At 26.9% G+C, this 57671-nt stretch carries 45 protein-coding genes and 1 riboswitch (1 of these 46 running past the window's edge); of the genes, 9 read left to right on the top strand and 36 right to left on the bottom strand.

Annotated elements, in window-relative coordinates; translation table 11 throughout:
• The 11 genes from ACYUEW_RS12500 to ACYUEW_RS12450 form a co-directional block, all read right to left on the bottom strand.
• On the bottom strand, positions 1 to 545 hold the beginning of the coding sequence (locus ACYUEW_RS12500; protein WP_460276879.1) for a betaine/proline/choline family ABC transporter ATP-binding protein. 601 nt of this gene lie to the left of the window's left edge; the window shows 545 of its 1146 coding nt (coding positions 1-545); the start codon lies at positions 543 to 545; its stop codon lies off the left edge, out of view.
• 387 nt (positions 546 to 932) lie between these two features.
• Entirely contained in the window at positions 933 to 1928 is a 996-nt protein-coding gene (locus tag ACYUEW_RS12495; RefSeq protein ID WP_460276878.1) for a lipoate--protein ligase, read from the bottom strand.
• 24 nt (positions 1929 to 1952) lie between these two features.
• Positions 1953 to 3344, bottom strand: coding sequence for a dihydrolipoyl dehydrogenase (gene lpdA / locus ACYUEW_RS12490; RefSeq protein ID WP_460276877.1), 1392 nt, complete (start codon positions 3342 to 3344; stop codon positions 1953 to 1955).
• 14 nt (positions 3345 to 3358) lie between these two features.
• Complete coding sequence (locus ACYUEW_RS12485) at positions 3359 to 4669, bottom strand: dihydrolipoamide acetyltransferase family protein (protein WP_460276876.1); 1311 nt, start codon at positions 4667 to 4669, stop codon at positions 3359 to 3361.
• A gap of 35 nt (positions 4670 to 4704) precedes the next feature.
• Complete coding sequence (locus ACYUEW_RS12480; RefSeq protein ID WP_003486222.1) at positions 4705 to 5700, bottom strand: ATP-NAD kinase family protein; 996 nt, start codon at positions 5698 to 5700, stop codon at positions 4705 to 4707.
• Between the two features lie 51 nt (positions 5701 to 5751).
• Positions 5752 to 6723 (bottom strand): alpha-ketoacid dehydrogenase subunit beta, encoded by a 972-nt coding sequence (locus tag ACYUEW_RS12475; RefSeq protein WP_257413284.1) that lies wholly within the window; start codon positions 6721 to 6723, stop codon positions 5752 to 5754.
• 2 nt (positions 6724 to 6725) lie between these two features.
• Positions 6726 to 7709 carry a pyruvate dehydrogenase (acetyl-transferring) E1 component subunit alpha gene (gene pdhA / locus ACYUEW_RS12470; protein WP_011949161.1) on the bottom strand — a complete coding sequence of 328 codons (984 nt, stop codon included), beginning with the start codon at positions 7707 to 7709 and terminating at the stop codon, positions 6726 to 6728.
• Between the two features lie 19 nt (positions 7710 to 7728).
• Complete coding sequence (locus tag ACYUEW_RS12465; protein WP_076171648.1) at positions 7729 to 8100, bottom strand: Lin0512 family protein; 372 nt, start codon at positions 8098 to 8100, stop codon at positions 7729 to 7731.
• A gap of 168 nt (positions 8101 to 8268) precedes the next feature.
• Positions 8269 to 10221 carry a sigma-54-dependent Fis family transcriptional regulator gene (locus tag ACYUEW_RS12460; protein ID WP_003486229.1) on the bottom strand — a complete coding sequence of 651 codons (1953 nt, stop codon included), beginning with the start codon at positions 10219 to 10221 and terminating at the stop codon, positions 8269 to 8271.
• 349 nt (positions 10222 to 10570) lie between these two features.
• Positions 10571 to 12058 (bottom strand): DUF4179 domain-containing protein, encoded by a 1488-nt coding sequence (locus ACYUEW_RS12455; protein WP_460276875.1) that lies wholly within the window; start codon positions 12056 to 12058, stop codon positions 10571 to 10573.
• Entirely contained in the window at positions 12051 to 12623 is a 573-nt protein-coding gene (locus ACYUEW_RS12450; protein ID WP_460276874.1) for a sigma-70 family RNA polymerase sigma factor, read from the bottom strand. The genes ACYUEW_RS12455 and ACYUEW_RS12450 overlap by 8 nt, the downstream gene beginning before the upstream one ends.
• A gap of 417 nt (positions 12624 to 13040) precedes the next feature.
• Between ACYUEW_RS12450 and ACYUEW_RS12445 the strand changes: the two genes are divergently transcribed.
• Positions 13041 to 13886, top strand: a complete 846-nt coding sequence (locus ACYUEW_RS12445; protein ID WP_045515971.1) for a hypothetical protein — start codon at positions 13041 to 13043, stop codon at positions 13884 to 13886.
• Positions 13887 to 14239: 353 nt separating this feature from the next.
• The gene (locus tag ACYUEW_RS12440) at positions 14240 to 14659 is read left to right on the top strand and encodes a hypothetical protein (protein ID WP_080945163.1); all 420 of its coding nucleotides are present in this window, start codon (positions 14240 to 14242) and stop codon (positions 14657 to 14659) included.
• Between the two features lie 178 nt (positions 14660 to 14837).
• On the opposite strand, the gene ACYUEW_RS12435 is transcribed toward ACYUEW_RS12440, so the two are convergent.
• The 3 genes from ACYUEW_RS12435 to metF form a co-directional block, all read right to left on the bottom strand.
• On the bottom strand, positions 14838 to 17216 hold the full coding sequence (locus tag ACYUEW_RS12435; RefSeq protein ID WP_003486237.1) for a homocysteine S-methyltransferase family protein: 2379 nt from the start codon (positions 17214 to 17216) through the stop codon (positions 14838 to 14840).
• Positions 17206 to 17886 (bottom strand): hypothetical protein, encoded by a 681-nt coding sequence (locus ACYUEW_RS12430; RefSeq protein ID WP_003486239.1) that lies wholly within the window; start codon positions 17884 to 17886, stop codon positions 17206 to 17208. The genes ACYUEW_RS12435 and ACYUEW_RS12430 overlap by 11 nt, the downstream gene beginning before the upstream one ends.
• 170 nt (positions 17887 to 18056) lie before the next feature.
• Positions 18057 to 18944, bottom strand: a complete 888-nt coding sequence (gene metF, locus ACYUEW_RS12425) for a methylenetetrahydrofolate reductase [NAD(P)H] (RefSeq protein ID WP_257413480.1) — start codon at positions 18942 to 18944, stop codon at positions 18057 to 18059.
• 116 nt (positions 18945 to 19060) lie between these two features.
• Positions 19061 to 19164, bottom strand: a riboswitch (SAM riboswitch).
• A gap of 245 nt (positions 19165 to 19409) precedes the next feature.
• On the opposite strand from metF, the gene ACYUEW_RS12420 reads away from it, so the two are divergent.
• Entirely contained in the window at positions 19410 to 23057 is a 3648-nt protein-coding gene (locus ACYUEW_RS12420) for a collagenase (RefSeq protein ID WP_460276873.1), read from the top strand.
• A gap of 124 nt (positions 23058 to 23181) precedes the next feature.
• On the opposite strand, the gene ACYUEW_RS12415 is transcribed toward ACYUEW_RS12420, so the two are convergent.
• Both ACYUEW_RS12415 and ACYUEW_RS12410 read right to left on the bottom strand, forming a co-directional pair.
• A complete protein-coding gene (locus ACYUEW_RS12415; protein ID WP_003486245.1) occupies positions 23182 to 23361 on the bottom strand; it encodes a YvrJ family protein in 180 nt (59 codons plus the stop codon).
• Between the two features lie 39 nt (positions 23362 to 23400).
• Positions 23401 to 23940, bottom strand: a complete 540-nt coding sequence (locus tag ACYUEW_RS12410; protein WP_030034920.1) for a sigma-70 family RNA polymerase sigma factor — start codon at positions 23938 to 23940, stop codon at positions 23401 to 23403.
• A gap of 282 nt (positions 23941 to 24222) precedes the next feature.
• On the opposite strand from ACYUEW_RS12410, the gene ACYUEW_RS12405 reads away from it, so the two are divergent.
• From ACYUEW_RS12405 to ACYUEW_RS12395, 3 genes are all read left to right on the top strand, one after another.
• Positions 24223 to 24954 carry a hypothetical protein gene (locus tag ACYUEW_RS12405; protein WP_460276872.1) on the top strand — a complete coding sequence of 244 codons (732 nt, stop codon included), beginning with the start codon at positions 24223 to 24225 and terminating at the stop codon, positions 24952 to 24954.
• Positions 24955 to 25231: 277 nt separating this feature from the next.
• Complete coding sequence (locus ACYUEW_RS12400; protein WP_045515967.1) at positions 25232 to 25999, top strand: DeoR/GlpR family DNA-binding transcription regulator; 768 nt, start codon at positions 25232 to 25234, stop codon at positions 25997 to 25999.
• 11 nt (positions 26000 to 26010) lie between these two features.
• A complete protein-coding gene (locus tag ACYUEW_RS12395; protein WP_257413256.1) occupies positions 26011 to 26868 on the top strand; it encodes a Cof-type HAD-IIB family hydrolase in 858 nt (285 codons plus the stop codon).
• A gap of 164 nt (positions 26869 to 27032) precedes the next feature.
• Here ACYUEW_RS12395 and ACYUEW_RS12390 read toward each other — a convergent pair whose 3' ends face one another.
• The gene (locus tag ACYUEW_RS12390; protein WP_139814318.1) at positions 27033 to 27959 is read right to left on the bottom strand and encodes a DUF6414 family protein; all 927 of its coding nucleotides are present in this window, start codon (positions 27957 to 27959) and stop codon (positions 27033 to 27035) included.
• Between the two features lie 304 nt (positions 27960 to 28263).
• On the bottom strand, positions 28264 to 29490 hold the full coding sequence (locus ACYUEW_RS12385) for an L-lactate MFS transporter (protein ID WP_003486258.1): 1227 nt from the start codon (positions 29488 to 29490) through the stop codon (positions 28264 to 28266).
• Positions 29491 to 29936: 446 nt separating this feature from the next.
• On the opposite strand from ACYUEW_RS12385, the gene ACYUEW_RS12380 reads away from it, so the two are divergent.
• Together ACYUEW_RS12380 and ACYUEW_RS12375 are read left to right on the top strand one after the other, a co-directional pair.
• Entirely contained in the window at positions 29937 to 30629 is a 693-nt protein-coding gene (locus tag ACYUEW_RS12380; protein WP_460276871.1) for a response regulator transcription factor, read from the top strand.
• Positions 30630 to 30666: 37 nt separating this feature from the next.
• Complete coding sequence (locus ACYUEW_RS12375; RefSeq protein ID WP_460276891.1) at positions 30667 to 32772, top strand: sensor histidine kinase; 2106 nt, start codon at positions 30667 to 30669, stop codon at positions 32770 to 32772.
• 312 nt (positions 32773 to 33084) lie between these two features.
• Here ACYUEW_RS12375 and csxB read toward each other — a convergent pair whose 3' ends face one another.
• Both csxB and ACYUEW_RS12365 read right to left on the bottom strand, forming a co-directional pair.
• Complete coding sequence (gene csxB, locus ACYUEW_RS12370; protein WP_191598559.1) at positions 33085 to 33540, bottom strand: exosporium protein CsxB; 456 nt, start codon at positions 33538 to 33540, stop codon at positions 33085 to 33087.
• A 100-nt stretch (positions 33541 to 33640) separates the two neighbouring features.
• The gene (locus ACYUEW_RS12365) at positions 33641 to 34993 is read right to left on the bottom strand and encodes an RNA polymerase subunit sigma (protein WP_460276870.1); all 1353 of its coding nucleotides are present in this window, start codon (positions 34991 to 34993) and stop codon (positions 33641 to 33643) included.
• Positions 34994 to 35400: 407 nt separating this feature from the next.
• On the opposite strand from ACYUEW_RS12365, the gene cutA reads away from it, so the two are divergent.
• Positions 35401 to 35733, top strand: a complete 333-nt coding sequence (gene cutA / locus ACYUEW_RS12360) for a divalent cation tolerance protein CutA (protein WP_003486266.1) — start codon at positions 35401 to 35403, stop codon at positions 35731 to 35733.
• A 92-nt stretch (positions 35734 to 35825) separates the two neighbouring features.
• Here cutA and ytaF read toward each other — a convergent pair whose 3' ends face one another.
• The 16 genes from ytaF to ACYUEW_RS12280 form a co-directional block, all read right to left on the bottom strand.
• Positions 35826 to 36449, bottom strand: coding sequence for a sporulation membrane protein YtaF (gene ytaF / locus ACYUEW_RS12355; RefSeq protein WP_003486268.1), 624 nt, complete (start codon positions 36447 to 36449; stop codon positions 35826 to 35828).
• A gap of 350 nt (positions 36450 to 36799) precedes the next feature.
• A complete protein-coding gene (locus ACYUEW_RS12350) occupies positions 36800 to 37591 on the bottom strand; it encodes an endonuclease/exonuclease/phosphatase family protein (RefSeq protein WP_257413259.1) in 792 nt (263 codons plus the stop codon).
• Between the two features lie 3 nt (positions 37592 to 37594).
• On the bottom strand, positions 37595 to 39253 hold the full coding sequence (locus tag ACYUEW_RS12345) for a PTS transporter subunit IIBC (RefSeq protein ID WP_003486272.1): 1659 nt from the start codon (positions 39251 to 39253) through the stop codon (positions 37595 to 37597).
• 42 nt (positions 39254 to 39295) lie between these two features.
• Entirely contained in the window at positions 39296 to 40960 is a 1665-nt protein-coding gene (locus ACYUEW_RS12340; protein ID WP_257413260.1) for a glycoside hydrolase family 13 protein, read from the bottom strand.
• A 210-nt stretch (positions 40961 to 41170) separates the two neighbouring features.
• A complete protein-coding gene (locus ACYUEW_RS12335; RefSeq protein ID WP_257413261.1) occupies positions 41171 to 42118 on the bottom strand; it encodes an ROK family protein in 948 nt (315 codons plus the stop codon).
• 296 nt (positions 42119 to 42414) lie between these two features.
• Positions 42415 to 43437 (bottom strand): LacI family DNA-binding transcriptional regulator, encoded by a 1023-nt coding sequence (locus ACYUEW_RS12330; protein WP_374760614.1) that lies wholly within the window; start codon positions 43435 to 43437, stop codon positions 42415 to 42417.
• Positions 43438 to 43954: 517 nt separating this feature from the next.
• A complete protein-coding gene (locus tag ACYUEW_RS12325; protein ID WP_460276869.1) occupies positions 43955 to 45679 on the bottom strand; it encodes an ABC transporter ATP-binding protein in 1725 nt (574 codons plus the stop codon).
• 1 nt (position 45680) lies between these two features.
• A complete protein-coding gene (locus tag ACYUEW_RS12320) occupies positions 45681 to 47435 on the bottom strand; it encodes an ABC transporter ATP-binding protein (RefSeq protein ID WP_003486282.1) in 1755 nt (584 codons plus the stop codon).
• A 179-nt stretch (positions 47436 to 47614) separates the two neighbouring features.
• Positions 47615 to 48622: a helix-turn-helix domain-containing protein gene (locus tag ACYUEW_RS12315; RefSeq protein WP_003486284.1), complete on the bottom strand. Its 1008-nt coding sequence runs from the start codon at positions 48620 to 48622 to the stop codon at positions 47615 to 47617.
• Positions 48623 to 48880: 258 nt separating this feature from the next.
• Positions 48881 to 49336 (bottom strand): DUF2383 domain-containing protein, encoded by a 456-nt coding sequence (locus ACYUEW_RS12310; RefSeq protein ID WP_003486286.1) that lies wholly within the window; start codon positions 49334 to 49336, stop codon positions 48881 to 48883.
• A gap of 167 nt (positions 49337 to 49503) precedes the next feature.
• A complete protein-coding gene (locus tag ACYUEW_RS12305) occupies positions 49504 to 50319 on the bottom strand; it encodes a RelA/SpoT domain-containing protein (RefSeq protein ID WP_003486288.1) in 816 nt (271 codons plus the stop codon).
• A 189-nt stretch (positions 50320 to 50508) separates the two neighbouring features.
• Entirely contained in the window at positions 50509 to 53802 is a 3294-nt protein-coding gene (locus ACYUEW_RS12300; protein ID WP_460276868.1) for a DEAD/DEAH box helicase, read from the bottom strand.
• A 21-nt stretch (positions 53803 to 53823) separates the two neighbouring features.
• Entirely contained in the window at positions 53824 to 55173 is a 1350-nt protein-coding gene (locus ACYUEW_RS12295) for an MATE family efflux transporter (protein WP_460276867.1), read from the bottom strand.
• A gap of 176 nt (positions 55174 to 55349) precedes the next feature.
• Entirely contained in the window at positions 55350 to 55928 is a 579-nt protein-coding gene (locus ACYUEW_RS12290) for a TetR/AcrR family transcriptional regulator (protein ID WP_460276866.1), read from the bottom strand.
• A gap of 87 nt (positions 55929 to 56015) precedes the next feature.
• On the bottom strand, positions 56016 to 56531 hold the full coding sequence (locus ACYUEW_RS12285) for a hypothetical protein (RefSeq protein WP_460276865.1): 516 nt from the start codon (positions 56529 to 56531) through the stop codon (positions 56016 to 56018).
• A 465-nt stretch (positions 56532 to 56996) separates the two neighbouring features.
• Positions 56997 to 57605 carry a DUF1836 domain-containing protein gene (locus ACYUEW_RS12280; RefSeq protein WP_460276864.1) on the bottom strand — a complete coding sequence of 203 codons (609 nt, stop codon included), beginning with the start codon at positions 57603 to 57605 and terminating at the stop codon, positions 56997 to 56999.
• Positions 57606 to 57671 lie beyond the last annotated feature (66 nt).

The raw sequence follows: 57671 nt of genomic DNA, 5'->3' as shown, positions 1-57671 counted from the left end.
AATTCCTCTTGAAGTTCTGTTCTTGTTATAGGATCTAGCGCACTAAAAGGCTCGTCCATTAAAATTATTTCAGCATTCGCTGCAAAAGCTCTTGCAACTCCAACTCTCTGTTGCTGCCCCCCACTTAATTCAACCGGATATCTATCCATATATTTTTCTGGATCTAATCCAACCATATTTAATAATTCATTTGTTTTTTTATCAATTTCTTCCTTAGATTTTCCCATAAGCTTTGGTATTATTTCTATATTTTCTTTAACTGTAAGATGTGGAAAAAGCCCTGTTTGCTGAATTACATATCCTATACTTCGTCTTAATTTTATTGGATCCATTTCCCTTATGTTTTTTCCATTAACCAATATTTCTCCTGCTGTAGATTCTATTAGCCTATTTATCATTTTTAACAATGTAGTCTTTCCAGAACCACTTGATCCTATTAATACAACTAAGTTACCTTTTTCTATTTCTAAATTAAATTTTTCTATTACAACAATATCTTTATAATTTTTTTTGATATTTTTAAATTCAATTATAGTATTTTTCATAAATATTTCACTCTCCTTCCTCTCTTTAGTTTAAAATTACACTTTTTGTATACTAACAACTTATTTTAGCAAGATGTTGTACCTTTAATGCTAACACAAAAAATCATAGCTATCAAGTTTTAATAACATATTTCTTTATATGAATATATAATTACTGTTATTTTAATTACTTATTTTTATATATAAAAAATACAAATATTTTGTCTAAATAAGAAAGAAAAGAGCATCTCACTTTTAGCGAAATACTCTTTTTTATTTACTTTAAAATAAAATTTCTAATTTTTATATTAATGTTTTGTAACAATGTATTATATTATATTTGTCGTATAAATATATATTCTGTGCTTTTCGAAATAACATTTAAAAATTAACTAAATAAATAGGCTTTTAAAGTTCTACGAAACAGGATTTTATTTCATCAAAATATATGGTACCAAAATACTTCTTTATATCAATGGATTTTAAAAATTCATCTATATATTCTTCTCCATATTTTATCCCAATAATTTTTTTCTCTATTTCTGATACATCCATTACCCCTAAAAAATCGCCATATATTTTGCATTCATTAATATGTCCCTCTACAATATTCAATAATACTTCGAGCTTACCACCTTGAAATCTTTTATAATTTCTGTAATTAAATTCTGGTGACTCGCCATAGTTCCACTGCCAGGTCATGTACTTTTCTTTCATTAATTTTTCTATTGCGCTAATATGTTCACTAGTCAAATTGTACTCTTTAAGGGAACTTTTATTCCACATAAAAATATTTTCTATAAGGATTTCTTTAAATTCCTCCATAAAAATATCTTCTTTTACATGTTCTTTAATGTTTGTTACTCTACTTTTTATTGATTCAATACCCTTAGATAGTATTTTATCATTGTCTACATTTAAGGCTTTTACTAAGTTTTCTAATTCAGAGTTAAACAATAAAGTACCATGATGAAGAAATCTATCTTTATATATGTGTTGAGAATTTCCTGATATTTTTCTTCCATCTATCAAAATATCATTTCTTCCTGATAACTCTGCTTTTACATTGAGTTTACCTAAAGAATAAATTACAGGATTGGTAAAGGTTTTAAAATCAAGCAAATGTTTTTCATCATATTTAGTTATGAAGGTAAAATTTATATTACCTAAATCGTGATATACAGCTCCTCCTCCAGAATTCCTTCTAACTACATTTATATTATTATCTTTTACAAAATTCATATTAATTTCCTTTAATGTATTTTGATGCTTTCCTATTACAATTGTAGGCTCATTTTGCCAGAGAATAAAATAGTCTTTCTTAATATCTACATTTTTTAAAAGATATTCTTCTAAAGCCAAATTGAAAAAAGGATTTGTTGATTTATTTACTAAAAACTGCATTATTTTTACCTCCATAACTTGATTTTATTTATTCACCATATGAATTGCTTCTTTGTTTACTGCAAGAGCTGCCTCCTTCATCGCTTCTCCTATTGTGGGATGAGCATGTACTGTTGTAATTATTTCCTCTAGGGTAGCTTCCAGTCTTAGAGCTAAGGCTGCCTCTGTTATTAAATCCGTTGCCCTAGGTCCAAGTATATGGACTCCTAATACCTCTTCATATTTTTTATCCGCTATTATTTTTATAAATCCCTCTGTATCATTCATTATAAGAGATTTTCCATTATAAATTAGAGGGAACTTTCCTACTTTATAATCAATGCCCTTTTCCTTTGCTTGTTCTTCTGTTAATCCCACAGAGGCTAATTCTGGCTTAGTATATACGCAAGCTGGTACAGTTTTATAATCCATTTTTTTATTTTTACCCATAATATTTTCTACAGCTATTATTCCTTGATCTGAAGCTACATGGGCAAGCATATTTTTTCCTGTACAGTCACCTATAGCATAAATTCCTTTTATATTTGTTTCCATATTATCATTTACCCAAATGTATCCTTTTTCTATATATACTCCAGTACTTTCTAAATTTAGATTACTTATATTTGCTCTTCTTCCTACTGCTATTAAAACTTTTTGTGCCTCTATATTTAACTTACTATTATCTTCTTCAAAACTTACCTTTAAATTTTCATTGTTATTTTCAATTTTAGTTACCTTACAGTTATTATATATATCAATTCCGTCCTTTTTAAGCTTTTCCTTAAGAATCTCAGAAATTTCTCTATCCACTGGTGGCAATATAAGTGGTAGCATTTCAATAACAGTTACCTTACATCCAAGGGAATTAAAAATATTTGCAAATTCTATTCCTATAACGCCTCCACCAATTATCACCATACTTTTAGGAATAGAATCTAAGCTTAAGGCTCCAGTACTATCAATTACTCCCTCTAATTCTTTTCCTTTTATAGGAGGTATAAAGGGAACGGAACCAGATGAAATTATCACATTATCAAATTGGATATTTTCACTTTCTCCCTGATCCTTTGTTACTTTTATACTACTTTTTCCTTCAAAGGCTGCAGTTCCATTAATTACTTTAACTTTATTATGTTCAAGTAATGTTGAAACCCCTGAAACTAAGGTATTTACTACAGTATTTTTTCTATTTTGAAGCTGAGGCCAATTAACTTTTACTTCATTATTCACCTCTATTCCTAAAATTTTGGCTTCTTTTATTTCATTTAATAATTCTGAAGAATGTAATAAAACCTTAGTAGGTATGCAACCCATATTTAAACAAGTACCTCCTAGCTTTTCTTTTTCAATAAGAGTAACCTCTGCTCCTAGCTGAGCTCCACGAATAGCCGCTACATATCCTCCTGGTCCTCCTCCAATAACTACTAGCTTCATTTTTATTTCCCCCCCTATAATATAAGTAACTCTGGCTTTTCCATATATTTTTTAATTGAATTTAAAAACTGAGCCGCTACAGCACCATCTACCGCTCTATGGTCTGCAGTAAGAGATAAATTCATAAGAGGTTTTATCACTATTTCTCCATTCTCTACCACTGGAGTATTAGTTATCATATTCACACCTAATATAGCTACTTCAGGCTGATTTATAATTGGAGAAAAAGACTTTATACCAAACATACCAAGATTAGTTATAGTAAAGGTTCCCCCAGTACTATTTTCTTCAGTAAGTCCATTATTTTTTGCTTTTTGGGCTAATTCTTTCACTTCTATAGAAATATCCTTTAATCCCTTTTGGTTTGCATATTTAACCACTGGTACCACAAGGCCTTCCTCTAAAGCCACTGCTACTCCAATATTTGCATAATTTCTAAAAATCATTTCATCTCCTTCTATTGAGCAATTAACTAAAGGATATTGAATGAGTACTTTAGAAACTATTTTTACTAATAAATCTGTATAAGTAACTTTCCATTCATCTTTAATTTGTTCCTTTAACCTTTTTAAATTAGTCATGTCCACTTCAATGTCATAAGTTACAGTAGGAGAAATTTTTGAACTTTGGCTCATTCTTGAGGCAATTACTTTTCTCATAGTGCTCATTTTTACTCTTCTATCCATTAAATCTTCTCCTACAGAAGGAATAGATTTTTCGATAAATTCTAATATATCATCTTTCATTATTCTTCCGTCTTTCTTTATATCTTCTAAATTAACGCCTAAATCTTTAGCCATCTTCTCTGCTACTGGAGAAGTTTTAATATTATTCTTATTATTTTCTATATATGATTCTACATCTTTTAAAACTATTCTTCCTTCAGGACCTGTTCCATCTAATAGTTGAATATCCACATCATTTTCCTTTGCAAGTCTTTTTGCTATTGGGGATATATTTGTTCTTTCTCCTTTTTTAATTTTCCTATTATCTTTTATCTCTTCCTTAGATTCTTTAACTTCTTTTTCTACCTCATTTCCCTTACTATCTTGCAAAGATTCCTTTAATAGATTTGATATATCCTCATCTTTATCTCCAATTATGGCTACTGGTTTCAAACATTCAACTACTGTACCTTCCTCTACTAAAATCTTTCTTACAATTCCATCAGCCTTTGCTTCCACATTATTAGTCAATTTATCCGTTGTTACATCAAATAAGGTCTCTCCTACCTTTATAGTATCTCCTTCTTTTTTATGCCATTTAACTAATTCACCCTCTGTCATAGTTAATCCCAGCTTTGGCATAACCTCTAACTTACCCATAAACAATCCTCCTTTAACTATTGTGAATAATATTGTTATATATTAAAAAATCCCTGAGCTTGTGCTAATTCTAATGCGGATTTTATATTAACCCTAATAGGTCCTTTTCTTGTTATTTTAAAAATAAAAGTTTCTCCTTTTTTAAAGGATATTTCTCTTTCTCCGTCCAACGCAATTACCCCTTTTTCCTTTGATGTAAACTTATATTCCTCATTAAGCTTAATTATTTTTATATCTCCCATATGAACTTTTTCAATAGTTCCTGCAGCTATTGGAGCTATTATTTTATATTTATTTTCTGTTAAATCAATAACTGCTCCAAAGTCATCTTCTATTTCTATTATTTTTCTACATCCCACAAGGGAAGAAAAGCCTATAGTACCTGGATGAGCCCTTGTAACTATTACCTTTTCCATATCCTCTACGTCCCAGATTGCTTTTGCTCCTACAAATAAGTTTTTTGAGATAACTGCATCTACAAGAGCTATGTCCACTAAAGTCCCATCTTTAAAAATTTCTATTCTTTTGTCTCTATGATATATATTATTTAAACCAAATTTTTCAGATGCAACAAAGGCTGCAGCCATTCCAACTACAGTACCCTCAAGCATTTCTGGGTATACATTATTTGTTCCTGTAGATATTGAAATTATTGGTGTTTTATTAATAGACTTTGCTGCCGCTCTGCTTGTTCCATCTCCACCTAATACTACTAAACAATCAACTTCATACTCTTCCATTAATTTTGCAGCATTTATAGTATCTTTTATACTTCCTGTAATTTTCATATTAATTGTTTTTAGATTTGTAGATAACTCTCCTAAAGTATTTAAATTATCCAATACTTTATAGCCTATTTGAAATGTATCTGGCATAATAAATATGTTCTTCACTCCAAAAGCTTCTGCAGCTAAAACTATTCTCTCCACTATATTTACTTTTTCGTTGTTGTCTATAGTGGTTGCATGGGATACTAATCGTCTTATATCTTTACCTGAGGCTGGGTTTGCAATTATACCTATTTTATTCATAATTATCACCCTATTAATTAAAGGGAAAAATCCCCTTTATGTTTCTTTGCATTAGAATAGCTCTTTTACTTTTTTAACTATATCCTTAGAATCAGGAATAACATAGCTTTCTAGTGTAGGTGAAAATGGTATAGGAGTATTAAGGGCTCCTATTCTGCCTACAGGTGCATCCAAATAATCAAAAATCTCCTCATTTATTAGGGAAGAAATTTCTCCACTATAGGCTCCTCTTTTATTTTCCTCTGTTACAATTACAGCTCTATTTGTTTTCTTTATAGAATTAAATATAGTTTCCTTATCTAGTGGATATAAAGTTCTTGGATCTACTACTTCTGCTTCAATTCCTTCCTTTGAAAGTGCCTCTGCTGCTTTTAAAGATTCGTGTAGCATTTTACCTGTGGCTATAATAGTAACATCCTTTCCTTCTCTTTTAATATCTGCCACACCTAAAGGTATTCTTTTTATTTCATCTGAAACTTCACCCTTCATGCCATATAAAAATTTGTGTTCCATAAACATAACTGGGTTATCATCCTCTATAGCTGCTACCATAAGTCCATATGCATCCTGTGGTGTGGATGGATATACCACTTTAAGACCTGGCACATGTGTAAGCCAAGCTTCAAGGGATTGAGAATGCTGTGCAGCTGCTTGTACACCTGCTCCCTCTGGTAATCTAACCACCATAGGTAAACTTATCTTTCCCCCAAACATAAATCTCATTTTTGCAGCTTGATTTACGATCATATCCATTGACACCGTTAAAAAGTCCCCAAACATTATCTCTGCAATTGGTCTTAGACCTGTAGCTGCTGCTCCAACAGCACATCCTGCAATTGCACCTTCAGATATAGGAGTATCTCTTACTCTTTTATCTCCAAATTCTGCATATAAATCTCCAGTTACTCCAAAGCATCCTCCAAAAGCTCCTACATCTTCCCCAAAAATTAATACCTTATCATCTTCACTCATTTTAGTTCTCATTGCTTCTCTTATTGCTTCTGCGTATGTTAACTTTTTCATAGTTATCTAACCTCCTCTTTAATGTCAGTATAAACATCTTCTAATACTGACTCTAATTCTGGATATGGACTATTATTTGCAAAATCTACTGCTTCATCAATTTGACTCTCTACCTTATTTTGAACTTCCTTAAGCTTTTCTTCTGTCAAAATTTCATTTTCTACTAAATATTTTTCAAATCTTGGTATAGGATCTTTAGCTAGCCATTCTTCCTGTTCCTCTGTTGGTTTGTAAACACAAGGATCTCCTTCAAAATGTCCTCTATGTCGATAAGTTTTGCATTCTATGAGTGTTGGTCCCTTGCCTTCTCGTGCTCTTTTAATAGCTTCTTTAGCTGCTTCATACACAGCAAATACATCATTACCATCTACTACAATACCTGGTACATTATAAGCAACACCTCTATCTGCAACATCCTTTATTGCTTGATGTCTATTTTGACTCATAGATATTCCATAAAGGTTATTTTCGCATACAAAAACCACTGGTAGTTTCCATACACTTGCCATATTTAAAGATTCATGAAATGTACCTTGATTAGTTGACGCATCTCCAAAGAAGCATACACACACTTGATCAGTTCCTCTGTATTGTGCACTTAATCCAGCTCCAACTGCAATATTATGACCGGCACCTACTATACCATTTGCCCCTAAAATGCCTTTAGTTGCATCTGCAATATGCATAGAACCTCCTTTTCCTTTGCAATATCCTGTAGCCTTTCCAAAAAGCTCTGCCATCATAAATTTCAAATCTCCACCCTTTGCAAGTATATGTCCATGACCCCTGTGAGTACTTGTTATATAATCACTATCCTTTAAATTAGCACACACTCCTGTAGCCACTGCTTCTTCTCCTATATAAAGATGAACAAAGCCAGGAATTTTTCCTTCTGCAAAGGTATTCATTGCCACCTGCTCAAACTTTCTTATTTTTAGCATAGTTTTATACATTTCAACAATAGAATTTTCATTTAATTTTTTCACAATTTTTCCCTCCTGTTTTTTATTTAATGTATACTTCAATACAAGCAATCGCCACTTCAATACTATTATCCGAGTCTCCAAATTCAGGAATAAAAATTCCTGGCACATTAAGCCCACCACTTACGGACTGAACCTTTACTTCTCCTACGGGCAAATAAGTTTTTATCTTTTCTTTATCTATTTTTTCTGGCTGGGTTGTGGAAAGGATTACATTCACCACAATATCCTTGTTCATATCCTTAATGCCAAGGACTTCTTTTAAACCACATAAACAACTTTTTGATATAGCATCAAGTACTGCCTTATGGGCAGCTTTATTTACATCTTGACCATGAAAATCCATACCTAGCCCAAATTCAATAATATATCTTTTAATAAGCTTCACCCCCAATACGAGAATTTTTCAATATAGTGTGAATATTTATTTTTTTCTTTCAATTATTATAAAAGCAACTATTATGCCAAAAGAAAAAGCCTTGCATTTGCAAGGCTTCTAAAGATTATTTATTTTTAAAGTTTCATTTTGGGAAAATACTTATTTCAAAATGGGAATTATTAATTATTTTTCCCATTTTGAAACTTCCTCTAATCTATACTTTTCTATTTTTCTATATAAAGTTGATTTACCAACTCCTATAATCTTGCTGGCATTAATAACGTTTCCATTACAATACTTTAAAGCTTGTATAATAAGCTTTCTTTCCATTTCTTCAAGGGTTGGTGGTTTAGATTTTTCTTCCTTATCTTTAATTTCTTCCCCTTTTATATTGCCATTTATATATTCTGGAATAAAGGAATAATTAATAACTTCATCCTTGGATAAATAATAAGCTCTTTGAATTACATTTTCAAGCTCTCTCACATTTCCTGGCCAATTGTAGTCTTTAATTAAATTTATAAACTCTTTGTCAAAGGATTTATTCATTCTCTGGTTTTTATCATTTAATCTTTGAAGAAAATAGTCTGCACATAATTCAATGTCTTCCGGTCTTTCCCTTAAGGGAATTAATCTTACATTAAATACATTTAATCTATAATATAAATCACTTCTAAAATTATTTTTATTAATTTCTTCATTTAAATTTCTATTTGTTGCAGCTATAACCCTTACATCTAATTTTCTTTCAAAATTTCCACCTATTCTTGTTATTGTATGGTTATCTAAAACTCTTAAAAGCTTAGATTGAATTTCTAAGGGCAATTCACCAATTTCATCTAGAAAAATTGTACCTCTATTTGCCAATTCAAACTTTCCAGGATTCCCCTCCTTTGATGCTCCTGTAAAAGCAGATTTTTCATATCCAAAAAGTTCGCTTTCAACTAAGTCCTTTGGAAGAGCCGCACAGTTTATTGCTATAAAGGGACCTTTACATCGATTACTAGAGTTATGAATTGAATGAGCAAACAATTCTTTACCAGTTCCACTCTCTCCAGTAATTAACACTGAGCATTCATTCTCAGCAATTTTTTTAGCCTCCTCAATTACGGATAACATTCTTTTATTATTAGTTATTATACTTTCAAAGGTATATTTAGATGAAAAGCCCGCTATTTTTCTAACCACATTTCTAATGCTATCAATTTTTTTAACCAGTATAACATATCCAATATACTTACTTTCTAGTTTTACAGGAGAAACATTTATATTGCACTCTAATTTACGATTTTCTAAATATAAATTAGCCTCTTTATAGTTAATTCTATTATTACTAAAGTTATTTTCATCCTTTATGATATCTTTTAAAAGTAATTTTATATCTAATCTATTAACTTTTTCCTCTGACACCTGTAGAATTTCACAGAGTTTTTTATTGAAATCTTTAACATAAAAGTCTTTGTCTATAACCAAAATACCATCCTCAATAGAGCTAAATGCAACCTCTACCCACTTTCTGTGCTGAACTATGGCAAATTGCTTTTCTATAGTTTTTGCTGCCTCAACTACTATCCCAAGGGTATGAATTTGATAATCATAAAAATCTCCAGATAAGTCTATAACACCTATAATTTTTCCTTTTTCATCATGTATAGGTGCCGCAGAACAAGTCCATCCATGTTGCCTTTTACAATAATGTTCCGCTCCTATTGTCTGTATTGGCTTGTCTAAATAAATACTAGTTCCTATGGCATTAGTACCTACATCCTTTTCCATCCATTTGCATCCTTTAAGAAAATGCAATTCCATATTTTTATTCATTATTTCTTCGTTTCCTATAACTTCAAGAATTACTGCATTTTCATCCGCTAAAATAATGGAATAGTTTGTATCCTTTACTACATTGTATAAATCAATCATAGCAGGTATAGCTATTTGAATAAGATCTCTTTTTTCATATAGTATTTTTTCAAATTCCTCTTTAGGTAATTCTTTACCTTGTCCATTATTAGTATCTACATTATAATTTTTACATCTTATCCATGAATTTAATATCTCAGGTCTTACACTTTTCGGTATATCATTATTTTTAATGAAATTTTCCCTTTGTTTTTCTACCTCTAATATATTAATCATAGTTATCACCTACATAATAAATAATACTTGCAAAAATTTATTAAAACAATTTAAATTTATCAACATAAATATTCTTTTCTTTTTTAAATTAATACTTAAAGCTTCCTTTAAATTCATATAAAATATTTCTAATTTATAAATAATAATATATTTATTAATTTACTGCTATTATAACACATCTAATAAGATAATCTCTTATATAAATAAAAATGCTCTCTATTACATACAAACAAGCAATAAATTCATTCTTTAAATTTTATTTTTCCTAGAATTAAAAAAAGAGCATCTCACCTTTTAGTGAAATACTCTTTTTGCTTATTTATAAAAGATTTTAAATAAATTTTACTATTTATTTAGTAAGATTTACTCTAAATTTTAAATCATTTCTTATTTCATAATGTCCTAAATCATTAGTTCCTATTTTATATTTTTTATTCTTATCTAAAGGATCAAACTCCATAATATAATCATTAGGATTATTATTATCTTTTTTTATATCAATATTATTATCCTTTCTTTGTACTCCATTATCTTTATCACCCATTATGAATAACTGTTTAGATTGTAAAAATGGCGCCTTTCCTTCTACCTTATATTTAACAACAGTTTTATCTTTTTCAGTTTTTATCTCTTTAATTATAAGTTTACCTATACTTCCTTGAGAAAGTTCTATAGGATATACACCATCTATATTTTTATATACTGGTGGTATAAATATTGATCCATCATCAGATTTATATTTTTTATATTCTTCCTTATCAAAATTAATTTTATATGGTATAACAGTTAAATACTTCGGAATAGATTTTAAAGCAACCAAATTGAGATTATAAGTAAAGTCCTTTGAAGATGCATTTTGGCCTCCATCGCTGGTAGAACCTTTTAGTGTAATCTCATTACCTTTATCATCAAAAACAAAACATTCATCATATTCATATAAATTCTGCCCTCCTGCCATTTCTTTCTTAAAAGCTTCTTGTCTTTTTTTAGAAGCTTCCTGACTTTTATCTTTGTAATTACCAGTAACAGTTATAGTAGTATTTATAGGTGTAAAACTTATTTTTTCTACATTAACAAGTACATCATTAAAACTAACTTTTGTATTGGGTTTAAATACATTAATATGTTTGGATATTTCATCTTTTGAAAGGCTAAATTTAAAATTCCAATTTCCTTTTACACCATATATGTTATTTACATTTAAATTCACATTAAATTTATTTTTAAGTTTCATGTCTCCTATGTCTATACTGTCCGAATTTATATAAGTATGTCCATCTAAATATTTACCATCTGAACTAGAACCACCACTAGGCTCCTTACCATCTATTTTAATGTATGGACCAAAAGAAAAGTATATACCAGTAGCCTCTTTTACTTCTTTAACTATTTTTTTTATATTATCTTGAGTTTTTATAGTGTACGCTATCATTAATTCTGTATCATCACACACTACTTCATTTATAGTTAAAGTTATCCCTTTATCTGTAACACTTTTGTTTACACTATTAGAATATTTTTCATATTCCCCTTCTTTTGGTACTCCATATCCTATTAAAGCTTGAATTACTGACTTAAATTCCGAAATATTTTTTGCAAAGGTAGGTATATTTACACTAATAAGTGTTACAGCTATTATTAAAGAGGCCACCATGGCCTTATGTTTAAAGCCTTTTTTAGTTTTTTTACCCTTAACTTGTTTTAATAAATTCTTTTTTAATCTTTTCTTTCTTAAACCATCCATATTTAAATCTAAGTTTTCTTCTTCATCCTTATCTATATTAATACAATTAAGTAGCTCTAATATATCCTTCTCTTCAAATATATCTTTATTCATTTACACACTCCCCCTTTTTTAGTTTTTCAAGTTTTTCTTTTAAAATTTTTCTACTTCTTGAGAGTCTGTTATCTACTACACTTCTATTTACTCCTAAATAGCTTGCTATCTCAACTATATCTTCCTGTATTAAATATCTTCTTATAAAAATTTCCCTATCCATTCCCTTTAGATCTTTTATCATATTTATGATCTCATTTTTATTTTCCTTGGATACAATCAAATTTTCTACTTGTTCTTTTGATTCAAAAATATAATTTTCAATACAATCTATATTTGTATTTTTAATAATTTTTTTCTTGTAGTTTATAGCCTTATACTTTGCTACAGCTTTAAACCAATACTTAAAGTTTCCTTTTTCCTCATGAAATTTATCTATGTTGTCCCATAAACACATAAATATATCATTAATACACTCATCTATATAAGTAGAATACTCTTTAGATCCAAATACAGAAAATACTACTTTATATACATAGTTGCAATAAGTATCAAAAGCATATTCTAAAGCCTTTGAATCTTTATCTTTCAGTCTGTTAATAAAATTGTCTTCATTTATCTGCATCTTTACCTCCTGATCATTTCTTATAAATTTTACAACGATATTCTATTATATTGAATAATTACTAAAAGGCCTTTCATATACTAATACAAATCTTTTTATATCTTTCTATCATAAAAAATAAACTTTTTTTACTTTTATATTCTCTATTTCCTTTTTATTCTTTAAATTCTTTATTATTATAATATAATTGATTTATAAGCTAAAATTTAATTTGTATAATCTTTTATCTTAGATGACTTTAAGCATAGTATTTTTTATTACTACTTTTAATAATTATAGGAGAAAATTTATGATAAAAAATACAAATATAAACTCAAGATTTTCTTATAATGTAACAATATCTATTTTCAATTTTAATACAAATAAGCTGTATATCTATACATTGTATACTTAGTATATAAAGGCATGGTGATATAAATGGAAACTATCTATATTTTTAAAAAACAGCTTGAATTAGGTACTGATCCAAAAGAGCTTTATAAAACTCACATATTTTTTAATGAATACTTCAATGTTTTTAATAAAGATCCTAATTTTAAAGAAAATACTGAAAAAATATTATATGAATATAGCAAAGAAAGTATATATAAAGCCTTTAATATTTTAAAAAATACTTTTGAAAAGAAAGTAAATTTTATATCTGACTCATTAGACTTAAAAATCATACCTGGTTTAATAGTTTTTATAGGAGATGGTTATATAGATGGTCATGGAGCATTAATAAATAATAAACCCTATGTATTCTTTGATTTATCCGCAATTATTCCAAACTTTAATAAGTATAATATTGATTTATTTGTAACTCATGAACTTCTCCACGGAATTCATTATTCCTATAATCCTTATTTTTATCCTAAATATTATAACAGTATTGAAGAAAAATATTTTAAAAGGATGATTGCAGAAGGAATTGCCACTAATTTAAGTCCTACTTTTTCGTCAAGTACCATTGAAGATTCATATTGGATGGGACTTCTTGATAAAAAAGAAGTTCAAATTTGGGTAGATAGCTGTGAGAAAATGAAAAATAATATTGCATATAAAATAGATTCAGCCTTAAAATCCTCTTCATTTGATGAAGATTTATACCATACTCTTTATACTGTTTCTGATTTAAAGCACTTAACTAATTCTAGGTTAGCATATTATTATGGCTCACAAATAATCAATGAACTTCGTGATTATAAATCAATAAATGAAATATTATCAATGGATTATGAATATTTCAAAGACTGTATTTTACTTTACTTTCAATTGAATTAAATTCTTTATTTTTAACAATTTCACTCTTACTTCTGATCTAATAAAAATATAAATATATTCTATAACTTATCTTTAAGCCTATTTTGTATTGTTTTATCAATAATTATCTGAAAAAGTTGATTCCATTTAACTGCATAATAATATAATATGGGGATCCACTAGACTTAGGTAAACTCCAAATTCACTTCATGAATAATCAATAACTGTCTATTAAAAATAAAATAAGTTAAAAACTAACAAAATGATCTTCTATTATAAGGTTGCTTTAAATGGATACAATAAAATATGTAATTAAGTTTAGTTGTATGTTATACTTAATAAGTTGAAATAAAATAAATAAGAAAAGAGAATAAATTATGAGATATGCTAAAGTAGAAAAATTAATAAAAAAAATGGATAGAGAAATAGAATCACTTAAAATTGCCTCAAAATACCTATCAAACATAGATGAAATTAATGAGGTTAGAAATACTTTAAATAAGAAAAGACAAGAATTAGCTGATGAACTTTATAGTGAAGATACAAAATCATATTATGATTGTCGTGCAATTATAAGAGAACTTTTGGATAAAGAACTAAATGAAGAAGATCAAAAGCAATTACTTGAAAACATTAAAGAAAAGTTTGGAAGACAATCACCAAATCCTACAAAACAAAGCGTTGGATTAAATGCATGGCTTAAAGAACTCGATATTGAATTTAATTGGGTGCAAACTAAAGGGAACAGCTGGGCTACTCTTATAATAACTGGCTTTGGAGCACATGAAAAATAATTTAGGAAAAGAACTTATTAAACAATTAATTAAAGAAACAAAACAAGTGGGTTGTTTAGATAACATTCTTGACAGGCTACTATTATTTATAAAAATTAATTAATACAAAACTGCAAAACACTTACCTTTATACCGGTAAGTGTTTTGTATAGATTTAAATACTTTATTAGATTGATTTTTAAAATCCTCCAAAAAATCTTTTGGCTATATCTACTGCTTCCTTTGCATCCTTAGCATAATAATCTGCGTTTATCATTTCTGCATATTCCTTATTAAGCACTGCTCCACCAACAAAGACTTTACAATCCATTCCACTTTCTTTTAAAGCCTTTATGGTATCTTTCATACTATTTACTGTAGTAGTCATTAAAGCACTTAATCCTACTAACTTTATATTGTTTTTCTTTACTTCCTCTACTATTTTCTCCGCTTCAACATCCTTACCTAAATCTATAATATCAAATCCATAGTTTTCTAGTATAACCTTCACTATATTCTTTCCTATATCATGAATATCACCTTTAACAGTGGCCATTAATATTTTCCCTTTATTTATTTTTGGTGAATTGTCCTCTATAAGTTTTTCTTTTATAGCTGCAAAAGCTTTTTTAACAGTCTCCGCTGATTGAATTAACTGTGGTAAAAATATTATACCTTTCTCGTATTTTTCTCCAACTTCATCTAATGCTGGAATTAGCTCTTCATTTATTATTGAAAGTTCATCTCTCTCTTTAAGAAGTTCATTTGTTTTACTATATGACTCTTCTTTTATTCCTTTTATAACTATTTCCTTTAAGGTTAAGTTGTCTCTCTTGATTTTTACTTTCTTACTATTTGAAGTTTCATTTGTATAAATATCTATATAATTTGTAGCTCCTCTATCCTGATTATTTAAAACTTTAAAAGCATTTATAATGTTTATCATTTCTTTATTGTTAGGATTTAATATGGGTAAATCCAATCCTGATTGAAGACTCATAGCTAAAAAAGTTTTGTTTATGAGTTCTCTATTAGGTAATCCAAAGGATATATTAGATACTCCTAGTATTGTTTTCACCTTCAATTTTTCTTTAACTAAAGCTACTGCTTTAAGGGTTTTTCCAATATCTTCCTGTTGTGCTGATGCGGTTAAAACCAAACAATCAATAAATATATCTTCTCTTTTTATGCCATACTCTAAAGCCTTATTAACTATTTTCTCAGCTACTTTTAACCTTTCTTCAGCTTTTTTAGGTATACCCTTATCATCTAAAGTTAATCCAACAACAGCAGCTCCATATTTTTTTATTAATGGTAATACATTATCTAACACTTTGTCTTCTCCATTTACAGAATTAACTATAGGCTTTCCATTGTATACTCTCAATCCCTTTTCTATAACTTTAGGATTATTAGAATCTATTTGAAGAGGTGTATCAATTATGGATTGAATCTCTTTTATAACTTTTTTCATTGTCTCTTCTTCATCTATTTCTGGAAGTCCCACATTTACATCTAATATATCTGCACCAGATTCAACCTGACTTATTGCTTCTTTTAATATATAATCTATATCATTATTTCTAAGGGCTTCTTTAAATAATTTTTTACCCGTTGGATTAATTCTTTCTCCTATTATCTTAACTCCATCTATTAAAACTGCCTTTGTAGAAGAACATACTCCACAAATATTGTTTTCTTTTAACTTTTTTATCTCTACATCCTTTAAACTATATACAATTTCTCTTATAAATTCATCTGTAGTTCCACAACAACCTCCTACTATTCTTACTCCCTTCTCTGCGATACTCTTTTGAAAAGCTGCGAATTCTTTAGGCTTAATATTATAAATAGTTTTACCCTCTTTAACTGTTGGAAGACCTGCATTAGGTTGAACCATTATTGGTATGCTTGAATATTTTATTATTTCATCTACAATGTCTCCTAATTCATTTGGTCCTAGGGAACAATTGACACCTAAAGCATCTACACCTAATCCCTCTAAAGTAAGAACCATAGATAATGGAGTGCATCCAGTAAAAGTTCTCTTATTTTTTTCAAAGGTCATAGTACAAAATACAGGAAGATTTGTATTTTCTTTTGCTGCTAAAATTGCTGCTTTAGCTTCGTAAAGATCCGTCATTGTTTCTATTAAAATTATATCTGCTCCACTTTTTTGTCCTTGTATAGCCTGTCTTTTGAAAATTTCATAGGCTTCTTCAAATTTTAGTGTTCCCATAGGTTCTAAAAGCTGTCCTATTGGACCTATATCTAGTGCTATAAATATTTCTTTATTCCTCCTTGCTTTTTTTACATTATTTATAGCTTTATCTATAATGCTTTCCACAGAAAATTCACTTTGTTTAAGCTTTATTTCATTTGCTCCAAAGGTATTGGTTGTTATAACCTTTGCTCCTGCTTCTATATATTTTCTATGTATGTTTATTATTTTTTCAGGTTCTAATATATTTAATTCTTCTGGCAAATCTGAAATCTTTAACCCTAATTTTTGAAGCATTGTTCCCATGGCACCATCAAATATTAATACATTTTCTTTTATATAATCTTTAATATTCACATATCTCACCTATCTTTCTAAATTTACAACTATTAAATTTATTGCACTGATTACAAGATTTTTTATTTACTATAACTTCTTTTGGAATTATACCTATGATAGCCGTTACAGATTTTCTAGGTATTAATATATTGTGGGATGAAACCGTTAATCCAATAGTTCTTTCAGCATCTAAAGATTTTAATAAATCTCTTTGTATAGATATATCCAAATCACCATAACCTGGACTGTATCTCCAATTTATATTTAATTCATCCTCCACTACCTCTTTTTTTATTTCATTTTCTATAAAATCACAATATTCTTCTATAGCAGTTGTGGCACAGGAATCTAAAATTACTGCTTTAGTCATATTAACCTTTTCATAATATAATATTTTTCTATCAACTTCACTTCCTAAAGTTGCAGCCATTACACAACATTTATTGGATTTTTCTAAATGACCAATAATATCTTTTCCCTCTAATTTTAAATCAATATCTATTAAATTAACCTGATTATTTATCTCAACCTTAGAGTATTTATAAGTATTTCTTAGACTAACTAAAGTTTTTATTTCTTTTATACATTCCTCTATAAGAGAGTGTATTTCATTAGAAATTTCCTGTCCCCTATATCCTAAGTACCTTAAAATCTGATTTTTATCTATATTTAAATTATTATTGTCCATTTTCTATTCACCCTATCTATTAAAATCTTACTTCAAAAGTTTTTATTCCATTGCTAAGATTATTTTATTCTTTAGGACATATACTTTAAATTTTCTTATGTTTTAGCCTAAATATTTCTACTTTTTAATAATCACTGTGAGCCAATATATTATTTAATTAGTATTAATTTTTAAACCGCTACATCTTTATTTATGGAATTAAATATTGACTTTGTACTTTCTGTTATTCTCCTAGCTATATAAGGATTGTTCATCGTATATAGATGTATTCCCTTTACTCCACTAGACACTAAATCAACTATCTGTTCTACTGCATAGGCTATTCCTGCATCCTTCATAGCCTCTTTATCATATTCATATCTGTCTAATATTTTCATAAATTTTTTAGGTAATGTTGCACCAGATATTTTAATTATCCTCTCTATTTGTTTTTTATTAACTACAGGCATTATTCCTGCCTGTATAGGAACATTTATATTTTTTTGTTGTGCTTTATTTAAAAACTCATAGAATATATTGTTATCAAAAAATAATTGAGATATCAAATGTTCTGCCCCTGCGTCTACCTTTCTTTTTAATTCTTTTATATCCTTTTCTAAGCTTTCACATTCAATATGTCCTTCTGGATAACAAGCCCCTGCAACTCCAAAATTATCGTTTTCTTTTATTTTTCTTATGAGTTCAAAGGCATAGTTATATTCTCCAATAATATTTTTATCCTTTGGGATATCTCCTCTTAAAGCTAGTATATTTTCAATATTATTTTCTTTTAATTCTTTTATTATTAAATCTATATCATCCTTTGTTGAATTTATACAAGTTAGATGTGCCAATGCTTCTATACCATATTTGTTTTTTACAAGAGATGATAACTCACAGGTTTTATTATCCTTTAAGCTTCCTCCAGCTCCATAAGTTACACTTATAAAATCTGGTGTTAAATCTTTTAATTCTTCTAAAGTTTCATATATTGTTTTTACAGATGATGTAGCTTTTGGTGGGAAAATTTCAAAAGAAAAAACTAAATTTTTTTGATTAAACAATTCTTTTATATGCATTCTAAAGCCTCCTAATAATTTTTTATATAGTGTATTGCAAATATTTAATTTCTGAGAGACTTTAAAAATAAAAAACCTAAAGGATATTTCCCTTAGGTTTAAAATTCCTAGATATATCCTCATCTCTCAGCTTATGCTGCAGGATTTAGCACCTTATATGCGCTTTCATATAGGTTGCTGGGTTTCACAGGGCCAGTCCCTCCACCGCTCTTGATAAGTATTTAATTTTAATTTACTAAATTTTAACTGTAATTATATAATAAAAAATTATTATTGTAAAGAGTTTTTTTATATTCTTAGAAATTTTTTTACTTATCCACTATTTTGTATTTAAATAAATTTATTTGAAATTATTACAAAAATATGTATAATATATAATATATTCATTTAATATTTATGTGAATTTAATTAAAATTCTAATTAAACATTAAATTAAATATAATATTTATAGTGTGAGGTGTAAAAATGAAAAAAAAATTTATTAAAATGCTATGCTCAGTAGCTATATGTTGTATGATAAGTACAAGCTGTATAGCTAAAGTATCTGCATCCCCTTCTAATAATACCAAAGCTAATTCTAATGAAATTAGTATTCTAGAAGATAGTAGTAAATCTGAAAGAATCCCTTCTACTAAATCTAAACCTTTAGGTTTAAATGCTACAAAAACTAATACATCAAAGTATTCCTTTAGTGATTTAAACAAACTAAATAATAAAGAAATTCTAGATTTAACTTCAAAAATAAAATGGAATGATATTTCAGATCTTTTTCAGTACAACAAAGATAGTTATGCTTTTTATTCAAATAAAGAACGTGTACAAGCTTTAGTAGATGGTTTATATGAAAAAGGTTGTAGCTATACTGACACTGATGACAAAGGAATTGATACACTAGTTGAAATTTTAAGATCCGGATTTTATTTAGGATATTATAATGATTCTTTAAAATATTTAAACGATAGATCTTTTCAAGATAAATGTATTCCCGCAATGATTGCTATAGAGAATAATAAAAATTTCAAACTAGGTGAAAAAGGTCAAGATACAGTAATAAACGCTTTGGGTAAACTTATAGGGAATGCCTCTTGTAATGCTGAAGTAGTTAACAAAACAATGCCTATTTTAGAACAATATTATAGAGAAATGAACAAATATCCAAAGGATAAATTAAAAGCAGATGCCGTATATAATCTTATGAAAGAGATAAATTATGATATCTCACAATATGCATATGATCATAATATTAGAGATGGTAAAAACACTCCTTGGTCCAGTAAAATAGATCCTTTCATAAATACAATTTCAAAATTTGCAGGTATATCTAAAGTTACAGAAGATAATGGCTGGATTATAAATAATGGTATTTATTATACTAGTAAATTTGCTATATATCATAGCAATCCATCTATTCCTCATTCAGTAATGGACAAATGTCTTCAAATACTTCCTGCTTATAGCGAACAATACTATATTGCGGTAGAAAGAATAAAGGAAGATTTTAATTGTAAAGATTCAAAGGGAAATGTTATAGACATTAATAAATTACTTGAAGATGGTAAAAAACATTATTTACCTAAAACTTATACTTTTGACAACGGAAAAATGATTATAAAGGCTGGAGATAAAGTAGAGGAATCAAAAATTCAAAGACTTTATTGGGCGTCTAAGGAAGTACAATCTCAATTTCATAGGATAATAGGTAATGATAAACCTTTAGAGTCAGGCAATGCTGATGATGTGTTAACTATGGTAATATACAATAGTCCAAAAGAATATAAACTAAATAGAACTTTATATGGATATAGTGTAGATAATGGTGGAATATATATCGAAGGAATTGGTACTTTCTTTACTTATGAAAGAACTCCAGAAGAAAGCATATATAGCCTTGAAGAACTTTTCCGTCATGAGTTTACTCATTACTTACAAGGGCGTTATTTAGTACCAGGATTATTTAATGAAGGTGATTTTTATAAAGGAAATAGCGGAAGAATCACATGGTTTGAAGAAGGTTCTGCTGAATTTTTTGCAGGCTCAACTAGAACTTCTGTATTACCAAGAAAATCAATGGTTGGTGGACTTTCTGAAAACCCTAAAGAAAGATTTAACGCAGATAAGATATTACATTCAAAATATGATGATGGATGGGAATTCTATAAATATGGATATGCTTTCTCAGATTATATGTATAATAACAATAAAAAACTATTCAGCGATTTAGTATCTACTATGAAAAATAATGATGTTAAAGGTTATGAAAACTTAATAGAAAATGCAAGTAAAGATCCTAACGTTAACAACAACTATCAAGATCACATGCAAAAACTGGTGGATAATTACAATAATTACACAATACCATTAGTATCTGATGATTACATGAAAAAATATAATAACAAAAACTTAAATGAAATAAAATCAGATATTGAAAGTACTATGGATTTAACAAATTCTCAAATAACTAAGGAAAGTTCTCAATACTTTGATACTTATACTCTAAAAGCAAATTATACATTAGATTCCAACAAAGGTGAAATTGATAATTGGAATTGTATGAATAATAAAATTAATGAATCTCTAGAGAAACTAAACAAATTAGGATGGGGCGGATATAAAACAGTTACTGCTTATTTCTCAAATCCTAGAGTAAATTCAAATAATCAAGTAGAATATGATATAGTTTTCCATGGATTATTATCTCACAATAAAGATTTTAATGAACAACCAACAATTAAATTAAATTTCCCTAAAGTATCCAATACAGATGAGGAAATCAAATTTTCTAGTGAAGGTTCAAAGGATGATGGTAAAATAGTTTCATATAATTGGGATTTTGGGGATAACACTACTAGCACAGAAAAAAATCCTGTTCATATTTATAAAAATCCTGGTACTTATACAGTAAAACTTACAGTTACAGATGATAAAGGTTTAAAAGCAGAAAAAACTTCATCTATAACTATAAATAAAGTTCTTAAAGGAAATATAGTATTAGAAAAAGAAGATAATAATGATTTTACAACTGCTAACCCAGTTTATCTTAAGGATTTAGTAAATGGATCTGTTAGTTCATCAGATAATAAAGATACTTTTTATTTTACCGTTACTAAGCCTTCAGATATAACTATAACTGTAGAAAAAACTAATAAAGATAAAAGTGAATTTAACTGGCTTTTATTTAACGATGAAGATAAATCAAACTATATTGCTTTTCCAAATAAGGAACTAGGAGATCAACTTTCTAATACTGTAAAAATAGATAAACCTGGTAAATACTATTTAGTAATTTATAAAACCCTTGGAGAAAAAGCAGACTATAAATTTAGCATAGAAGGAGCTATATTGTCATCTTCAGAAGGTGACAAAGATACTGATACTAACCCTGACAAAGATAAACTAGTTATATCAGAAAAAGAAGATAATGATTCTTTTGATAAAGCTAATAGAGTTTGTAAGAGTCAATCAGTACTAGCTACTTTAGATACTAACGATAATCGTGACACTTACTATTTTGATGCTTTAACTGCTGGAACTATAGATGTAATCATGGAAAACACTGATAATAATTCTAATATATTCAATTGGCTTGCTTACAGTAGTGACAATACCAATAATTATATTGGATATTCTACAAAAAAAGAAGGTAATAAACTTTTAGGAAGTTTTAAAGTACCTAAACCTGGAAGATATTATATATTAGCTTATAAAAATTCTTCAAATAAGATCAACTATAAATTAACTATAAATGGTGATATTGATAAGGCTCCCCTTAAAAATGAAATTCATGAAAAAGAAAACAACGATTCTTTTGAATCTGCAAATAAAATTGTACCTGATGCTCCTGTATTAGGTAGCCTAAATGGTGAAGATCTTAGAGATATCTATTCATTTGACATAAAAGAAACTAAAGATTTAAATATAAAACTAACTAATTTAAATAATTTAGGATTGACTTGGACTCTTTATAAAGAATCAGATTTAACTAATTATATTGCCTATGGATCAAAATTAGGTAATACAATAGTAGGTAACTGTCATGTAACCCCTAGTAAATATTATCTATATGTATATAAATATTCCGGTAATAGCGGTAATTATTCATTAATAATAAAATAATTTCTCAATAATAAAAATTCTAATTAATATTTTAAAACAAGAGGATGTTCAAAACTAGATTTAATTTTGAAACATCCTCTCATTTATTTATTTCTAATAATCAACAAACTAAAAATTGAAATACTTACTTTTTAGTAGATTCCTCATCTTTTTGTTGTTTCATAACAGAAGTTATAGTTTTGTCAAGGGTAGTTAACGCTTTAGTTATTTCATCAAGCTTTTTTTCTATTCTTAATAAAAGATATAAACTAACTGCTATAGGGAATCCCACATCACTTATAAGCTTTATTAATTGCTCATACATGGAATCCACCACCTTTTTAGAGTTTTTTATCCTCTACTATTAACTATGCTCTTCAAGTATCTTTTGCAGTTTTTTTATAGCTTTATTTTTAATATACCTTACCGAGTTATAGCTTTTATCTATAGAATTTGCCACTTTCTGAAGGCTATTATTTTTAATATAAAAGCTATTTATCACTTCTTTTTCCTCTGAGGTAAGCTTGTCTAATGCTTTATAAAGTTCATTTATATTTTCATAGGCTATTATTTCATCCTCTATAGTGAAGAAATATTCATTCCCTTTATCTGATATATTTTCATCTGGTATTTCTCTATGATGCTTTATCTCTCCTTTTAATAGAGCTTTATAATTTGTTTTAATAGTTTTTATACAATAGGGAATAAATTTACTTTCCTCCCCTTTAAACATATTAGCAGCCTTTATAACGGAAAGATATCCATGCTGTACTAAATCTTCATATTCATAACATGAAATTCTCCACTTTGAAGCCTCTTTTAATATAATTGGAGTAAAATATGCTATAATTTTGTTCAAAACTTCTGTATCTCCTTCTTTATATTTTTCTAGTAGCTTGTACAATACAAACACCATCCTCTTATTAATAAAAAATTATAGCTCTATCTACTATTCATATTATTTATACATCTCCTTAAGGTTGTCTACTAATTTAAAATTATGAAATATTTAATTATAAAAAAGAAATAGTTTCTACACTATTTTTTTAATTTAAATTTATTTTATATATATAACTTATCCTGGATATTGCATTAATACACTTATTAACATAGTCCTCATTGTTTAAATTCATCTTTTTAATTATTTTTAATATACTTATATGGAATAAATAATTAAGGTGAGTATATGTTTTTTAGAATTCCAGAAGAAATTAATGGTACTAAAGATAAAATATATATTTTAGATACCAAATGTGCAGATGTAAACGGTGATGGATTCGATGAAATTATAACAGTTACAGGTAAAAAACCCTATGGTGAAAATGGTTTTATTGAAGATATAGCCCTTAATGTAAAAAATAAAAAAACTAATGTTGATATAAGTATAAAACCAAAGGAAAATGCAGGTTATGATCCAAATCTATTTATAGGTAAATTTGGAGAAGATAATATTCCTAAAGTATTTCTCTCTATAAATTCTGGAGGCAGCGGTGGATATTATTTTAACTATATTTATTCCTTTAAAGATAATATTGCAAGACTTATTTTTGATTATGAAAAATTTAGTAAAGATAATGAATATGCCGCAGTATATGAAGACTATTATAAAGTAAGAGTAAAATCCTTAAAAGGTAATTTAGAAGGAATAATTGATCTTACAGCTATAAGAGATAAAGAATACTTATCACAAATTTATAATGAAAATGGTAAGCTTAAAGAACCTATAAAAGCTGAAGTTTTATTCCTTAGTAATTTATCTCCTTTAAGTTTAAATGGTTCTGATATCTTTAATCTGCTTACCCATCAAAGAATTATAGGTCTTTATAATGCTGATACTCTAGGCTCAGTAGAATCTATTCTTAAGTGGGATGGTTATCAATTTTACTCTATTGTGACTCAACTTGTAGTATTGATGTAAAAATATTTTTAATTAAAACCTATAAAAACAAAGAATTAAGCCTTATCTAAATATTGTATGAATCTATTTAGGTAAGGCTATTTATATTCTATGAAAATTTTTTAGAACATAGATCTAAGACAATATTTACTATATAAAATTTCTTTTTAACTTAAAAACACTTATTAAAAATTAAAATTACTTAAAATAACTTAAAAACACTTGATAAATTACTTATATTAACTTATAATTAACTTATAATTAACTTATAATATTTCTGATCTGGAGGTATAAAGTTTTGTATCAAGAAGAAAGAATGAATAAAATATTAGAATATTTAAAAATAAATAAACGAATAAAAGTAGATGAAATATGTAAAATGTGCAATGTTTCAAGAGATACTGCAAGACGGGACCTTGTAAATCTTGAAAAAGAAGGAGCAATTCTTCGAACCCATGGTGGTGCCATATTACCTAATACAAGAGGTAAAGTAAAAAACTATGAAGACCGTCTTCTTGCTTATCCTGCTGAAAAAAAACTTATAGCAAAACTTGCAACATCTTTAATCAAAAACACAGATAAATTAATAATGGATTCATCAACCACAGTACAAATTTTTGCAGAAATGCTTGAAGTAGATAATTTATCTGTTATAACCAATTCAATAAATTTGGCACATACATTATCAAAAAAAACTAATATAGACATTCATTTATTAGGAGGAATTTTAGATTGTGAATATAAATTTTTATATGGTTCTAGTACCATAGCTATGCTTTCCAATTATTTTGCTGATAAAGCATGTATAGGTGCCCTTGGAATATCAGAAAAGGGTATAACTGTAGCTCATGCAGAGGATGCTTCTGTTATGAAAAAAATGATTGAACAATCTAATGAAACTATAGTTTTAGTAGACCACAGTAAATTCGGTAACAATAGTTTTTTTAAAGTATGTGATTTATGTGATATTGATTTAATAGTTACAGATAAATTACCAAATAAAGATTTAACTAAAATATTTGAAAAAAATAACATAGATATTATGGCTGTAAATGAGAAAGGTTAAGGTGCATAATGATGAAGTTAATAGCATTAGATTTAGATGGTACTCTATTAAATAATAAAAGCATCATAAGTAATGAAAATAGAGATGCCATTAGATATGCTCAAAATAAAGGAGTAGAAATCACGATTTCCACAGGACGCCCTCATTTTGATGTGTGTTCTATATGTGAAAAAGCAAATATATCTACACATATAATTGGAAATAATGGTGCTTCTATTCATTTTAAAGATAAGAAAAAATTATACTCTATAGGTATAGATAAAAACGATGTAAAAGAAATATTACATTGGTTAACTGATAAAAACTTTTATTATGAGGTATCTACAAATAAAGCTATTTATACTCCTTTTAATGGAAAAGATATGTTGAAAATAGATGCAGATAAAGTAATTAGCAGCAATCCTAAATCTGTAAACATAGAAGAAATCTATGAATCCTGTGAAAAGCAACTTATTCAATCAGGCTTTGTTTTTGTAGATAATTATAAAGAAATATTAAGTAAAGATGATGATTTTTATAATATACTTGCATTTTCTTTTGATGAAAAAAAGAGAAAAGCTGGTATGGATTACTTTAAAAACTTAGATAAATTTTCAGTGTTCTCTTCTGGGGATCATAACTTTGAAATAGTTAACAAACATACTTCAAAGGGAGCTTCATTAGAAAGATTAGCCTCAAATTTAAACATATCCCTAGAGGAAACTATGGCCTTTGGTGATAATTATAATGATATATCTATGTTTGAAAAGGTAAAATATAGTGTTGCTATGGGCAATGCAGATGAAAATATTAAATCAATATGTAAACTGGTCGCAGATACTAATTATAACAATGGAGTAGCAAAAATGATTTATAAATTCATTGGCTAACTTTATAGAATATATTAAAACAATAAAAATTAATTAATCTCTTGTGGGCGTGACCTTTTGGGCGTAACCATAAGTTATTAATAGGGACAGGAATATTATATCCTGTCCTTTTAATTACATATTTTAAAGTTAACTTTATTTTATTCAATTAAACTACACCTAATTTATACATACATTCCTATAGGCATTATATGTATGGCTGGTGCTTTTATTTCTGTTATGATACTCTTAGGTGTAACTATATTATTACTTCTAAGTATATCTAAGTATGGCTCTAAAGAATTTATGAAATCTATATAATAATCTTCCATACCTGTTTTATCTAATAAACATATACTTCCTTTATTATTTTCACATCTTAAAACCTTACCTAATACTCTACAGGGAAAATATGAATTATCATATATACTTTTGCTACAAAAGCACTTTTTATCCACACTTAATACTGCTTTGCATTGATTGAATCTTGTTACCACATTTGCGTAATCATTTGTTTCCAAAAGTTTCTTTAGAATTTCTAGTTGTTTTTCTATTATAGTGTAATTAGTAATAGCTTTTTCCATATCTGTATTTTGCAATAATTTATTTAACTCCTTAGAATCATAACACTTTATAATATCTAATAAATTTGTTATTTCATTACAAGTAGACTCTGATATAATATTTGAATCAAACTCAACGTATTCTCCTGGAATTAAATTATTATTAAAAATATCCTGGTCTGTAATATACCTTAGCATATTCTTATTTATGAGAGTATTTCTTAAATCATAAAACAAATAAAACTTAGTATATATTCTTTTTATTGTCAATTCATTTCTATTAACGGACCTGTCATCTAAAGACCCGGAAAAATCATTTACCATACTTTGTGAAATATCCTCTATTTTATTATGCTCTTTATCATTATTAGATATCTTATTATCTTCTGACCTTTGATTTTTACGGCCAGTTTGAAGCCTTATAAAATCACTTTTATCTCTCATAAATCTTATAGATTTACTTTCTATAAATCCATCTATTACTATAGGATAAATATCTGATAACAGCTTCTCATTTAAATAAATAGGCATAGGCATTAATTCATTCAAAGATGATCTGATTTAATTAATCAGACTTTTCACCTACCTTATATATTGATACTTATCATATCTATATATATTTTATAAAAAAATTATAAATTACTTTTTTTGTTATGCTTATCTTAAGGGAATCTTTCCTATAATATTTATAAAATTTTTCATATCCGTAATACAATTTCACGTTATCATTTTCTTTTTCTTTGAACATAAAATTCTCCAACATATTACATGATATATTTAGAGGATTTTCATCATTAATTATTTTTATTTCTTAATATATAAAATCTTTACACTAATAATTAAACAAATCTATTTAATTATTGTTATTATTTAAAGCAACATCTTCTATTTTAGACCTTTCATGTCTAAAGGTTAATCCTATAATAGTTGCTATAATCATTAATACTGCTGCTACTATATATGCAGAATTATAATTTCCTGTAGAATCAAAAATAGCTGCTGCTGTCATAGGTCCTATAATTCCTCCAATTCCCCAGCCTGTATAAATTAATCCATAGTTAATTCCAAAATTCTTTACTCCATATCTATCTGTAGCTGCAGCAGGAAATATTGCAAATCCTGCACCATAACATAATCCTGCTATAGCTACTCCTATTGATAAAAGTACTACATTAGAATATCTAGGAAACATAAACATATTTATTCCTTGGAAAATAAATATCAATTTCATAAGATTTATTCTATCCATTTTATCTGATAAAGTACCACCTAATACTCTACCAAGTGTATTAAATATGGCAAGTAAAATAACTAATATAAATCCCCCCTGCCAATTTACCTGAATTTTCGCAATATTGGATATATGACCTATGATCATTAGTCCTGCTGAAGATGAAAATGCTAGCATTAGCCAAAGTTTATAAAAGTCTGCAGTCCTGATCATTTCTTGCCATGTACAATCCTTTGATGATTTTATCTCTTTTTTATCCTTAGAATTAATATTTTTATGTATAAAGTCTTCCGGTGGATTTTCTAAAAATTGTGCTAAAAGTACTGACAAAATTAAAGCACCTACTCCTATATATATAAAAGTTTTAGATAAACCAACTGTTTTTATTAAATAATTTGCTAATGGTGAATAGAATGCTGATGATAAACCTATTCCAGCTACTACTATTCCTGTGACCATTCCTTTTTTTTCATGTGGAAACCATTTTACCACCGGCGGTGCAGTAGAAGCATTTATAGTACCTATCCCTGCTCCCGCTATTATCCCCATAGTTAAAATCATTATATTAGGTTCTGTAAATATTCCTGAAAAAATAAGTCCTACTCCCATCAATATTCCACCTAAAGTTACTGTAAGTTTTGGCCCCTTTAAATCCTGAACTTTTCCAAATACCACCATAGCAATTACAAAGGATACTGTAATCACTGTATAAGGAAGGGAGGCCTGCTTGCTTGTCCAATTAAGATCATTAATTAATGATTTACTTATAACACTCCATATGTAAATTAAACCTGCAATAAAGTTGGTCGATGTTGCTACCCACAACACCCTATAGGATTTTTTATTCATTTTTAGTCCCCTTTCTGAAAACCTTTTAATTTCATATTGTTTTTAATTATATCATCTAAAAATATACTCTACAATATATATTTACTGCTTTTAAGAGGTTCTATATCTTTTTATGTAAACTTTTACATAAATCATGTTTAATTCTATAGTTATGTTATTTTATATCTTTTATATTTTTACTACAAATTAGATCTTATTTATAAGATAAGATTTGTTTAAATAGTATGTATATATTTTTGTTAAGAAATTTGTAAGAAATATCATACCTGTTTTGTTAAAAAGTTACTATATAATTGAACTATTCAAAGGTCATTATTCATTAAAAATCAGTTTAAAATTCTATAACAAAAAACAGTTCATTAAAAATTAAGGCTGACTTTTGTAGCCTATTTAGGAGGTAATAAAAATGGTATAATTTATTTGGTAAAGAAAGGATGGGACAAAATATGATTGAATATAAGGTTTTAATAGTTGATGATGAAGATGAAATAAGGGAAGCTATAGAAATTTATTTGAAAAATGAAGGTATAACTGTTTTTAAAGCTAAGGATGGAATAGATGCATTAATGCTTTTAGAAGACCAGGACATCCATCTTATTATAATGGATATTATGATGCCTAAAATGGATGGTATTAAGGCAACCTTCAAAATTAGAGAAAATAAAAACATTCCTATAATAATGCTTTCAGCTAAATCTGAGGATACGGATAAAATATTAGGGCTTAATATAGGGGCAGATGATTATGTTACAAAACCCTTTAATATGTTAGAACTAGTAGCTAGAGTAAAATCTCAACTTAGAAGATATGTAAACTTAGGAAACTACAAAGAAACTGAGGATAAAGTTGTGGCAGGATCTCTTATATTAGATAAGAAAAGGAAAATAGTATCTGTAGATGAAAAAGAAATAAGACTTACTCCTATTGAATATAAAATACTGGAGCTTTTAATAGAAAACAAAGGAAGAGTTTTTTCTATTGAAGAAATATACGAAAAAGCTTGGAAGGAACCCTATTATAATGGTGAAAACACTGTAGCTGTACATATAAGAAGAATAAGAGAAAAAATTGAAATTAATCCTAGAGAACCTAGGTACTTGCAGGTGGTGTGGGGAATTGGTTACAAAATCCAAGAATAAATTTATCTATATAATATGTTTCATTGTAGGCATATATATGATATCTCTTTCAGTTTTAACTGGTTATGATTTAATAAAAAACAGAACGTGTCTTGTGAAAGATCCTTATTTTAGCAGCAAAGAGTTTGATGAAGAACTACAATCTTATTGCAACAATTTATATAACTTTCATATAACCTATAAAAATTTTAATGATAAAATTGCAGAAAGTAGAGTTACTAAAGAACAAATAACAACCTTAAAATCATTTTATGAAGATAATATACTAAGTTCTCAAATGACTATCAAAGATGAATATAATAGTTTTTTATCAGAAGCTGAACAATCTGGTGATAAAAACAAGCTCGCTAAATTAACTCAACAAAGAGATGAAAAACTTAAAGAAGTAGAAAAAGAAAATACTAAAACTGAGACTGAGTTAAAAAAAGAAATTGCATTATGGTCTTACAATGACTATAAAAACATAAAAAAAGCTATAGAATCTAAAAGAGAGATAAAATACTATATTAAAAACACCTTAACTAAAGAAGCTTATACTAATTTAGAACCTAAAACTAATATAGATAGATATATAAAAAATAATTCTATTTATTCTATAAGTTTTCCATTAAAATCTCGAAAAGCCGAAAAATTTTCAGAAACCAATAATTTACTTAATTCTTTTAACTGGGAAGGATATATTATAATTACAAAGGATTTTAATTCTAATGGTTATATATTAAAAAATTATAATTATTATAATTCCATTAGAGATAGGCTTGTAAAAGAAATAATTATAGGTATATCTTCCTTAATCATAGGAATTTTTATATTAACTCTGTTTAAAAAAAGAAATTGCTTAAATCCCCCTATCTTAAATAAAATAAAAAAAATATATAATAATATCCCTTTAGATTTAAAATTATTTATATTTATTTTATATACTGCTGTAATGGGAAATTATTTAATAAATCTTAGTTTTTTTTATAAACCCTTAGGAATTAATCACTTTATTGTTACTACTCTATTAAGCATTTATGTTTTATATTTCATATTCAATTTTAAATATGCTATAAAGTTAAAAAAAGATAAAAATGAGTTTTTAATTCAATATAAGGGCAGCCTAATTAACAAATTATTAAATGTTATTAAAAACAGTAATTTTAATAACAATATTAAATTAAAATTAGTTTCTATTATAACATTTTTTGCTCTATTAGGTGCATTTATACTATTATTATTGCTACTAGGATTTCATAATATATTAAGTGCCTTTATTATAATCATACTACTTTATATAATTTTACTTATAAGATACTTATTTAAAAAGGCTGATTATTTAAATGAAATATTAAAAGCCACAGAAGAAATAACCTGTGGAAATTTAGATTATATTATAAAAGAAAATAAAGGAGGTGTCCTAGGTAAAATAGCCCATAATATTAATAACATGAAAGAAGGCTATAAAAGATCTCTAGAAGAACAGATTAAAAGTGAAAGATTAAAAACTGAACTTATAACCAATGTATCTCACGATTTAAAAACTCCTCTTACCTCTATAATAAATTATATAGATTTACTTAAAAAAGAGAATTTAAGCAAAGACGAAGTTAATGCATACATTTCTGTTTTAGATAGAAAATCTGAAAGACTTAAATCCCTTATAGAGGATTTATTTGAAGCATCAAAGATGTCCAGTGGTGCGGTAGAGTTAAATATTGAAAAAATAGATGTAACAGCTTTATTAAAACAATCCATAGCAGAATTTGAAGAAAAAATCACAAAATCCTCTCTAGAACTTAAATTTAAATATGATAATAATAAAACTTATGCAAATCTAGATGGAAAGAAAACCTGGAGAGTATTTGAAAATTTAATAAACAATATTATAAAGTATTCTCAACCTAATACTAGAGTATATGTAGATTTAATAGAAACAAATACTAAAATAATAATTACTATGAAAAATATCTCACGCTATGAAATGAACTTTACTTCTGATGAAATATTTGAAAGATTTAAAAGAGGAGATAAGGCTAGAAACACAGAAGGATCTGGCCTCGGTCTTGCTATTGCCAAAAGTATTGTAGAACTCCAAGGTGGAAACTTAAACATTAATATTGATGGGGACCTTTTTAAGGTTACTGTAGAGTTTAACAAGTAATATATTTAACTTTAATTCCGCTAATATAAAAAATAAGATTCTTTATATATTATTCTAATATCTTATAACTACTCTCAAAAATGTATAATTTATAATTTTTGTAAATAGTCAATTATTGTAAAACTTAAAATATTTATACCAGTTCTTATAAAGCTCCAAAGCAAAAACATACCTATTAAAAATAGGTATGTTTTTTAAAAGATGTGCTTTTTTATAACTAAATACATGATAATGGTCTATTATTATGTATTTAGTTATTATTTACTTTAAATAATTATTTTAAAATATTAACTATACTTAAAACAATTTACTTTAACATGGATGAGTATAGTTAGCAATTATTTTTACCTTTACATCTGAATCTGAACATAGATCTCTTGTTGGAAGAATAAAGCTAAATCTCCTACTAACGTCTGTACATGGTGAGCTCATTCTATTCTCTGAACAGCCACATCCTCCGCCGCCCTTACCTCTTACAATAAAGGTTTGAGATTTAAAAGCTAATACTTCACCGGATCTATCTATAATTATACAACCTACAGTTAATTCCTTTCCAATACAAGCATTTCTTAAATCCACATTTACTTGTAATAATCTTGATGTATCTGCTACATTTATAGGATCTAACGTTACTCTTTTACAAATTTCACAAGGTTCAAAATGAATGAAATTTTTTCCTTCATCTGCATTACAAAACTCTGATATAGTAAAGGAATTTATATCTAAAAGTTCTCTGTTTCCCATCTTTTCTTCTGAAGATTTACTCATAACATTTTCCTCCTTTAGCTGATTTAAATTGTTTTAATTAAACAGTCTATACTATACTATATTAATAGGTATAAAAAAATGTTACATCTCTTTTTCCTTATTAAGAATCCTCGTCTTGCCAATTCATATCATATTCCACATTTATATCTACGGAGTTTTCCTTTAACTTTTTCATATCCAATTCACTAAAATCAGTTTCTTTTAAATTTGATTCTTTTGAGCTTATATTATATAAACCTTTTAATAAACTTTTTAATGAATCTGTTTCCTCTAAGTTTTTATCCTCTGCTTGCTCTATATTTTCATATTGTACTTCTTCTTTTAAATCTATATCTTCTATATTTTCATATTGTACTTCTTCTTTTAAATCCTCATCTTCTATATTTTTATATTGTACTTCTTCTTTTAAATCTTCATCTTCTATATTCTCATATTGTACATCTTCTTTTGAGTCTTTATCTTCTATATTCTCATATTGTACCTCTTCTTTTAAATCTGCATCTTCTATATTTTCATATTGTACTTCCTCTTTTGAATCTGCATCTTCTATATTTTCATATTGTACTTCTTCTTTTAAACTTGCATCTTCTATATCTCTATATTGTACCTCTTCTTTTAAATCTATATCTTCTATATTTTCATATTGTACTTCTTCTTTTAAATCTGCATCTTCTATATTTTCATATTGTACATCTTCATTGAAATCTATATCTTCTATATTTTCATATTGTACTTCTTCTTTTAAATCTTCATCTTCTATATTTTCATATTGTACATCTTCATTGAAATCTACATCTTCTATATTTTCATACTGTACTTCCTCATCGAAATCTACATCTTCTATATTTTCATATTGTACTTCTTCTTTAAAATCTGCATCTTCTATATTTTCATATTCTACTTCTTCTTTAAAATCTGCATCTTCTATATTTTCATATTGTACTTCTTCTTTTAAATCTATTTCTTGTTCAAAATTTTCTTCTTTATCTATAACTTTTTTATTTTTATATTTTTTTTCTGAAATTGTACCCATTGCAATTAATAAGGATACTGAAAATTTATTTTCATTTAAAGAGTCAATAAAAGCTTCTTCAATAAATAAAGTTGGTTTTAAGTTGTCCGTATAGTCACTTTCTACTGGTAAAAACTCTGAAATAATTTTATTAATTTCAGTAGAATAAATGTTCTCATCATATGGATTTTCTAAAAACAATACTCTTATGTTTATGCATCCTTCCATAAAGATTTTATACTGCCCTTGAGTAAATATATATTTCCATTCTCTTATTTTAGGTTCTAAAAAAACCTTTAAAATTTGTCCTATCTTTGGATTATTATTTACAAGACTTATAGTATATGATTTGCAAAATTCCTTATATGGATATTGTATATTATATTTACTTATTTCCTCTTCAGAAGTAATACCTAATATTTCTATAGGCTTATTTTCCATGATAACTCTCCTTCCTTATATAATTTATCCCTTCTTAATAGTTTATGTTTTTTTATTTATAATGTGTAAACTTTAAGAAATAGAAGTATGCATAAAAAATTAATATTACCTAAAATATACTAAATTGGATCATATATAAAATAGAACTCTATTATAAAAAAATTACTCCAGATAAAAATATAGTATTATATGATACTAATGGAAAAGATGCTAAAGAAGTAGTAAAATATTTAAGTAATAAAGGATATTGAAACTAAAATTCCTACTAATAAAGAAATAATTGATACTCTGCCGAATTTGAAGAATAAAAACAACCTTTCATTTTAAATCTTAAGCAAATAATTTAATATTTGCAGTCTAGGTTATACTAATAGTAAATATATATATAGAAAGGATGATACTAAACTATGAAATTTGATTTTTTTAAAATAGAAACCTTTATACCAGAAGAATATATAAAAGAATTAAGAAAAGCATTAAACCATATAGGAGCTCTTACAGTAGGAGGAAATTATGATAACTGTATGGCAGTTTCTAAAGTTAAAGGTTCCTGGAGAGCTCTAGAGGGAGCAGACCCCTTTAATGGACAAATAGGTGAAATATGTGAAGCAGAAGAATATAAAGTAGAGTTTTGCTGTACTAAAGAAGTATTGAAAAATACAATAACTACTATAAAAAAAGTACATCCTTATGAAATACCAGTAATAAATATAATTCCAATATTAAATTCATTTGAATAGAAAAAGGACAACCTAAATGGGTATCCTTTTTCTTTCATTAATTGTATAATTATCACTATCCACATAATTATATGTTTAATTTATTTTATTAATTATATTATTCTCATCACAGCTAAAACTATTAAGATTATTCCTGATAACCAGGATAAATTAAGTTTTGATTTCTCAACAAATTTTTTTCCTGCAAATAATCCAATGTATATAAAAATAAAATGAGCTACTAAAGATAATAAGATTATTTGTATATAATTTACATTACCTAAACTACTTCCTAATCCTATAGCTAAAGAATCTAAAGAAAGGGCTGCAGCAAGATACAAAGCTTCTTTAGGATTAAGATTCTTTGAATGATCTATATCTGCTTTAGTTTCGTCAATACATATATCTATTATAAAATTTAAATCTGAAAACTTTATCTCTAACTTTTTATTAGAATTTCTATTCTTTTTTACATAATTTTTTACAATACTATCAAACAGATAGTATATTCCAAATAAACACAATATAATAAAACTTATTATTGAAGTAATTTTAATAGGCACAAATTTTTTTATTACAGAGCCTAAAAAAAGTGATACCCCAAGAACACTTGAACAAATAATATTTATTATTGTTGCAGAAACAAAAGGAATTTTTATTTTATTTGTTCCATAAGCAATACTGGCCACAAAAGCATCTAAAGATACAGCTAACACTAATAGTAATGATTCTATCACTTAATCACCTCGCTTACATAAATATATAAACTGATAGCTAAGTATTTAATTTTTATATAATTTAACTATTAATATGGTATTCTGCTATTTATAAATAGTTACAATATTAAAGTTATAACTTTTCCAAAAGAGATTTATTTAATGATACATATAAATATATTTATTAAATAACAATAAAAAGTTTAAATCCACACAAAAAAACCGCACTCCAGTTAAATACCAAAGTACAGCTTAAAAATAAACATCCTATTAAAAAAAATTTATAATATACCTAACCCTCTATGCAGAACCAATAGAAAATTACTATGGACAGTTCATAAACTAAACATTAAAAACTGTCCAACACTTTTTTAAATTTCTATTTTTGCTTCAACCCCAAAATGATCTGAAATTATTTCTTTATTTATTCCGTTAAATATAACCCTGCAGTATTCTATGTCTAAATTTTTATTAGATAATATAAGGTCTATCCTCATATTTTTTCTATTACTTTCCCAACCATCAATATTTCCAATAACAGTTACCCCATTATCTTTTGATTTTGCTAAATCATATATATCTTTAAGATTTTTATCTATAACATAATCATATCCTTCATACCTTAAAAAAGCATCATTATTAAAATCTCCCATTAGTATACAGGTTTCCTCTTCTTTTAAATCTTGAACCAATTTATTTACTTGGAATTTAAAATCTTCCTCTTCATCATCCCACCAGCCTAAATGGCAGGAATAAAGGGAAATTAGATGATTATTATAATATATTTTACATTTTATTATTTTTCTAGTTTTCCAAAAATTCCTGTCTTTACTTTTGGAAATATAAAAAGAATCTTTTTCTTTTATAGGATACTTAGTTAATATAGCAAGACCTTCTTCATATTTATCATAACCTATATGAGCAAAATCCCACAGAATTTTAAATCTATTCTCTCCTAATTTTTCAAGTTCTTTAATTAATATAAGAGCAAAATTATCCTCTTTTATATTATCAAATAATATTTTACTATTAATACTTTGACTAACCTCTTGAAGAGCAATCACATCATAATTATTTTCATATATTACCTTTGCCAAATATCTTATTTTTTCTATTTGTTTTTCTTCTTGCCACGAGTGACAATTTAAAGTAAGAACTTTCATAAATTAATCTCCTAAAATATCTTGAATATCTGACTTTAATACATCTGCCTTTGGTCCATATATAGCCTGAACCCCTTTATCCTTTACTATAAGACCTAATGCTCCAAGTCTTTTCCATTCTTTTTCCTCTGCAACTAGGCTCTTATCCTTTACTGTCACACGAAGACGAGTCATGCATGCATCTACATCTATTATATTTTCCTTTTCTCCTAGTAAACTTATTATTTTCACTGGTAATGAATCTTTATTAGCCTCTTTTCCCGTTACTTTTTCTTCTTTATTATCCTGTTCTCCTTCCATTTCTATATAATTTCCTGCTCTACCAGGCGTTGGTATATTGAATTTCTTTATTAAAAAATTAAATATTAAATAAGTTAGTACAAAATATATCACTGATACAATTGCAAAGTTTAGCATATCTTTTGTAATTCCAGCCTTTATCATCATAGGGGTACGAGCTATAAATTCAACAAATCCAAAACAGTGAACTCTTAAATTTATTAAATCTGCTAAAGCAAAAGCTGTTCCTGTAATAACTGCATAAACTCCATATAAAATTGGTGATATAAACATAAACATAAATTCTATAGGTTCTGTAACGCCTGTTAAAAATACTGCTAATGCTGCTGATAAGAAAACAGTTTTATATTTATCTCTTTTATCCTTATCTACATTTTTATACATTGCAAAAGCTACACCCAATAATGAAGCTGAAGATGTTATTACCTGTCCTACTTTAAAACGTGCAGGTATAACAGTTGTTAACAAATTATTATATTCTGTCATATTGCCGGCTGCTTTCAAATTAATTAAATCATTTGCCCAAGCAAGCCATAATGGATCTTGACCTGCAACTATAGTGCCTGCAGTTGGTCCTGTTAAAATTTTATAAGTTCCTCCAAGAGAAGTATAATTTAGTGGTACTGTTAACATATGATGAAGTCCAAAAGGTAGTAATATACGTTCCAATGATCCAAAAATGAAAGGTGCTACTATTGGTGCAGTATCCTTAGATGTTGCTATCCATTTTCCAAAAGCGTTTAACGCACCTTGAATAGAAGGCCAAATCATAGATAAAATTATTGCTGTTACTACAGATCCTAGTATAACTACAAAAGGTACAAATCGTTTTCCATTAAAGAAAGCTAAAGATTTTGGTAATTTATTAAAATTATAATACTTATTATATAAGTAAGCTCCCAAAAATCCTGAAATTATACCTATAAATACACCCATATTTAATGCTGGTGCTCCAAGTATAGTTGTAAAATAATCTTTAACTACTAATTGTCTTCCAAACATTGAAGTTACTTTTGCTGCTTCATCAGAAAACATGTCAGGTTTAACTCCGAAAATAGCTCCTGTTATTCTATTTGTAAGAATAAAAGTAAGTAATCCTGCAAAAGCTCCTCCAGCACGCTCTTTTGCCCAAGATCCACCAATTGCTACTGCAAATAGAATATGAAGATTTCCTATTATTGCCCATCCTATATCTTCTATTACTCTTGCTACAGACTGTAATAATCCCATAGAAGCCTGCATTCCTATAAGTTTACCAATACAAATCATAAGTCCTGCTGCAGGCATAACTGCCACAACAACTAGCAATGTCTTTCCAAATTTTTGCCAAAAATCAAAAGATATTAGCTTATTCCTTTTCATTTTTATCCCCCCAATATTTATAATTCTCTATCAATTTAAATTTTAAAATATTTTATAAAGTCTAGCTTCAAAAGGTTTTAATACTATTTCTGTTATATCCTCATGTTTTTCTACTGGATAATTTGAAATTATCAATTCTTTATAATTTAATTTTTCTTTATTATAGATATATTTAGCTTTCTTATTGGTTAAATTAGCAATTACTATAAATTTTTCATGCTCTAAAATTCTTGTGTAAGCATATATTTGTTCATGATATTCTAAAATCAAATTATATTTTCCATATACAAGTGCCTCATTTTTCTTTTTTATTTTTATAATTTTTTTATAAAAATTTAAAATGGAATCTAGGTTATTTTCTTGTTCCCTAACGTTTATATTTACATAGTTCGGATTAACTTTCATCCATGGTTTTTCTTTTGAAAATCCAGCATTCTCTGTAGCATCCCATTGCATTGGTGTTCTTGAATTATCTCTTGAAGTTTCCCAGACATACTTAAGAGCCTCTTCTTTTGGTATACCTTTTTTTATTTTTTCTTTATAAATATTTATAGTTTTTATATCATTATAATCCTGTATATCTTCAAACTTAACATTAGTCATTCCTATTTCTTGACCTTGATATATAAAGGGAGTCCCCTTTTGCATAAAATACATAAGAGCCAAAGCTTTTGAACTTTCTTCCCAAAAGTTTTTATCATCTCCTAAAGTTGAGACTACCCTTTGAATATCATGATTTTCTATAAATAAAGCATTCCATCCAACCCCTTCTAAGCCTTCTTGCCACTTACTTAATACTTCTTTTAATTTTTTTACTGTAGACTGTTCTTCTCGATCAACATCCCAAAGATCTAGATGTTCAAATTGAAATATCATATTAAATTTCCCATCTTTTTCTCCTACCCACTGAGGAGCTTCATTTATATTTACTCCATTAGCTTCTCCAACGGTTATTATGTCATATTTATCAAAGGTATTTTCCTTTAACTCTTTGAGATATTTTTGAATTCCTTCTACATTCATATGTTTATCAAAGGAAGGGACATATTCTAATTTTTTTGGATTAGGCATATCTTTTAATCCATCTTCTTTTTTTATATGACTTATAGCATCTACCCTAAATCCATCAATTCCTTTATCTAGCCACCAGTTAATCATCTTATATAACTCTTTTCTAACATCTTCATTTTTCCAATTTAGATCTGGCTGCTTTTTGCTAAATAAGTGAAGAAAATATTGGTCTGTATTTTTGTCATATTTCCAGGCAGAACCTTTAAATATACTTTCCCAATTGTTAGGTTCCTTTCCATTTTTACCATCCCGCCATATATAAAAATCACGTTTTGGATTATCTTTAGAAGATCTTGACTCAATAAACCATTTATGTTCATCGCTAGTATGATTTATAACTAAATCTATTATAAGTTTCATACCCTTTTCATGAACCTTTTGTAACAATTTATCAAAATCCTTCATAGTTCCAAACTCATCCATTATAGCTTTATAATCACTTATATCGTAACCGTTGTCATCATTTGGTGACTTATACATAGGACAAATCCAAATTATATCTACACCTAAATTCTTTAAATAGTCTAATTTAGAAATTATTCCCTCTATATCTCCTATGCCATCATCATTGGAATCCTTAAAACTTCTTGGATATATTTGATATGCAACAGCTTCTTTCCACCATTTCTTATTCATTAATAATCCTCCATTTGCAGTTTTGCGCAATCGTTTGCGCAAAATAGTAAAAAAATAATGCTTTAATAACATTTCTATAAGTAATTTTACTATAAGTATTAGTCTTTTAGAACTAATACTTATAGATTATAAATTTTTTTCTTATCCTAAATAATAACTATAATCTTATTAAAAATATGAAATACCTAAATATATAACATATTAAGAATATTAATTTTTACTTTCAGTTATAGCTAAGGCTGCAGCTCCTAAAACCCCTGCTTTTCCTCCAAGCTTAGCTTTCTCTATTTTACAGTTGTCTGTAATGGCTTTCCAACATCTCTTTTTAACTTCTCTATTTATTGTATCAAAAACAATTTCCCCACCATTTATAACTCCTCCACCTATAACAACCATTTCTGGATCAAAGGTATTTATTATATTTGCTACAGTTATACCTAGATATGATAAACAAAATTCTAGTACTTCCTTTGAAACTTCATCTCCTTTTTTAGCTTCTTGAAAAACTTCTTTAGCAGTTAAATCATCATATTCTTTTAAGGATGTTTGCTTATTGTCTTCACAAGCCTCTTTTGCTTTTTTCATTATAGCAGTACCAGATCCTAAACTTTCTGCACAACCGCTATTACCGCAACCGCATTTAGGTCCATCTTTCATAACGGTTGTATGACCTATTTCTAAAGCATTTCCTGTATTTCCTCTATATATTCTACCATTTATTATAGCTCCTGCTCCAATGCCTGTACTTGCTGTTATATATATCATATTCTCTGTGCCTTTTCCTTCGCCAAACATGAATTCTGCTAAGGTAGCTACATTAGCATCATTATCTAGATATGTTGGAATATTATATTTATTCTTTATAGGCTCAACTAAACTAAAATTTTTAAAGGGTAGGTTTGAAGATGAAATTATAACCCCTTTTTTAGCATCTAAAGGTCCTGGAGATCCTATCCCTATAGCTTTTATTTCTTCTAAATTTACCTCTTCTATAACATTATCAATAGTATCAATTATTTTATATAATACATCAACTTCTCCCTTACTTGCTTCTGTTTTAACTTTTTTTTCTTTTATTATATTTCCATCTAAATCCACAAGCGCTGTATATATTTTTGTTCCTCCTAAATCAACACCTACTATATATTTTTTACTCATTTTATCACCTCAATAGTTAATAATATAAATTTAAAACTTTATATTAATCCTTATAAAATCTATCATCTAATAAATTTTTATTTATTACTAGTACTAATTTTATTGATTTTTATTATATCAATGGAAGTAAAAGTTTACAATGCTAGAATTTTTCAAATTCATTAATTTTATTAACTTATTATGCTAAATTCTACAAAATACTCATTATTTTTAATGCATATTTGCGCAAACGTTTGTACAAGTATGCATTATAGATTAAACTATTTATTCTTCATATTCCTTTTAAAAATATTAATCTATTTAAAAGATTCTCTCTCTACAAAAGTTGTTTCTATAATATAGTGATCTCTAATATCTTCCACTTCTTCTATCTTGTCTATTAACAACTTTGTGGCATAATACCCAAGCTTCACTCCATTTATATCCACAGAAGCTAACTCAGGTTTTTGAAATTTATCTAAGGGTATATTATTAAAGCCAACTATAGAAAGGTCATTTAAATCTTTTTCTTTTAATGCCTTCATAGCACCTATTCCTAGCAAATCATCCATTGCCACTACTGCTGTTGGCTTTATTTTTTCTAATATTTTCTTCATTTGCATATATCCTTCTTCTTCTTTAAAATCTTCTCCATAACTAACTAAATTTTTACTAAAATTAATTCCATTCATCTCTAGTGCTACTTTATATCCTTTTTCTCTATCCTTACATACGTTTAATTCCTTTTTAGCTCCTATCAATGCTATATTTGTATGGCCTTTATCTATTAATTTATTAACTATATTATACATAGCCTTAAAATTATCATTATCAACCCAAAGAACTCCTTCGGTATATTTTAATCGTCCCATAATAACAAAAGGAAAATTTATGTCTTTTAAGTATTTTATATTTTCATCATTTTCTTTTGGTCTTAAAAGAAGCATACCTTCTATTAGTCCACTACTTGTTAAATCCTTTATATGTTTTTTCTCACTTTCTTTATTATTACTAAAAGCATAGGTTATATAATATTCTCTTTTTTCAGCATAGGAGCTTATGCCTTTCATAGCTTGTATAAAGAAAGGATTAGATAGCAAATTTTCTGCTTCCTCTGGGAGTACAACCCCTAATATTCTAGTTTTGTTATTAACTAATCCTCTAGCTATTGCATTAGGTTTATATTTAAGTTTTTCTATAACTTTATATACCTTTTCCTTTGTTTCATCACTTATTCTAGGACTATTTGATAATACTCTTGAGACTGTAGAGGGTGAAACCTTTGCTTCTTTAGCCACATCTTTTATGGTAACCTTCATTTTTATTAATCTCCTTTTAATATATCTTGTATATAATCACACAGAATCCTTTTTTTCTTATTTTCATCTATGAATAATGTTTTATTTAGTCTTTATTGAATTTATTATATATAAATATATTTAACTAAAAGTAATCATTTATAGCTTACCAACTAATTATAAATTTCTCAAGGAGTAAATAGTTTATTTATTTAAAAATTAATTTAAATAATAAAGGAGCTGTCTCAAAATAGCTTTAATTTTAAGTTCGTAAATATAAATAATTCATTCATAAAGCAATTCATTTTGCTAAGTAGTTCTAAATTTGACTCCATTAAAAATTTTTTACTCAGTAGAGGCGTCATCCATGCCTTCACTACTGACTCCTCACGTCCTGTGAGGAATTACAAAAATTTTTAATTCCGTCAAATTTAGAACTATTAAAGCTTTTATTACATGTATTTTTTATATTTACTATATTAAAATTAAAGCTCATCTTATTTTGGAACAGCCCTCTTTTATTATTTAAAATTGTATATAATTATCTATATCTTTAACTTTATATTGCCCAATTTTTAGCTCTTTCCATTTCATTATACATATTGTAATATCTCTTTTTATTATTTATAAGTTCCCTATGACTCCCCTTTTCTTCTATATGCCCTTCATTTAAAACTATAATTTGGTCTGCATCTTTTATAGTATTTAATCTATGAGCTATAACTATAACAGTTTTATTTAAAGTAAGTTTCTTTATGGCCTTTCTAATTTCTAACTCATTATCAGCATCAAGGGAAGCTGTAGCTTCGTCAAGTAATACTATAGGTGCATCTTTGAGTATTGCTCTAGCTATAGATATTCTTTGCTTTTCTCCTCCTGATAAGGTTGATCCGCCTTCTCCTATTATAGTATCATATTTATCTTCTAATTTTTCTATAAATTCATGACAATTTGCAATTTTAGTTGCCTTTATAACATCCTCTTTAGTAGCCTTTTCATTTCCTAATTTTATATTATTATATATGGTATCATTTAAAAGATATACATCTTGAAATACCATGCTTATGTGTTTTAATAATGAATCTGGCTTTATATATTTTATATCTTGCCTACCAATTTTTATTGATCCATTATTTATATCCCAAAATCTAGCTATAAGACTTGTAACTGTAGTTTTGCCTGAACCAGAAGGTCCAACTAAAGCCGTCATAGTTCCTTCCTTTGCTTTAAAGCTTAAATTATCTATAGTATTTTCTCCTTCTTCATATTCAAAACTTACATTTTCAAACTCAATATCATAATTTTTAAAGTCTACTTCTTCATAATTGTAACTCATTTCTGGTTTATTATAAGTATCTATTAATTTTTGTGAGGCAAGTTTTAAATACCTAAACTGTCCATATTGAGCACCAAAAGCTCTTAGTATATTTGTAAGGGCTATATTTATTATAATAAATGTTAAAAAAGCTTTCTTGTCAATATTCCCATATCCAAATTTAGTTGTAGCTATAAGTAATAATATAGGGAAACTTATATCAACTATTATCTGAAATATAAGTACAAAAGGTACAATAGATATTTCTGTTCTTATACTTTCCCTCTTTAAATCTCTAAAGGATTTTTCTAATCTTTCAAATTTCTTACCTGCTAAATTATGAGCTTTAAACACCTGTATACCACTTAGGTATTCAACCATTCTTGATATTACTTCATTCATAATTACCTTCTTTTGTCTCCCTATTCTAGCAACTTTTTTTCCTCCTGTTAAAATAATAGGCATAGCTACAAATACAAATGCAAGTTGAATTATAGCTAATTTAACATCAATAAAAAATGTTATTATGAGTAAATAAATACTAAGAACTATAGTTTTTATCAAATCACTAGTATTATGAGTTATAATTTTTTCAAAATCTTGCAAATCATTTGTCATTATATTGGACAAATTTCCTATACTATTTTTATTGAAAAACCCTAAATTTATATTTTTAATATGATCTCCTAAGGATATACGCATACTTTCAATGCCTCTTGCACCTTTAGCTTGTATTCCTGTGTATCCTATTGCATTAACTATAGTTCTAAATATAAACGCTATTACCATGAATATAGTATAATTTTTAATTTTAGAAAAACTTAATTGGGAATTAATTAAATCTAACAACACAAAATATAATATTGAATAAAAAAACATATTAAATAAACTATCTATAGTTAATAAAATTATAGGCTTTCTAAGCTTTTTACTATGCTCACCTAATAATACCTTTATATCCCCTATCATACTACATACCTCCTGCTACTTCTGCTGTTTCTGTTAGTTCATAATCATACATATCCCAAAGATGTCTATATAATCCCTTTTTATTCATAAGATAATTGTGAGTTCCTTGTTCTATAATTTTTCCTTCCTCTAAAACTACAATTTTATCTGCATTTTTTATTGTATATAATCTATGGGCTATGATTATAGCAGTTTTCCCTTTCAGAAGATTCCTAAGGGCTTTTTGTATTTTGCTTTCATTTTCTATATCTGAATAAGAAGTAACTTCGTCTAAAATTACAATAGGGCTGTCCTTTAATATAGCTCTTGCAATAGAAATTCTTTGTTTTTCTCCTCCACTAAGCTTAATTCCATTTTCTCCAAGAGAGGTTTCGTACCCATCAGGTAAACTCATTATAAAATTATGAATTTGTGCCTTTTTACTAGCCTCAATAACTTCATCCATACTTCTATTAGAACCCATTTTAATATTTTCTAATATAGTATCTTGAAGCATGAATACATCTTGAAATACAAAGGATACCCTGTTCATAAGTTCTTCCATTTTTATATCTTTTATATTTATATCATCAATAGTAATATTACCTTTTTCAACGTCCCAAAACCTTCCTATCAATTGACCCAATGTAGTTTTTCCTGAGCCTGAAGGCCCTACAAGAGCAACTGTACTCTTAGGTTCTATAGTTAAAGATAAATCTTTTATAACTTCCTCTTTGTCATATTTAAAAGTAACATTATTAAACTCTATTTTCCCATTAATATCTTTCTTTAAGCTTTTCAATCCTTCTACTTGAGGCTCTTTTGCAAGAATATTTCTTACTTTTCCTGCTCCTTCTAATAACATTGAAAAAGTTGATCCAAATTCTAATAATTGTTTAAAAGAATTAAGGAAATTTGCACTTAAAATTAAAAATAATATATAAGTAGGTGCATTTATACTTCCCTTTAAAAACATAACTCCTCCAATAGGAATCATAAATAAAAGTCCTGAATCTATAAGTACTAAGAATACTGCATAAAGAGGAGCAGTTTTCATACTTAAATCAATCCAATAATCTGCATATTCTTTTGTTATGTCTTTATAACTTTTAAATGATTTTGCTGTTAGATTAAAAGCTTTCATAACATTCATTCCGTTTATATATTGAATAATAGTAGAATTAAGCCTTTGAACTAAATCATGATAATGGGCCATCATTTTTTCCATACCTTTAAACATACCTATTTGACTTACAAATCCTAAAATAATAGGAATAAATAAAGCTAAGGCCAATTTCCAGTTCAAATATAAAAGATAAATTATAATTATAATAGGTGTTACCACAGCTGCAGATAAATCTGGAATTTGATGAGCTATGAAGTTTTCTAATTTTTCAATATCCTCATTTATTGTTTTTTTCACATTCCCTATAGTGTTACCTGTAAAAAATCCCATATTAAGTTTAGACATATGGTTTATTGTCTTCATTCTAAGCTCATAAAGTATGCTATAGGCCGCTATATGAGAAAATACCCCTGATAATAAAAATATAACCATTCTTAAAACTACAATAGTACCTACAGTTATAGCCATGGATTTAATTTTCCCATAGTTTACAGTGTCATTAAAAAGCTCCAAAACTATATTATACATAAGAATATACGGTACTATAGCCATAAGTGAACTTATTATACTAAACAAAGCTGATATATATAATTTAATTTTTTCTTTGCCTGATACCTCTAAAAGAAAACTTAAATTTGATTTTTCTTTCATAATTTCTCTCCTTTCTCTTCTCAATATTTAGTACAATTATGAAATAACTTCATCTTTATTATAATTGAAAATCATTTTCAACTTCTACTCCAAARAAAACAAAAAATGCTCCAAAAATAAAAATCTGACTATAAGATTTTTATTAAATTTAGAGCATTTTTAAGAACTAAAAACTAAGTTTATACTGATCTATTTAATTTTCTATATTTTAATGGATTAATATTATTATAACTTTTGAAAGCATTTGAAAACTTGCTTGGATTTTCATAACCTATTTCATTTGCAATTTCTAAGATTGACATATCCGTATTTTTTAATAAATATTTTGCCTTTTCAATTCTTGATTTTTTTATATATTCATAAACTGTATTTCCAGTACTATTTTTAAAAGCTTTTTGTAATTTATATAAACTTATATTTAAATCACTAGCTAGTTCTTTAAGTGATGGGGGATCTTGTAAATTCTTATTTATTATATCCTTAGCCTTAATTATACACTCTCTCTTCTCATCTTCTGAATTTTCCATTAATTTCACATTAGAATTATTTTCAAAAAAAATAGCCAAAAATTCTATTGTCTTTAGCTTAAGCTTCATATAGCCCATCATACTATCAATTGAAATGTCATCTATTTCCTCTGCTATTTTTTTTATATCATAACTAGCTTTTTCAAGTACTAATATATCTTTTTTAAATATATTATTCATTTGAGTTTCCCAGTCCATTATAACTTTGTCTTCCCATATTGGATTTACAGCATTTTTAAAAGTATTAAAATGTAAGTTAATAGATACAGTTTTGCAATTATTATATTTAAATTTAAAATATTCTACATCATTTAGTGTTTTATATATAAAAATATCTCCTTGTTTAAGTATATATTCTTTATTGTTAGGCAAAGATATTATTTTTGAATAGCCACTATAGCAATATCCTAATTCAAAAACATTATCATTACATCTTCTATTATCAAAATCCATAATTGTTTTATCAACGATAACCTTTGAAATTTCTAATCCCTTTTCTATTTTCATTCTTGAAAAATTTCCTGTACCAAACTGTTTTCCAATAACATATTTTTTGCCTAATAATTCTTCTGAAATTTTACAATTAAACTCTTTTTCGATATATTCATAATAAGTATCTACAATATCTTTTTCACTACTCAAAATTATCCCCCTTAACATAAATAATTATATATACAATTTAAATGATTTTCATTTTCATTCCACTTAAATTATATGGGATTTTATTCTAAAAAGCAATATAAATCCTAACACCGCACTATTGTAATAAGTACAAAATCTAAATTAATATACTAATTTTAATAACTTTATTTAAATATTTAGAGCCTAGAAATTTGAAAAATAAATTAGCAAATTCCTAGGCTTTTAGGGATAGTTTTTATTAATTGTTTTACTAATAAAAATATATTTATTTTTATATTATCTATTGTAGTTTCTAATTATTTCATTAAGAATATTTAAATGATTGTAATAATCATTTACCACAGCATTTACTTCCTTCATCAAACTAGGGTCTAAATCCTTATTTTCTTCCTTAAATTTTTCCCCTTGCTTTATACCCATTTCCATAGCTTTTATAGCATGATCACAAACTTGCAAATCATTATTTACAGGTGTTAATTTTATCTTTTCAAAAAATTCTGCTATAGTTCCTAGAAATCCTAAAGTGTCTGGGGCATCTCCTCCCATTTGTTCTATTCTATTGGTAATAGCTTCTTCATGTCTTTTAAAAGATTCTATAATATTTTTTAACTCATTTTTCAAATCAACATTCTGAGCTTTTTCAAGATAGTCTTTAAAAGTACTTCCTCCCATGTGCACTCCTTTTAAAAATTTATCCATTTGTTTTGTATCTTCTTTTAATGCTATTTTCATAGTAAAATCACCTCAATTTATTTTTTTCCCATAGCAAATTTATTATACTTACATAAAAAACTCCCGGGATTTTACCGAGAGTTTAAATTATTGATATTACATATAAAAAACTTTTTCATTAATTTATAACTTTTAAACCATAAAGATATTTGTATTAAATGAAGAATCTATTTACAATTTTTATTATTTATTTTTTCCTTTAATTTTTTTATTTCCTCATCCTTAGAAGCTATTATTTCCTCATATTTTCCTTCTCTTTCACACCAATTTTTGTTAAGCAAATTTATAAAGGAGGCCATTTCATCTGCACTTCCTGAAATACGATTAAATAAAAGAAGATTTAATGCCAAAACCTCAGGAATTTCTTTATGGCAATATCTTAATTGGTGATCAATTTCTCCATAACCTTCTTCAAATATAGTTCTTACTTGAATTTCTGCTATGACCCTTTGGTTGGTAGGAAAAAATTCTATAAGATAATGTACAGATCTATAACCAGATTTTCTAGATTGAATTTGAATATTCAGTTCTTCAAATCTTTTTGTATCGTCTCCATCCCTTACATTTGCAGTTATTTCTATAACTTTCCAAGTATTTAAAATAAACTGGTGTATATCTTCCCAATCCTGTTTGAATATATGTATAACTCTAATACCTATTAAATCATTTATTTCTTCCTTATAGTTTTCAACAGTAAACTGAAAATCTTCCCCATATCTTTCTTTTCTATTAGAGGTTTTTCGAATAATTTTTTCTATTAACCTTTCAGGATTTTTAACTCTAGATTTAACAGAATGTATTTTATTGTGAGTCCTCAATATATTGGATATAAAATCACATTGGCTTTCATAAGTATCTTTGTATTTATTAAAATCTAAATATATATCTCTTAGATTATTCCACTCTATTTTATTTTCAATAATGTCATCTTCTATAGAAGGATATTTTTTTAAAAATTCTTCCTTTATAAGTTTATTCTCCATATTTTCCTCCAACCTTACCTTATAATATATTTTTATTATTCATATACTTAAACACTTTTTTCTTGGTTTATTTTTCTACCTATATCCTTAACGTTCTTATGCTTTATATATGCAATACTAATATAAATTAATATTTCTATAAATTTTATTAAAGGATTTACTAAAAGTCTATATTATCTATTTCAATTATTAAGTAAATAAATCTAATATCTCTTCTTTTGATAATGTATTTATTAAATTCCCACTCTTCAAATCACTATTCATAACATTATTTATAAGTTCCTTCTTATCATCTTGTAACATTATAATTTTTTCTTCAATGGTTCCCTTACATACTAACTTTATTACCTGTACTAAATTTTTCTGCCCTATTCTATGTGCTCTATCAGTGGCTTGATCTTCTACTGCTGGATTCCACCAAGGATCAAAGTGTATAACTAAGTTTGCTGATGTTAAATTTAATCCTGTACCTCCTGCCTTCAATGATATTAAAAAAACCTTAACATTGGAATTTTTATTAAATTCATTAACTAGCTTAATTCTTTCACTAGCATTAGTTGATCCATCTAAATAGAAGTATTCTATACCTTCTTTTTCTAATAGCTTTGAAATATTTTTTAATACTGAAGTAAATTGTGAAAACAATAAAATTTTCTTTCCTTCATCTACTCCTTCCTGAACTAATTCCATGGCTATCCTAAGTTTAGAACTTCCCCCTTTATATTCATCAATTATAAGAGAAGGGTCTAAGCATAGCTGTCTTAGTCTTGTAAGATACGAAAATATTGTGATTTTATCTTCTTTGTTGTTTTTTAATTTTTCCTTTATACTTTTCATATATGCCTTATATATTCGCTCTTGATTAGTAGTCATTTCCACTAAAAATTTCTTTTCTATCTTATGTGGCAAATCCTTTAATACATTCTTTTTTTCTCTCCTTAAAATAAATGGACGAATTAAAGTTTTTAGTTTATCAATATTTGTTTCCACTTCATCTATAAATTTCTCTTGGAACCTTTCTTCACTATATAAATATCCTGGCATAATAAAATCAAATATAGACCAAAGCTCCATTAGATTATTTTCAATTGGAGTTCCTGTTAATGCAAATCTCACTTTAGAATTAATTCTCTTAACACTATCAGTATTTTGAGCCAGTGGATTTTTAATATTCTGTCCCTCATCTATTATACAATAATCAAATATTATATCTTTATATAACTGAAAATCATTTTTTAAGGTTCCATAAGTAGTTAGTAAAACATCATATTTCTCCCTATCATCTAAAACTTTCATTCTCTCTTCCTTGCTTCCATGGATAACTCCAATCTTTAAAGTTTTAGCAAATTTTTGAAATTCATCTTGCCAATTATATATTAAAGAAGTTGGTGTAACTATGAGGCTTTTAGCTCCCTTTTCTGATAACAGAAAGCTTATAGTCTGTATGGTTTTACCAAGTCCCATTTCATCTGCTAAAATCCCACCAAATTTCATATTACTTAAAATTTTCATCCATCTATATCCTGCTATTTGGTATTCTCTAAGAGTAGCATTAAGATTTTTAGGGACTTCATAATAGCCGTCATTTATCTTTGTAGTTCTGTTTGAAATATTTTGGAGCAAATCTTTTTCTTTAATAAAAGACGATCCTCTGCTTTCAATATAATAGGCCCTATTTTTATGAATTTTAAAAGAATCTCCATTTATATCTCCATTAAAACTTAAGTCTTCTAATAAACTAAAAAAACTTTTAACTTCATTATCCTCTAAATCAATAAAATTATTATCCTTTGTTTTATAAAAATTTTTATTATTCTTAAAAGCCTTAAATATATTTTTAAACTCTTTTTTAGAAACATTTCCAATATTATAAGACAAATTTAACCATTCCTCAGAAGTTTCAGTAATATTAACTTCTATAGAAGTTAAACCATATAAATTTAAACTTTTCAAACTGTCTGATAAAATTACTTCTCCTATATTTCTAAATCTTTTTAATCCCTTGCTTAAAAAATTATATAAATCATTTTCATCTCCAATAAATAAAAATCTATTTTCTCCTTTTATAAATCTAAATTTTCCCAATTCCTTAATTATTTTTTCTTCTTTTTCTAGATCTCTAATAATAACTTTACCACCTAAATCTTCTTTCCTAAAATTCTCACATTTTATATTATTAATATATAGCTCTTTTCCTATGGATGGTGGTAAATTTATCTTTATAAAATTTGATAAATTTTTATTTTGTGCATCCTTAATAAGTTCAAAATATTCTTCTCCATAATATAATTTAACTTTACAAAAAATTTCTTCTGATTCCTTATAAAAATAGAATTTTGGTACTATGAGAGCTGACACAAAATTTTTAACCCCTTCATCAAAAGTTATTACCTGGGAAATTTTGTTTAATATTACTATTAATTCTTGAAAAGTTTTAGCATCTTTACTAAATGATATCTTCCCTTGCTTTTTCAGATGTTTATAGAAAGGTTTGTATAATTTCCTTTGAGTTCTAGAAGGAATATATAGATTGTTACCATAAAAACATACTTCTCCCTTTAAAGTAAGTGGAATCGGAAACTGTTTCTTAGTAGTTAAAATAAAACTATCTTCCCTTTCTTTCAGAGTGAAAGAAAGAGGTAAATCTTTATGTATAATCTTAGTATTATAATCTATATACTCATACTTAAATTTAATTGTTCTATGTTGAATAGTCTCTAGAAATCTTTCTAATACACTTGTTAATATTATTAGCTTTCTACCATCAATTATTTTAAAGGGTAAATTTATCTTGTTTTTAAATATTTCTTTATTTATTGATATGTATTCTTCTATAAACTCAATAATTTTTTCATCTTCAGGAGAAAAATAATGAATTTTAGGATCATATACCAATCCATTATTAATAAAAACCTTAGTTCCTTGGATTCTTCCTTGAACAAAATCCTCCAAAGAATTTATTAAATACATATTACTTTTACCAATTTTAAACTGAGCTTCATAATAATCTAAATCATCATTATTTATGTGATTTAATTTTACACTAACATTTAGTTTTTCTCTTAAATTATTATATTTCGTTATTTCATTTAATATAGTATTTCCTACTATAAATTTAGATTTATCTTCTTCTTTATTAGTTTTATCCTTAATACTTTTAACTGCCAAATCATAAAACTTATACATAGTGGCTATAATATGTGGGCATAAAAATTCTTCCTTATAAACAGAGTTATGAATAAAATCATCACAGCTACATTTAGTTTTTTCTAATATACCCTTCGACATATTTATCCTTATATGAGTATAATAATCATTGCTTTTATTTTCATTTTTAACTTTTCCATATATATTATAAGAATTATCTATTTTCTTGCTTTTTATATCAAATACTAATCCACCTTTATAAAGCTTCTTTCCTTCTATTCTTACCAACTTTGAACACTTAATGAGGACTATTTCTATCAATTTTCTTAAGTTCAATGACTATCACCTCCTACATTATTATATACCAAATTTCCTATGAGTTTCTATAGCTTCTTTTTTTAATAATGATCTAAAATACCAAAATCCTGCTATGGCTGCTGAAATGTGACTTAGTAAAACCGCAATCCAAATTCCATTTAACTCCAATACAGTTAAAGATAATAACTTTGAAAGTGGTATACGAATAATTATATAGTAAAAAATCATTAAATACATAGCTACTCTTGGTTTTCCAAAGCCATTAACTGTTCCAAGTACGCAGTTAGTAATAGTATTACAAATATATCCAATCGATATAATTGAAAAATAAACTTTAACCAATTTTCCAACACTTTCACCAGCTCCAAATATAGATGCTAAATTTTTTGAAAAAACTACTACTATAACTGTTAATATTATTAAAAAGCCACTGCCTAATAACATGCCACTATGAAGATACTCTTTTGCTTTTTTAGTATTTTTAGCACCGAAACATTGACCAGTACAAGTGGTAATTGTCATATTAAGAGCCATAGCTGGATAAAATAAAATTGTTTCCAATTTTCCTGAAATACCAAAAGCAGCTATAGGTAATATACCAAATCCGCTGACTAAAGAAGTTATAAAACTTGTACTAATTGCAGGAATGCTTTGTTGAATAATAGATGGAACTGCATTTTTTACTATTTCCTTTAAAATATTTTTATCAAATAATTTAAAATCAATTATAATTATTTTTTTCTTAATAATATATATAACCATAATCCCCATCATAATTCCTTGTGAAAATAAGGTTGCAAATGCAGCTCCTCTTATTCCCAATTTATTTATAAAAATAGGATCTAACACTAAATTGAGTAAAGTACAAAGAATAATAGAAATCATCTGCATAATTGTATTACCAAAACTACGCAATATAGCAGTAAAATATAAATACATAAATACAAAAACATATCCTAACATATATATAACAAAATAATCCTTTGCCATAGAATATATACTATATGGCGTATTTAAAAGATTTAAAATAATATTGGTACCAAATTCACAAATAATAGTTACTATTATGCTAAAAATTATTGCACCTACAAAGGACGTAGAAATCACTTTATTTATACTATTCTTTTCCTTAGCTCCAATATTTTTGGACAATAAAATTGCTATTCCATTAGTAGCTCCCATTGCAACAGAAGTAAACAAAAGGATAGGTGGCATGGATATGGTAAGAGCCGCCATGGCCTTTTCTCCTAGTAAATTTCCAATCCAAACACTATCAACTATGTTATATGCCATGTTAAATATAAAAGCTATAAGCAATGGAATTGTAATTCCAATTAATTTTTTTGTTGTATTACCTGTAGTAAAATCCTTCTCTAATTTTTTGTTCATTTAAATCCTCTTCTTTCTATAATTATTATCTTACAATGAATCAAAGTCATTGAATTTAATTCATTCATATAGTATTTTTTTACCCTAACAAAATATTGCATTACAGCAATACTTTATTAGGGACATTTTATTAAATTTCTATGTAATATAATAAATAATCTAATATTATATTTTTATCAGTCTATATCTAATATTAAATTTATAAATTTGCGAATTTTTTTAATTCTTTCATTCATGGTGATATTTTCGCAACCTAAAACACCGATTTGTCCGTACATTATAAAATTAGTGATAATCTCCACATCATCACTACTAATTTGAATTTCTCCTTTTTCAGCCAGTTTCGTTAACTCTTTACTTACAGAAGGAATTAAATTCTTTGCAATTTTTATCATAAGTTGTTCATGTAACATCTCATTACCAACCTTATGATAAAAATCATGATATTTACTATTATTTTCTTGACTCTGCATAAGTTCAGTCATAGCATCCATACGTTCTATTAATTTTTTTTTATCATCACAAATTACTGTTAAAAATTTTTCTGAACATTCCTTGGCATACTGCTCCATGGCAATATCAAAAAGTTCTTGTTTAGATTTAAAGTAACGGTAACATAAACCCTGAACTACATTTATCTCCTTTGCTATATCTGCCATAGAAGTTGCTTCGTAGCCTTTCATATAAAACAACTTCATTGCTGCCTCTAATATTTCTTGCTTACGAACTTCAGGATCTTTTGAAATTCTTACCATGTTATGTAGCCTCCTTTCTAGTCTAAATATATTATATAGTACCAATGAACAAAAGTCAATGAATATTATTCATTGACTTTTGTTTATCTAAAATTTTATCTTACTAAACTTTCCCTCATTAACTATTCCTATGCTCTTATTATAGTATTGTACTAATTTACCTTTATACTTTATTTCTTTTCCTAAAAGTGCATCTCTTACTACGCCTTCAGTTTTATTATTTGTATATATTTTACTATTCTTTGATATATATATATCCCCTTTGTCTATAGGTTTATTTAATTTGACTTGTTTCCAAGAACTTTCATTTTCCTTTATACCTCCATAAAAAACCTTATCAACTTTTTCATCTATTACATTTCCCACATACACATTATCTTCTCCATCTACCCCTAAGACACATAAATTATCCGTTCCTGGTATGCTTAATGAATTTTCTCTTTCACTAATTCTCACATTTCCATAACGTAGATCCTCATATATAAAATTATCATCCCTATTTAATGAATCTATTTTCCCTATTTTAGAATATGATTTGTATTTTTCTATTTGTGACATTATATTAAGTATATAAATATCACTTCTATTATTATTTATTTCCACCTTTACATATTCCGCTCCATTAAGGGTTGATATTGCATGATCTTTAACTTCATATTCTGAACTTTTAAGTGGAATTTTTACTTCCTTATAATGATTATCTGCTACAATAGCTCTCTGATCCTTATCTCTATCATAATAACATACCTTTAAATAATTAGAATCATTACTAAACTTTTCTCATATGTACATTCTATGTCTATCTTTTAGCCATGTATAATAACAAATCTTACCTTTAGTTGGTATCTCCACTTTTTTCTTCTACCTTTTCTATTTTACACTGCCCTTTAGTGGCTAAATAATATTTATCCACATAAAAAAGCCCTGCAAGTTCAAAAGTTAAAGGTAATCAGCTATAGCTAACTCATCTTCTATTATAAGGATCTTTTTTATCATAGATAACCCTCTCTCCCTATCTATAACTTAAAATAAAGAGACCTTATGTTTTAGTCTCTTTATAATTTATCTCTATTTTAACAATAATTTATTGTCTTTTAAAAAGTTATCTATTAATTTCTCCGCCATTCTCTTTTCCATATTAGCTTTACTAATTAAAGTAAATATTAATAAAATTAACTCTTTTAATTGTACATCTTCTCCATCTAATTTTTCAGATTTCTCCTTTATTATGTCCCTTAACTTTTTAAACTCTTCATGAAAGCTTTTTAACTGAATTTCCTTTATATTTAAAAAAGTTCCATATAAGTCTTCCACTGAAGGAAATCTATTATCTTCCTTATGTATACTTTCCATAATTGGTATAAGTATTGTTTCAATATCTAAAAGAGATAAGCTTTGTTTTAGATTATAAATTATTTCTAATAAAATTATCTGCTCTTTATTATATTTTTTGCCCTTTACAGCTGGGAAAAATTTTCCTTTAGCATAATTATTGACCATAGTTTTGGTCATAATTTTATCATTTTCATCTCTTTTTAATGACTTTAGCTTCATATCAAACAGTGTTGTTACTTGATCCATATATAAATCTATATCTGGAATATCTGAAAGTCTAATATCATTAAATTCTGTAATATTTGAAAGAATGATTTCCAAATTTTCTTCATTATATTCCATAAAATCACCTCATTACAATTATATAGTATTAACTACTACAAATCTATATATTCTACTCTAATATAT

The organism is Clostridium sp. CTA-1, assembly GCF_054768215.1.
Note: the sequence above shows the minus strand (reverse complement) of the source record. Positions and strands in the feature narration are given on the sequence as shown.

Bases quoted from the DNA above. Each gene is read 5' to 3' on its own strand.
- ACYUEW_RS12495 (WP_460276878.1), bottom strand. From the start codon at position 1,928: ATGCAGTTTTTAGTAAATAAATCAACAAATCCTTTTTTCAATTTGGCT.
- ACYUEW_RS12295 (WP_460276867.1), bottom strand. From the start codon at position 55,173: ATGAACAAAAAATTAGAGAAGGATTTTACTACAGGTAATACAACAAAA.
- ACYUEW_RS12375 (WP_460276891.1), top strand. From the start codon at position 30,667: ATGATATCTCTTTCAGTTTTAACTGGTTATGATTTAATAAAAAACAGA.
- ACYUEW_RS12385 (WP_003486258.1), bottom strand. From the start codon at position 29,490: ATGAATAAAAAATCCTATAGGGTGTTGTGGGTAGCAACATCGACCAAC.
- csxB (WP_191598559.1), bottom strand. From the start codon at position 33,540: ATGAGTAAATCTTCAGAAGAAAAGATGGGAAACAGAGAACTTTTAGAT.
- ACYUEW_RS12335 (WP_257413261.1), bottom strand. From the start codon at position 42,118: ATGAGTAAAAAATATATAGTAGGTGTTGATTTAGGAGGAACAAAAATA.
- ACYUEW_RS12305 (WP_003486288.1), bottom strand. From the start codon at position 50,319: ATGGAGAATAAACTTATAAAGGAAGAATTTTTAAAAAAATATCCTTCT.
- ACYUEW_RS12430 (WP_003486239.1), bottom strand. From the start codon at position 17,886: ATGGACAATAATAATTTAAATATAGATAAAAATCAGATTTTAAGGTAC.
- ACYUEW_RS12415 (WP_003486245.1), bottom strand. From the start codon at position 23,361: ATGTATGAGCAATTAATAAAGCTTATAAGTGATGTGGGATTCCCTATA.
- metF (WP_257413480.1), bottom strand. From the start codon at position 18,944: ATGCATATAAAAGAATTGTTTAATCAAAAAAATTTAGTTTTTTCTTTT.
- ACYUEW_RS12460 (WP_003486229.1), bottom strand. From the start codon at position 10,221: ATGATTAATATATTAGAGGTAGAAAAACAAAGGGAAAATTTCATTAAA.
- ACYUEW_RS12365 (WP_460276870.1), bottom strand. From the start codon at position 34,993: ATGGAAAATAAGCCTATAGAAATATTAGGTATTACTTCTGAAGAGGAA.
- ACYUEW_RS12395 (WP_257413256.1), top strand. From the start codon at position 26,011: ATGAAGTTAATAGCATTAGATTTAGATGGTACTCTATTAAATAATAAA.
- ACYUEW_RS12380 (WP_460276871.1), top strand. From the start codon at position 29,937: ATGATTGAATATAAGGTTTTAATAGTTGATGATGAAGATGAAATAAGG.
- ACYUEW_RS12420 (WP_460276873.1), top strand. From the start codon at position 19,410: ATGAAAAAAAAATTTATTAAAATGCTATGCTCAGTAGCTATATGTTGT.
- ACYUEW_RS12325 (WP_460276869.1), bottom strand. From the start codon at position 45,679: ATGATAGGGGATATAAAGGTATTATTAGGTGAGCATAGTAAAAAGCTT.
- ACYUEW_RS12475 (WP_257413284.1), bottom strand. From the start codon at position 6,723: ATGAAAAAGTTAACATACGCAGAAGCAATAAGAGAAGCAATGAGAACT.
- ACYUEW_RS12445 (WP_045515971.1), top strand. From the start codon at position 13,041: ATGGAAACTATCTATATTTTTAAAAAACAGCTTGAATTAGGTACTGAT.
- ACYUEW_RS12310 (WP_003486286.1), bottom strand. From the start codon at position 49,336: ATGAAAATAGCATTAAAAGAAGATACAAAACAAATGGATAAATTTTTA.
- ACYUEW_RS12450 (WP_460276874.1), bottom strand. From the start codon at position 12,623: ATGCAGATAAATGAAGACAATTTTATTAACAGACTGAAAGATAAAGAT.
- ACYUEW_RS12315 (WP_003486284.1), bottom strand. From the start codon at position 48,622: ATGTTAAGGGGGATAATTTTGAGTAGTGAAAAAGATATTGTAGATACT.
- ACYUEW_RS12280 (WP_460276864.1), bottom strand. From the start codon at position 57,605: ATGGAATATAATGAAGAAAATTTGGAAATCATTCTTTCAAATATTACA.
- ACYUEW_RS12345 (WP_003486272.1), bottom strand. From the start codon at position 39,253: ATGAAAAGGAATAAGCTAATATCTTTTGATTTTTGGCAAAAATTTGGA.
- ACYUEW_RS12405 (WP_460276872.1), top strand. From the start codon at position 24,223: ATGTTTTTTAGAATTCCAGAAGAAATTAATGGTACTAAAGATAAAATA.
- cutA (WP_003486266.1), top strand. From the start codon at position 35,401: ATGAAATTTGATTTTTTTAAAATAGAAACCTTTATACCAGAAGAATAT.
- ACYUEW_RS12485 (WP_460276876.1), bottom strand. From the start codon at position 4,669: ATGGGTAAGTTAGAGGTTATGCCAAAGCTGGGATTAACTATGACAGAG.
- ACYUEW_RS12320 (WP_003486282.1), bottom strand. From the start codon at position 47,435: ATGAAAGAAAAATCAAATTTAAGTTTTCTTTTAGAGGTATCAGGCAAA.
- ACYUEW_RS12455 (WP_460276875.1), bottom strand. From the start codon at position 12,058: ATGAATAAAGATATATTTGAAGAGAAGGATATATTAGAGCTACTTAAT.
- ACYUEW_RS12290 (WP_460276866.1), bottom strand. From the start codon at position 55,928: ATGGTAAGAATTTCAAAAGATCCTGAAGTTCGTAAGCAAGAAATATTA.
- lpdA (WP_460276877.1), bottom strand. From the start codon at position 3,344: ATGAAGCTAGTAGTTATTGGAGGAGGACCAGGAGGATATGTAGCGGCT.
- ACYUEW_RS12350 (WP_257413259.1), bottom strand. From the start codon at position 37,591: ATGAAAGTTCTTACTTTAAATTGTCACTCGTGGCAAGAAGAAAAACAA.
- ACYUEW_RS12340 (WP_257413260.1), bottom strand. From the start codon at position 40,960: ATGAATAAGAAATGGTGGAAAGAAGCTGTTGCATATCAAATATATCCA.
- ACYUEW_RS12480 (WP_003486222.1), bottom strand. From the start codon at position 5,700: ATGAATAAAATAGGTATAATTGCAAACCCAGCCTCAGGTAAAGATATA.